62 protein-coding genes (2 of these 62 only partly in view) are annotated in these 57,671 nt (G+C 48.1%); 4 read left to right on the top strand and 58 right to left on the bottom strand.

The annotated features are described in order from the left end of the window. The 14 genes from G519_RS41350 to G519_RS0101835 form a co-directional block, all read right to left on the bottom strand. Positions 1 to 2,267, bottom strand: partial view of a transglycosylase domain-containing protein gene (locus G519_RS41350; protein ID WP_161632898.1) — the 5' portion only. The gene continues 292 nt to the left of window position 1, outside the view; 2,267 of the gene's 2,559 nt are visible here — the first part of the coding sequence; it begins with the start codon at positions 2,265 to 2,267; the stop codon falls past the left edge of the window. Between the two features lie 142 nt (positions 2,268 to 2,409). After that, a complete protein-coding gene (gene hfq / locus G519_RS0101895; protein WP_029193229.1) occupies positions 2,410 to 2,649 on the bottom strand; it encodes an RNA chaperone Hfq in 240 nt (79 codons plus the stop codon). 64 nt (positions 2,650 to 2,713) lie between these two features. Next, positions 2,714 to 3,682, bottom strand: coding sequence for a tRNA (adenosine(37)-N6)-dimethylallyltransferase MiaA (miaA, locus tag G519_RS0101890; RefSeq protein ID WP_029193228.1), 969 nt, complete (start codon positions 3,680 to 3,682; stop codon positions 2,714 to 2,716). Beyond that, positions 3,676 to 4,452 (bottom strand): class I SAM-dependent methyltransferase, encoded by a 777-nt coding sequence (locus G519_RS0101885; RefSeq protein ID WP_029193227.1) that lies wholly within the window; start codon positions 4,450 to 4,452, stop codon positions 3,676 to 3,678. The genes miaA and G519_RS0101885 overlap by 7 nt, the downstream gene beginning before the upstream one ends. Positions 4,453 to 4,456: 4 nt before the next feature. Continuing rightward, positions 4,457 to 6,499, bottom strand: coding sequence for a DNA mismatch repair endonuclease MutL (gene mutL, locus G519_RS0101880; protein WP_029193226.1), 2,043 nt, complete (start codon positions 6,497 to 6,499; stop codon positions 4,457 to 4,459). 5 nt (positions 6,500 to 6,504) lie between these two features. Further along, on the bottom strand, positions 6,505 to 7,938 hold the full coding sequence (locus G519_RS41345; protein ID WP_051252993.1) for a S41 family peptidase: 1,434 nt from the start codon (positions 7,936 to 7,938) through the stop codon (positions 6,505 to 6,507). An 82-nt stretch (positions 7,939 to 8,020) separates the two neighbouring features. Continuing rightward, positions 8,021 to 10,648: a DNA mismatch repair protein MutS gene (gene mutS, locus G519_RS0101870; protein WP_029193225.1), complete on the bottom strand. Its 2,628-nt coding sequence runs from the start codon at positions 10,646 to 10,648 to the stop codon at positions 8,021 to 8,023. A gap of 431 nt (positions 10,649 to 11,079) precedes the next feature. Then, the gene (locus tag G519_RS0101865) at positions 11,080 to 12,546 is read right to left on the bottom strand and encodes a putative amidoligase domain-containing protein (RefSeq protein WP_029193224.1); all 1,467 of its coding nucleotides are present in this window, start codon (positions 12,544 to 12,546) and stop codon (positions 11,080 to 11,082) included. Positions 12,547 to 12,690: 144 nt separating this feature from the next. Beyond that, the gene (cotE, locus tag G519_RS0101860; RefSeq protein ID WP_029193223.1) at positions 12,691 to 13,257 is read right to left on the bottom strand and encodes an outer spore coat protein CotE; all 567 of its coding nucleotides are present in this window, start codon (positions 13,255 to 13,257) and stop codon (positions 12,691 to 12,693) included. 114 nt (positions 13,258 to 13,371) lie between these two features. Continuing rightward, entirely contained in the window at positions 13,372 to 14,331 is a 960-nt protein-coding gene (locus G519_RS0101855) for an aromatic acid exporter family protein (protein ID WP_029193222.1), read from the bottom strand. A gap of 70 nt (positions 14,332 to 14,401) precedes the next feature. Then, on the bottom strand, positions 14,402 to 15,196 hold the full coding sequence (locus G519_RS0101850; RefSeq protein ID WP_051253004.1) for an ABC transporter permease: 795 nt from the start codon (positions 15,194 to 15,196) through the stop codon (positions 14,402 to 14,404). Between the two features lie 44 nt (positions 15,197 to 15,240). Then, positions 15,241 to 16,011, bottom strand: a complete 771-nt coding sequence (locus G519_RS0101845; RefSeq protein WP_029193220.1) for an ABC transporter ATP-binding protein — start codon at positions 16,009 to 16,011, stop codon at positions 15,241 to 15,243. A gap of 49 nt (positions 16,012 to 16,060) precedes the next feature. Then, positions 16,061 to 17,074: an ABC transporter substrate-binding protein gene (locus tag G519_RS0101840; RefSeq protein WP_029193219.1), complete on the bottom strand. Its 1,014-nt coding sequence runs from the start codon at positions 17,072 to 17,074 to the stop codon at positions 16,061 to 16,063. Positions 17,075 to 17,342: 268 nt separating this feature from the next. Next, positions 17,343 to 18,863 carry a carboxypeptidase M32 gene (locus G519_RS0101835; RefSeq protein WP_029193218.1) on the bottom strand — a complete coding sequence of 507 codons (1,521 nt, stop codon included), beginning with the start codon at positions 18,861 to 18,863 and terminating at the stop codon, positions 17,343 to 17,345. A gap of 143 nt (positions 18,864 to 19,006) precedes the next feature. On the opposite strand from G519_RS0101835, the gene G519_RS0101830 reads away from it, so the two are divergent. Together G519_RS0101830 and G519_RS0101825 are read left to right on the top strand one after the other, a co-directional pair. Then, a complete protein-coding gene (locus tag G519_RS0101830; protein WP_029193217.1) occupies positions 19,007 to 19,333 on the top strand; it encodes an iron-sulfur cluster biosynthesis family protein in 327 nt (108 codons plus the stop codon). A 52-nt stretch (positions 19,334 to 19,385) separates the two neighbouring features. Beyond that, positions 19,386 to 19,964: a beta-class carbonic anhydrase gene (locus G519_RS0101825; RefSeq protein WP_029193216.1), complete on the top strand. Its 579-nt coding sequence runs from the start codon at positions 19,386 to 19,388 to the stop codon at positions 19,962 to 19,964. Between the two features lie 594 nt (positions 19,965 to 20,558). Here the strand turns inward: G519_RS0101825 and G519_RS0101815 are convergent. The 4 genes from G519_RS0101815 to G519_RS0101800 all read right to left on the bottom strand — a co-directional run bounded on the left by G519_RS0101815 (position 20,559) and on the right by G519_RS0101800 (position 23,967). Next, on the bottom strand, positions 20,559 to 21,161 hold the full coding sequence (locus G519_RS0101815; RefSeq protein WP_029193215.1) for a hypothetical protein: 603 nt from the start codon (positions 21,159 to 21,161) through the stop codon (positions 20,559 to 20,561). Between the two features lie 100 nt (positions 21,162 to 21,261). After that, positions 21,262 to 22,716 (bottom strand): sensor histidine kinase, encoded by a 1,455-nt coding sequence (locus tag G519_RS0101810; protein WP_029193214.1) that lies wholly within the window; start codon positions 22,714 to 22,716, stop codon positions 21,262 to 21,264. Further along, positions 22,709 to 23,437: a response regulator transcription factor gene (locus tag G519_RS0101805; protein ID WP_029193213.1), complete on the bottom strand. Its 729-nt coding sequence runs from the start codon at positions 23,435 to 23,437 to the stop codon at positions 22,709 to 22,711. The genes G519_RS0101810 and G519_RS0101805 overlap by 8 nt, the downstream gene beginning before the upstream one ends. After that, a complete protein-coding gene (locus G519_RS0101800) occupies positions 23,434 to 23,967 on the bottom strand; it encodes a DUF309 domain-containing protein (protein WP_029193212.1) in 534 nt (177 codons plus the stop codon). The genes G519_RS0101805 and G519_RS0101800 overlap by 4 nt, the downstream gene beginning before the upstream one ends. A 183-nt stretch (positions 23,968 to 24,150) precedes the next feature. On the opposite strand from G519_RS0101800, the gene G519_RS0101795 reads away from it, so the two are divergent. Together G519_RS0101795 and G519_RS48640 are read left to right on the top strand one after the other, a co-directional pair. Continuing rightward, the gene (locus G519_RS0101795) at positions 24,151 to 26,073 is read left to right on the top strand and encodes a glycosyl hydrolase family 18 protein (RefSeq protein WP_029193211.1); all 1,923 of its coding nucleotides are present in this window, start codon (positions 24,151 to 24,153) and stop codon (positions 26,071 to 26,073) included. A gap of 506 nt (positions 26,074 to 26,579) precedes the next feature. Continuing rightward, positions 26,580 to 26,738 carry a DUF1540 domain-containing protein gene (locus G519_RS48640; protein ID WP_084159967.1) on the top strand — a complete coding sequence of 53 codons (159 nt, stop codon included), beginning with the start codon at positions 26,580 to 26,582 and terminating at the stop codon, positions 26,736 to 26,738. A gap of 96 nt (positions 26,739 to 26,834) precedes the next feature. Here the strand turns inward: G519_RS48640 and G519_RS0101780 are convergent, their stop codons facing one another. The 40 genes from G519_RS0101780 to G519_RS0101565 all read right to left on the bottom strand — a co-directional run. Next, the gene (locus G519_RS0101780) at positions 26,835 to 28,736 is read right to left on the bottom strand and encodes a thioredoxin domain-containing protein (RefSeq protein ID WP_029193209.1); all 1,902 of its coding nucleotides are present in this window, start codon (positions 28,734 to 28,736) and stop codon (positions 26,835 to 26,837) included. A 61-nt stretch (positions 28,737 to 28,797) separates the two neighbouring features. Continuing rightward, positions 28,798 to 28,974 (bottom strand): DUF255 domain-containing protein, encoded by a 177-nt coding sequence (locus tag G519_RS52840; RefSeq protein ID WP_084159965.1) that lies wholly within the window; start codon positions 28,972 to 28,974, stop codon positions 28,798 to 28,800. Between the two features lie 176 nt (positions 28,975 to 29,150). Further along, on the bottom strand, positions 29,151 to 30,677 hold the full coding sequence (locus G519_RS0101765; protein ID WP_244279981.1) for a recombinase family protein: 1,527 nt from the start codon (positions 30,675 to 30,677) through the stop codon (positions 29,151 to 29,153). A 561-nt stretch (positions 30,678 to 31,238) separates the two neighbouring features. After that, positions 31,239 to 31,535, bottom strand: coding sequence for a hypothetical protein (locus tag G519_RS0101760; RefSeq protein WP_029193207.1), 297 nt, complete (start codon positions 31,533 to 31,535; stop codon positions 31,239 to 31,241). A 428-nt stretch (positions 31,536 to 31,963) separates the two neighbouring features. Further along, entirely contained in the window at positions 31,964 to 32,266 is a 303-nt protein-coding gene (locus G519_RS0101745) for a DUF7678 domain-containing protein (RefSeq protein ID WP_029193205.1), read from the bottom strand. Between the two features lie 95 nt (positions 32,267 to 32,361). After that, positions 32,362 to 32,550, bottom strand: coding sequence for a hypothetical protein (locus G519_RS41340; protein WP_244279974.1), 189 nt, complete (start codon positions 32,548 to 32,550; stop codon positions 32,362 to 32,364). A 174-nt stretch (positions 32,551 to 32,724) separates the two neighbouring features. Next, positions 32,725 to 33,612 (bottom strand): hypothetical protein, encoded by an 888-nt coding sequence (locus G519_RS0101735; RefSeq protein WP_029193204.1) that lies wholly within the window; start codon positions 33,610 to 33,612, stop codon positions 32,725 to 32,727. Between the two features lie 16 nt (positions 33,613 to 33,628). Continuing rightward, entirely contained in the window at positions 33,629 to 35,242 is a 1,614-nt protein-coding gene (locus G519_RS0101730; protein ID WP_029193203.1) for an S-layer homology domain-containing protein, read from the bottom strand. 53 nt (positions 35,243 to 35,295) lie between these two features. Then, positions 35,296 to 35,733 carry a hypothetical protein gene (locus tag G519_RS0101725; protein WP_029193202.1) on the bottom strand — a complete coding sequence of 146 codons (438 nt, stop codon included), beginning with the start codon at positions 35,731 to 35,733 and terminating at the stop codon, positions 35,296 to 35,298. A 2-nt stretch (positions 35,734 to 35,735) separates the two neighbouring features. Then, positions 35,736 to 36,158 (bottom strand): TadE/TadG family type IV pilus assembly protein, encoded by a 423-nt coding sequence (locus tag G519_RS0101720; RefSeq protein ID WP_029193201.1) that lies wholly within the window; start codon positions 36,156 to 36,158, stop codon positions 35,736 to 35,738. Further along, complete coding sequence (locus G519_RS0101715) at positions 36,155 to 36,577, bottom strand: prepilin peptidase (protein WP_029193200.1); 423 nt, start codon at positions 36,575 to 36,577, stop codon at positions 36,155 to 36,157. The genes G519_RS0101720 and G519_RS0101715 overlap by 4 nt, the downstream gene beginning before the upstream one ends. 7 nt (positions 36,578 to 36,584) lie before the next feature. After that, positions 36,585 to 36,785 carry a hypothetical protein gene (locus G519_RS0101710; protein WP_029193199.1) on the bottom strand — a complete coding sequence of 67 codons (201 nt, stop codon included), beginning with the start codon at positions 36,783 to 36,785 and terminating at the stop codon, positions 36,585 to 36,587. 37 nt (positions 36,786 to 36,822) lie between these two features. Beyond that, complete coding sequence (locus G519_RS0101705; protein ID WP_029193198.1) at positions 36,823 to 37,023, bottom strand: hypothetical protein; 201 nt, start codon at positions 37,021 to 37,023, stop codon at positions 36,823 to 36,825. Positions 37,024 to 37,046: 23 nt separating this feature from the next. Then, positions 37,047 to 37,277: a hypothetical protein gene (locus tag G519_RS0101700; RefSeq protein WP_029193197.1), complete on the bottom strand. Its 231-nt coding sequence runs from the start codon at positions 37,275 to 37,277 to the stop codon at positions 37,047 to 37,049. A 22-nt stretch (positions 37,278 to 37,299) separates the two neighbouring features. Beyond that, a complete protein-coding gene (locus G519_RS0101695; RefSeq protein ID WP_029193196.1) occupies positions 37,300 to 37,530 on the bottom strand; it encodes a hypothetical protein in 231 nt (76 codons plus the stop codon). A gap of 13 nt (positions 37,531 to 37,543) precedes the next feature. After that, positions 37,544 to 37,762 (bottom strand): hypothetical protein, encoded by a 219-nt coding sequence (locus G519_RS0101690; protein ID WP_029193195.1) that lies wholly within the window; start codon positions 37,760 to 37,762, stop codon positions 37,544 to 37,546. 10 nt (positions 37,763 to 37,772) lie between these two features. Then, entirely contained in the window at positions 37,773 to 38,615 is an 843-nt protein-coding gene (locus tag G519_RS0101685) for a hypothetical protein (protein ID WP_029193194.1), read from the bottom strand. 35 nt (positions 38,616 to 38,650) lie between these two features. After that, positions 38,651 to 39,508, bottom strand: coding sequence for a type II secretion system F family protein (locus G519_RS0101680; RefSeq protein ID WP_029193193.1), 858 nt, complete (start codon positions 39,506 to 39,508; stop codon positions 38,651 to 38,653). Beyond that, positions 39,505 to 40,761, bottom strand: a complete 1,257-nt coding sequence (locus G519_RS0101675; protein ID WP_161632897.1) for a CpaF family protein — start codon at positions 40,759 to 40,761, stop codon at positions 39,505 to 39,507. Before G519_RS0101675 ends, G519_RS0101680 begins: the two co-directional genes overlap by 4 nt. Before the next feature lie 61 nt (positions 40,762 to 40,822). Continuing rightward, positions 40,823 to 41,428, bottom strand: a complete 606-nt coding sequence (locus G519_RS0101670; protein ID WP_029193191.1) for a CpaB family protein — start codon at positions 41,426 to 41,428, stop codon at positions 40,823 to 40,825. Further along, positions 41,425 to 42,741, bottom strand: a complete 1,317-nt coding sequence (locus G519_RS0101665) for an AAA family ATPase (protein WP_127527850.1) — start codon at positions 42,739 to 42,741, stop codon at positions 41,425 to 41,427. The genes G519_RS0101670 and G519_RS0101665 overlap by 4 nt, the downstream gene beginning before the upstream one ends. A gap of 35 nt (positions 42,742 to 42,776) precedes the next feature. Beyond that, positions 42,777 to 42,956 carry a hypothetical protein gene (locus G519_RS0101660; RefSeq protein ID WP_029193189.1) on the bottom strand — a complete coding sequence of 60 codons (180 nt, stop codon included), beginning with the start codon at positions 42,954 to 42,956 and terminating at the stop codon, positions 42,777 to 42,779. A 22-nt stretch (positions 42,957 to 42,978) separates the two neighbouring features. After that, on the bottom strand, positions 42,979 to 43,290 hold the full coding sequence (locus G519_RS0101655) for a hypothetical protein (RefSeq protein ID WP_029193188.1): 312 nt from the start codon (positions 43,288 to 43,290) through the stop codon (positions 42,979 to 42,981). Between the two features lie 44 nt (positions 43,291 to 43,334). Continuing rightward, entirely contained in the window at positions 43,335 to 44,123 is a 789-nt protein-coding gene (locus G519_RS0101650) for a DNA adenine methylase (protein ID WP_244279972.1), read from the bottom strand. 144 nt (positions 44,124 to 44,267) lie between these two features. Next, positions 44,268 to 44,417: a DNA cytosine methyltransferase gene (locus G519_RS49835; RefSeq protein WP_127527848.1), complete on the bottom strand. Its 150-nt coding sequence runs from the start codon at positions 44,415 to 44,417 to the stop codon at positions 44,268 to 44,270. A 28-nt stretch (positions 44,418 to 44,445) separates the two neighbouring features. Further along, a complete protein-coding gene (locus G519_RS49830) occupies positions 44,446 to 44,691 on the bottom strand; it encodes a hypothetical protein (RefSeq protein ID WP_029193186.1) in 246 nt (81 codons plus the stop codon). Positions 44,692 to 44,773: 82 nt separating this feature from the next. Next, entirely contained in the window at positions 44,774 to 44,989 is a 216-nt protein-coding gene (locus tag G519_RS0101635; RefSeq protein WP_084159978.1) for a hypothetical protein, read from the bottom strand. After that, a complete protein-coding gene (locus G519_RS41335) occupies positions 44,961 to 45,947 on the bottom strand; it encodes a M23 family metallopeptidase (protein ID WP_051252992.1) in 987 nt (328 codons plus the stop codon). The genes G519_RS0101635 and G519_RS41335 overlap by 29 nt, the downstream gene beginning before the upstream one ends. Then, complete coding sequence (locus tag G519_RS0101625; protein ID WP_029193184.1) at positions 45,937 to 46,272, bottom strand: hypothetical protein; 336 nt, start codon at positions 46,270 to 46,272, stop codon at positions 45,937 to 45,939. Before G519_RS0101625 ends, G519_RS41335 begins: the two co-directional genes overlap by 11 nt. After that, complete coding sequence (locus G519_RS41330; RefSeq protein WP_051252991.1) at positions 46,265 to 47,830, bottom strand: hypothetical protein; 1,566 nt, start codon at positions 47,828 to 47,830, stop codon at positions 46,265 to 46,267. Before G519_RS41330 ends, G519_RS0101625 begins: the two co-directional genes overlap by 8 nt. Continuing rightward, positions 47,827 to 50,319, bottom strand: coding sequence for an ATP-binding protein (locus tag G519_RS0101615; RefSeq protein WP_029193183.1), 2,493 nt, complete (start codon positions 50,317 to 50,319; stop codon positions 47,827 to 47,829). Before G519_RS0101615 ends, G519_RS41330 begins: the two co-directional genes overlap by 4 nt. A 31-nt stretch (positions 50,320 to 50,350) precedes the next feature. Beyond that, entirely contained in the window at positions 50,351 to 50,596 is a 246-nt protein-coding gene (locus G519_RS0101610; RefSeq protein ID WP_127527846.1) for a hypothetical protein, read from the bottom strand. An 11-nt stretch (positions 50,597 to 50,607) separates the two neighbouring features. Further along, entirely contained in the window at positions 50,608 to 51,330 is a 723-nt protein-coding gene (locus tag G519_RS0101605) for a TcpE family conjugal transfer membrane protein (protein WP_029193181.1), read from the bottom strand. Positions 51,331 to 51,334: 4 nt separating this feature from the next. Then, complete coding sequence (locus tag G519_RS0101600) at positions 51,335 to 51,592, bottom strand: hypothetical protein (protein WP_029193180.1); 258 nt, start codon at positions 51,590 to 51,592, stop codon at positions 51,335 to 51,337. A gap of 53 nt (positions 51,593 to 51,645) precedes the next feature. Further along, positions 51,646 to 51,819 carry a hypothetical protein gene (locus G519_RS49825; RefSeq protein WP_154669525.1) on the bottom strand — a complete coding sequence of 58 codons (174 nt, stop codon included), beginning with the start codon at positions 51,817 to 51,819 and terminating at the stop codon, positions 51,646 to 51,648. A gap of 40 nt (positions 51,820 to 51,859) precedes the next feature. After that, a complete protein-coding gene (locus G519_RS0101590) occupies positions 51,860 to 52,672 on the bottom strand; it encodes a conjugal transfer protein (RefSeq protein WP_244279971.1) in 813 nt (270 codons plus the stop codon). 11 nt (positions 52,673 to 52,683) lie between these two features. Beyond that, positions 52,684 to 53,562: a replication-relaxation family protein gene (locus G519_RS0101585; protein WP_029193178.1), complete on the bottom strand. Its 879-nt coding sequence runs from the start codon at positions 53,560 to 53,562 to the stop codon at positions 52,684 to 52,686. Positions 53,563 to 53,757: 195 nt separating this feature from the next. Then, entirely contained in the window at positions 53,758 to 56,058 is a 2,301-nt protein-coding gene (locus G519_RS41325) for a type IV secretory system conjugative DNA transfer family protein (protein WP_051252990.1), read from the bottom strand. A gap of 295 nt (positions 56,059 to 56,353) precedes the next feature. Beyond that, positions 56,354 to 56,815, bottom strand: a complete 462-nt coding sequence (locus tag G519_RS0101575; protein ID WP_127527844.1) for a hypothetical protein — start codon at positions 56,813 to 56,815, stop codon at positions 56,354 to 56,356. Positions 56,816 to 57,393: 578 nt separating this feature from the next. Beyond that, positions 57,394 to 57,671 carry the 3' end of a LuxR C-terminal-related transcriptional regulator gene (locus G519_RS0101565; RefSeq protein ID WP_029193175.1) on the bottom strand. It continues 358 nt past the right edge of the window, so 278 of the gene's 636 nt are visible here — the last part of the coding sequence; its start codon lies beyond the right edge, outside the window — the gene reads right to left on this strand; it ends in the stop codon at positions 57,394 to 57,396.

The following is a 57,671-nucleotide window of genomic DNA, read 5'->3' as shown; positions in this document are numbered from 1 at the left end:
ATTTCGACGGACACGACATTCGATTTAGCACCTTCCAAATTTGAGTCCAAATTAATCGGTACAACATAATACTGATAAGTTTCTTCGCTGCTAATAGTCGTATCATTCACATCAGTTGTTGCCGATTGAATCAGCATCTTCGGCTCTGTGTCTTTGGTACCTTTTCGGAACACCTGATAAGCGATCTTCTCTCCTATTGAGGTCCAGGCTAATTTAACCGACTTCGTTTCAGGTGAATACACAGCAGTTAAATCCGTGATCCCTTTTGGCGGTTCCGTTAGATCAGGCACCCCATCTGGCTTCACAAAGTTCGTCACAGGTCGCCCTTCCAGCGACTTCGACATGACTTCTTTAAAAATAGATGACGGGCTTCCGCTGCCGATTGTGACATAGTGCTTTGCATCTACTTTATCGAAGCCTTCCCACACAGCTGCTGTCCACTCCGGCGTATACCCGACAAACCACACATCACGATCATATTGTTCAATTCCCTTGATGTCCAGTCCAGTTGTACCCGTTTTGCCAGCTACAGGACGATTGAATTTCGCTTTGGTTCCTGTACCTCCTGGTTCTACTACGCCCTGAAGCAGCAGCGTCATGTAGTAAGCAGTTTTAGGCTGAATAACCTGTTTCTTTTCTGGCTTGTAAGCGGCGATTTCTTTACCTTGCGCATCCGTAATGCGCAGAATCGCATGCGTTTTGTTTTGCATACCTTGGTTAGCAAAAGCAGTGTAGGCCGTCGCCATTTGCAAGGGAGAAACGCCATCCGTAAGTCCGCCCAGTGCAATGGACAAGTTCTTGTCCTTTTCTTTGTTGAGCGGAGTCCCGATCTTATTCGCAAAATCAATCGCTTTCGATACTTTAAGTTGATCTAATAACCAAACAGGAGCCAAATTATAAGACTTTTTGACGGCCTCAAACATCGTCACTTGCCCATGCGTAGTACGGTCATAGTTACGTGGAGAGTACGTCCCGTTACCGAAAGTTGTCTGCGTATCATCCAAGATGGAATACGGTGTATAATTCCCGCTCTCAAGCGCTGGACCATAAGCCGCTATCGGCTTGAACGATGACCCCGGCTGTCTTTTGGAATAGACCCGACTGAAGCCTTTTGTACTGTAATCCCGGCCGCCTATCATTGCCATCAAACCGCCGGTTTTGTTATCCATAATCACCATGGCACTCTGAATCTTTTGGCCATCCGAAGCATCCTTCTGGAAAAAGCTTGGATTTGCATAAGTCTGCTCCATCACTTTTTGCGCTTTCGGATTCATGGTCGTATAGATTCGGTAGCCTTTGGTCAGCAGTTCATCTTCATCGATGCCATACACATTTTCAGCTTCATCTACCACATAATCCAAGTAAGTCGCGTAATCCTTGGTGCCTTGACTAGACGCTGCAGGCGGAACATAATCCACTGCTGCAGCTTCAGCACGCTCGGCCTCTGTAATATAGCCTTGGTCAGTCATCAGCCTAAGAACGACAGCTCGACGTTCCTTCGAAAAGTCCGGATGTGTGAGTGGCGAATATTTCGACGGAGCTTTTGGCAAAGCAGCTAGCGTCGCCATTTCCCATATCTTCAAATCATTCAAATTGGATTTACCGAAGTACACCTTAGCTGCCGCTTTTATGCCATAGGCATTACTGCCGAAGAAAATACGGTTTAAATATTTCTCAAGGATTTCATCCTTACTGAACCGCTCATCCAAGGCAAAAGCGATGGACATTTCCGTCCCTTTACGAAATGCTGTTTTCTCGGAACTGAGGAACACATTTTTAGCAAGCTGCTGGGTAATTGTACTTCCACCCTCTACAGCGCTCATATGAATAATATCTTTAACAAGCGCTCGACCAATGGATATAAAATCAACACCCGAATGCTCGTTAAACCGACGATCTTCCGTTGCAATGAAGGCTTGCTTTAATCGCTCCGGAACATCTTTGATGTTCACACTTTCTCGATTTTCACCTTTATAGATTTTGCCAACTTCTGTCGCAGGCTTATCTTTCCCTTCCTCTTGCGCATAAATAAGCGTCGATTCACTCGCCGTATCAATCTTGTCAATGTTGTTATCGAGAATCTTAAAGCCGTTCATAATAACGACGATATAAATGCCCAGTGCACAAATAATAGCCAGAATAGCAGCAATAATCGAACCCATAATAAATTGGCGAACATTAAATCTCTTTTTCTTAGAGCCTTTGTTGCTTCCTTGTGGTTTCGTCTTTGTATTCGCAGCTGTTTTCTTATTCGTAGGTTTCTCCAAATCCATCGACTCCCTCGTTGTTCATTTCTCTCTTGTAGTAACCAACAAAAGAACAACCTTAAACAAGGTTGCTCCACAAGTTTCTATTCGGTTAGACGATTCAGTCCATAAAAAAGTTGCAAAACTAACGTACGAGTACGTTTTATTCCGAAGCTTCAGCAGCAGCCATTAAAGAAACAGCTCGTTGCGGCGTGAAGGTGGAGATGGCATGTTTGTAAACCATTTGTTGACGTCCTTCACTGTCAATGATGATCGTGAAGTTGTCAAAAGCGCGAATTAGTCCTCTGATTTGAAACCCATTGGTTAAATATACGGTAACGGGAATGCTTTCTTTACGTAGTTGATTAAGAAAATTGTCCTGGATATTAATGGATCTGTTCATCAGTGGTCCCCCTTAATGGAATGAAACTATCGCCAGAAGGCGCTATTTTCTATTGGTGTATTTATTAATTATATTCAATTTTATGTACAAACTTTCCTGCTAGTATATCATTAATAAATTGGAAATGGGCAGAAAAATTTGTTGATTCCGTCACATCCACCCAGTGAATGTCTTTCATATGCCGAAACCATGACAATTGGCGCTTGGCAAATCGGCGCGTGTCGCGCTTGAGCAGCGTTATCGCTTCCTCTAAACTCAATTCACCTTCCAGATAGCTGACGATTTCTTTGTAACCGAGTGCCTGCATGGAAATCGCTTGCTTGGGACAGCCTGCGGCAAGGATCGATTGAACTTCCTCGATAAGACCCTCCTGCATCATCGCGTCGATGCGTTCCTCAATACGCGTGTACAGCCGGGCACGATCCATCGTCAGTCCAATGATACATAGTTCGTAAGGAGATTCTTTTTTCTGGGCCGCCAAATGGGTTGTCATCGTTTCACCTGAGATATAGTAAATCTCAAGTGCTCGTATTACGCGTCTACGATCATTGGCATGAAGTCGATCAGCGCTCTGAGGGTCAATATCACGCAGCTTCTGATGCAGCGCCTCGTCCCCATGCTCAATAGCGAACGCTTCCTGTTTTTGGCGGAACGCTTCATCCATACTGACTTCCGTGAATTGATAATCGTAACATACAGACTCGATATAAAGGCCTGTACCTCCTACAATAAATGGAAGCTTTCCACGCGAATGAATGTCCAGAATCAAAGACTTTACACGCTCTTGAAACTCAGCCGCCGAAAAAGGATAGGATGGATCATGAATATCAATCAAATGATGCGGGACAATCTTCTGCTCAGCTTCACTCGCTTTGGCTGTTCCAATATCCATTCCTCGATACACTTGCATGGAATCTCCGGAAATAATTTCGCAGCCAAACTTCTGAGCGATTTCTAAACTTAGCTTGGTCTTGCCAACTGCCGTAGGACCTAGTAGCACGAGTAATTTCGGCTTGGCTGATGGGGCTAACACAGTCGAATCACTCCATACGTTGTTTTGGTCGTCGATCGCAATACATGCTCGAACCCGAGCCGGGCAAATTCTTTACTGTCTCTGTTTTCTTTGAGCACAATGCTCTTGCGTGCAACTCTTTTAGCCTCTTCGATAGATGCCATACTGACAGCTTCATCGTTCGCATTGCGTCTAAGATGAGAGATCGCTTGAGATTCCTCAATCGGACTGCGAAACATCGGGTCAAAATAGACAACATCTACACTTTGCGGCGCCAATTGCTGCAAATACGCGAGGTGATGTGTCTTTCTAACCGTGATGCGCCTCATAGCCTCGTTAAGCTCGGGAATTTCCGATTCATAAACGGCTAAACCCTCTTGTATCAGCATAGCGGGAATCTTTTCGCTTTCAAGTGCCATGACGCTTCCCTGTGGGCCGACAGCAAAGGAGAACACGATAGAATCCGACGCTAAACCTGCTGTGCAATCCACGATATTATCGCCAAATGCTGCACCAGAAGCCTCAATCAATAAATCGGCTTCTCCTCGCTGCATACGTTTGACACGAACGAGGGCCATACTTGGATGAAAAAAGTACGCAGGTTGGTCTTCTCCATAGTACCTGATCTCATCTCTCGTCACAAGCAGAAGGGTATCATCCTTATAATTATTCCTAAGATGTTCCAAAGAATACTTCCTTCGGGGTACGACTCGGCCGTCATATTCAGCAGCCAATCGCACGGCTTTGTCCAACAAATCACTGGATGGATTATACGAAGTTGTCACTAACACGGGTTTACATCACTCTCTTAAACATTTTTTCCAGTTCATAAGTCGTAAAGCTGACGACAATTGGCCGTCCGTGCGGGCAAGTATAAGGATTACGACAGCCTGAGAGCCGATCGATGAGTGTTTCCATCTCAAGAACACTAAGTCCTTGATTCGCTTTGATCGATGCTTTGCAAGAGCACATAATAGCCGCCTTTTCTCTTAGTTTCGCGATATCTACAGCCTTTTTCTCACTGAGGACCCACTCACACATTTCTTCGACGATCCCCTTCTCTTCTCCTGAAGGAAACCAGTGTGGATGCGCACGGACAAGAAACGTATTCCCCCCGAAAGCCTCCATATACACGCCTGCCTGTTCAAAAAGCGACAGCTTTTCAGCAATAATACCTGCTTCAGACGGAGTAAACTCTAAAGTAATAGGAACGAGTAATTCTTGGCTCGCCTCAGCAGGATTGCCAAAACGCTCGTAATAATATTCATAGTTAATGCGTTCATGTGCAGCATGCTGATCAATCAGGAACAAGCCTTCTTCGTTTTGGGCGACCAAATAAGTGCCATGCATTTGACCGATCGGGTCCAATCTTGGAAAAGCGGGAAGCATAGGAGCCTCGCCTTCTTGTTTCGAGGGCAGTAAGTCCATGAACGCTTCATTCGTTCGGCGTTGCTGTTGAATCGACGAACTTCTGGGATTACCTCCAACAGGAGACGTGTAGTTGTTGTTTGATGACGATGACGGACGGCTCGAATAGGAAGCTCCCGATCCAGAAGTTGTCGGAGCAGTCGAGCTTCTTTGCGGCTCTGCTGCAGGTGGATGGGAAGTTGACACCGATTCTGGTCGATACGATGTAACGGTCTCCTTCACCTGCGGCATAACCATGCGGTCTGAATCCACGAATACACGTTGAATCGTAGAATCAGGAAGCGGTGTAGGTATCGTAGTTGAAGCTGCCGGAGTAGTTGAGCTTGATCCATTTACTGGCTCAACCGTTCTTGTAAGATCCAGCTGTTCCTGTACATATGCGCCCTTAGGTGCTGCAGGCTTCATCCCTTGCGGGATCAGCACCTGCCTTCCAAAAAGCCGTTTCACTTCGGCTTCAATTAACGCGGTGAGCTCCGCTTCTTTACTGAAGCGAACCTCAAGCTTAGATGGATGCACATTCACATCCACTAAGGCAGGGTCCATCCCGATGTGCAGCACAGCTACCGGGTAGCGGTTGATCGGCAGCAGGGTATGATAACCCTGCAGCAGCGCTTGATTCAGCGCGAAGTTGCGCACGTAACGACCATTCACAATGGTCGAGATGCCGCCACGGTTCGCGCGGGTCATTTCGGGCTTCGCCACGAAGCCCGTGATCGTATAATCCAAGCTTTCCACTTGGAGAGGAAGCATTTGCTTGCCGATTGCCGTACCGTAGATGCCAGCGATAACTTGAAGCAAGTCTCCATTGCCCAACGTTTGAAGCAGGAGATTGCTGTTATGTTTCAAAGAAAAGGCGATACCGGGGTGAGCCAGCGCTAATCTATATAAATAATCAGAGATATGGCCAAGCTCGGTTTGGATCGTTTTCATATATTTCAACCGTGCCGGAGTGTTGTAAAATAATTCCCTCACAGACACTTCCGTCCCACGAGAAGCAGCCGTTTCTTCGACACTGCGAATCGTGCCGCCTTCAATGGAAATTTTCCGCCCCAGTCCATCATTTGTAGAGCTAGTAACACACTCTAGCCTGGACACGGACGCGATACTCGGCAAAGCCTCCCCGCGAAAGCCTAACGTTCGTATCGAGAATAAATCTTTACTTGTTGCGATTTTACTCGTCGCATGACGCTGAAAAGCTAATTCGCAATCTTCCAAAGCCATCCCAGAGCCGTTATCGGACACTCGAATTAGCTGAAGACCGCCCTCTTCAATGGTCACATCAATCCGAGTACTGCCGGCATCTACCGAGTTCTCGACGAGTTCTTTCACCACGGAAGAAGGTCGTTCAACCACTTCCCCTGCTGCGATTTGGTTCGCAATATGTTCGCTTAAGAGCTGGATTTTGCCCATATTTCTTAGTTCCCCTTTACAGCACGAATGGAAACATTCTCCCCTTGATCCTTCACTTGCAGCTGTGGAAAATAATCATCGAAAAGATCAACATTGACGTAGCTAGTCCCATTTTCAATGATTAGCTTGTCAGCTTCAACTGGTATGGCATACGTACCTTTATTATCGGAAACATCGACCGTACGAGTCTTCTCGTTCCATGTAATCGTAGCTCCAACAAGTGCCGCTAGGCCGCGTGTTGATGCATATAATTTGCCATTTTCATGGAAATTACCGAAACCGCTTCCGATTTCCACACCGTTATAAGTTACTTTGTGCTTGGAAATCTCGACGTTAATATCTTTGATCCCAGCTGTCTGTAAAGCGGTAATCAGTTGAGCAGAAGCCCCGTCCACTTTGATGTCCGGTGTGATTCCCACTTTGTTGACTTTACGCTTATTCGGCGTTAAGTACTCTTCAACTGTCACTTTCAGCGCACTGTTTTTATCCAATTGATAAAGCTGTTGTACGCTTCCTTTACCGTACGTTTGCATGCCGATCACTTTGGCAACGTTGTAGTCCTGGAGAGCGCCTGACAGCACTTCCGAAGCACTTGCGCTATACTCATTGGCCAAAATATAAACTGGAATAGACAATTCCGTTCCGCCTGAGATCAACACCGGATCATCTACACCATTGCGATCTCTTGTATGAATCAGAACGCCTTCTTTGACAAAATGCTTGGCAATGTTCTGAGCCGTATCCACAAGACCTCCTGGATTATTACGGACGTCAATAATCAAAGATTTCAAACCTTTTGCCTGCAGATCTGTAAGCTGTTTATCAAAATCCTCGTCCGCATCACTGGAGAAATCCGTTATTTGAATGTAACCAACACCATTCGTGAAGCTCTTGCTATACACTTCTGGTACATTGATCCCTTTACGTGTAATTTCTACGGTTAATTCTTTGTCGCCGCGTTGAACGGTAACATTAACTTTCGTCCCTGCGACACCAACAATTTTGTTTCTGACTTCGTCGATAGAGGTTGTAGAAGCAGGAACGCCATCCACAGCACGGACATAGTCATCACGCTGCAAGCCGGCTGATTCAGCTGATGAACCTGCAAAAATCTCGGATAAAAACACACCTTTGTCATCAATTCCGATTCTAGCGCCCATGCCAACGTAATTATTTTCTAAGGAGCTGGAGAACTGCCCGTACTCTTCTTGGCTGAAAAATACGGTATATGGATCTTTCAGACCTTCTATCATTTGCTTGATGCTTTGATTCGCTAGCGCTTCTTCTGTTACACCACTCACATGCAGCTTGCCAATGATTTCTCTGACTTGCTGTGTTTGTAAATCTTCTTGTGCCAACGCATTTAAGGGCAAAACCGTCATAAGAGCCGACGCCAGTGCTAGGGTAACCTTCATTGTTCTCATGCTTGGTTGTTTCATGTGCGTCTCTCCTCGAATTTATATAAGTAGGCCTTTATGTTGCAAAAATGGGGCTAGGAAACTTAAGAACGTGCAAAGCAAGTTATTGCAGCTTTTGCTTCCATTCGTATACTAAATTGAGCGCCTGCAAAGGCGTCATATTGATTAAATCAATCCCTTTCAGCTGGTCGAGCACCAGCTGAGACTTGCCGTCCGTCTGCTTCTTCTTGACGGACGTGTTTGCCGTGCTGTCCTCCTCGAAGAGGGACAGCTGCTGTATGGGAGCTGCCGCAGGCGGGACGGCAGCCGTCGCTGCGGCGACCTGCGCAGCACCCGCCGCCCGCTCTTCAAACCCATTCAGCAGCTCATAGGAGCGCTGAATGATGTCCTCGGGCAGCCCTGCGATTTCGGCACAATAGATGCCGTAACTCGTACTCGCTGCCCCGGGAATGAGCTTGCGCAGGAAGGTCACCTGCCTGCCGCTCTCTTTCACAGCCATGCAGTGGTTGCGCAGATGCAAGAGGCTTTCTTCCAGATGCGCAAGCTCGTGGAAATGCGTCGAAACGAGCGTCTTGCAGCCGATCCGATCATGCAGGAACTCGATGACCGCCTGCGCGATCGCCATCCCTTCCCCGGTCGAGGTGCCACGGCCAAGCTCATCGATGATGACAAGGCTCTTGCTGGTCGCCTTCTCGGTCATCACTTGAATGTCCATCATCTCGACCATGAACGTACTCTGACCGCCGATCAGATCATCGGCAGCGCCGATCCGCGTGAAGATTCGGTCGGTGACCGGAATGCGCGCAGATCTGGCAGGTACGAAACAGCCGATCTGCGCCATCAGGCAGATCACGGCAACCTGCCGCATATAGGTACTTTTACCGGCCATGTTCGGTCCGGTAATCAGCAGAATGCGGCCCTCATCCAGCAGCAGGCTCGTTTCGTTCGCGATGAACGAGCCGTCTTGTATAACCGCCTCCACGACAGGGTGGCGACCTTCTTCAATCTCGAGATCGAAGCCTTCGCCGATCTCCGGCTTGCGGTAGTGATGCGCCGCGCTGACCGTGGCCAGTGACTGATAAACATCGGCGGTAGCGATCACTTCCGCCAGCTTCTGTAATCTGGAGATATGCTCGGAGATCCGGTCGCGAAGCTCCGTGAACAGCTCATACTCCAGATCAACCATTTTATCCTGCGCTTCCAGAATGAGCGCTTCTTTCTCTTTGAGCTCCGGCGTTACGTAGCGCTCGGCATTCGCAAGCGTCTGCTTGCGTTCGTAGCGGCCTTCCTGCAGCGCGGACATGTTCGCTTTGGTGACCTCAATAAAGTAACCGAACACTTTGTTGTAGCCGATTTTGAGCGACTTGATGCCCGTCGCCTCCCGCTCCTGACGCTCAAGCTCCGCGATCCATTGCTTTCCGTTCTTACTTGCTTCCCGGAGTTGATCTAAGTACGGCTGGTAGCCTTCGCGGATCATTCCGCCATCCCGAATAGATACAGGAGGCTCGTCCTCAATTGCGTTAGCAATCCACGACATAACATCCTCACAGGCATCCATATTTTCGACGAGTTTGCGTAGCGTTTCGGAGCCGGAAGCTGCACATACTTCTTGAAGCAGCGGAACCTGCTGCAAGGAGTGCTTGAGAGCGATCATATCGCGAGCATTCGCATTCCCGTAGGAAATACGAGCAACTAAACGCTCCAAGTCGTAGACTTCCTTCAACGCTTGCTTCACATCTTCTCTGATAATGAGCTGATTGTAGAGCAGATTGACTGCTTCCAGCCGCTCTTCGATGCGTGACACGCTCATGAGCGGCTTTTCGATCCAACGGCGCAGCATCCGAGCGCCCATCGCAGTTACTGTTTTGTCCAGCAGCCAAAGCAAAGAACCTTTTTTCGCGCGTTCACGTACCGTTTCAACGAGTTCAAGATTCCTGCGTGTAAAAGGATCCATCGTCATGAATTGATCGGGCTCATATATCCGGATATGCTTCACATGGGTCAATGCTCGCTTCTGCGTTTCTTTTAAATAAGCAAGCAGTAAGGCAACGCCTTGTCGGTTCACAGCTGATAAATTGGGCAGTGCAGCATCCTCAGCAAAATGCTCATCCAACAGCTTTTCATCCGCTTGCGTCCATTCCGTCAGCACCGTAGTGCGTCCCCAAGTTAGGCCAGTTTCTCGAATTGTTGTTAATAAGCCCTTATCCGTAATGATCTCCGATGGGTTGTATACATTAAGTTCGTCTACGACGAGTTCCCATGAGTTAGCAAGCCGTGTTGTATACAGCTCACCCGTTGAAATATCGCATGCCGTAAAGGCATAACCGTGTTCCTGACTCACTAGGGAAACGATGTAATTATTGCTCGATTCGCCTAGAAGCTTGCTATCCATAACGGTTCCCGGCGTAACGATACGAACAATCTCACGCCGCACGACACCTTTGGCTTCAGCAGGGTCTTCAACCTGCTCGCATATGGCGACTTTATACCCTTTCTCGATTAACCGAGACATGTAATTGTCCGCCGCGTGATGAGGGACACCGCACATCGGGATTTTCTCGTCGCCGCCGCCTTCTCTGCCTGTTAACGTAATCTCCAGCTCACGCGAGGCATTAATCGCATCATCAAAAAACATTTCATAGAAATCACCCAGACGAAAGAACAAAAAAGCATCCGGGACTTGCGCCTTCACGGCTAAGTATTGCTGAATCATCGGCGTATATTGGGCCACCTTGCGTTCCTCCAACCAATCACTATATTCATTGACAAAATCTATGAAACTATCAAACTTCATTTTCATATGTTTGCAAAAAGCAAAAAGAATTTCAGAGGACGAGCCTCCAAAGACTGCTATTTTTTAACATTTTCCAATGAATTCTGAAATAAGAGTCTCTAGAGACTGCAAACCGTCCATTTTTATTACTTTTAGCCCAAATAGAAGCTTCTAAAGGCTTTTATCAAATCGAATTTGCTCTATTTTCCAATGATTTCTCATTATAAGAGCCCCTAAAGACCGCTATCCATCAACCTGCATCGCTTTTATGTAAAATAGCAGCTTCTGGAGGCTCTTATTCAGCTGTAAATGCAGCATCTAACTGCGAATCCCTATGCACAGAATAAAACCATTTCAAATCTCTATAGATTCACTATATAGATACACTATTATAACATGATTTGTTCTTCAATAGCTTCTTTACGATGGTAGGGTGCAATTTTCCAAGCTTTGCGAAAATCAGCTCTTTCGTTCCAGGGTTCCATCGACGTGATTCTTGCTCGGAGACGATCCAAATCGGCAGCAAATAGGTCATATCCCTTCAGCTCCTCAAGATCCTGCCAAAGCTTAGCAACTGTCGCTTGAAGCCGCTGCTTATCCCCGCGATAGTAAGCCGTTTGGATCTCCGGATCCTGCAAGGGCTGGCGAGGCAGCAGCCAATAGTTGTCAGCAATGAGCGAGGCTAGCGCGAACACACCTCGCGTAATATCAGGCGACTGCATCCAGCTCGGCAGGGTGCGGTACTCGAAGCCCCCATGCGACTTCTTGCGGAAGTCGCCTAGGAAGCCGTACCTGGGGCGACGCTCCCGCGTCGTGTCGCCCTCGATCAAGATCAAAGGCAGCGCAAGGTAGTTATCGAGCGCGCGCAATAAATGCCCATTCAGCCAGCAGCGGCTGAAGTGGATATGTCCGCCGAGGGGGTAGCCCCCCACCGGCATGCCCCCCGAGAGCCACGAGAGGCTCTCGTCGTCGATCTTCCGCGCGGCGAGCTGCATCGTAGATCGCAGGTTCCTCGCCAGCTCGCGCGGGTCTGTGCTTGGCTGCGGGCGCAGCTCCGCCAGCGGCAAGATCACGCGATGCCCGCTAAGCACGACGGCATCGCAGCCGACTTCGCCATCCCGCGTCAGGAAGCGGTCGGCGAAGACGACCTTGCCCTGCGGGCTGAGCAGCAGAAACTCGGGGTCGCTCCCGAGCATCGCCCGCTCTATGCGCCGCAGCTCTTTCGAGATGGCGATCTCATAGCGATCGATCGCCTGTGCGAACAACTGCACCAGCTTCCCGTTCAGCTTGGGAACGGGATCCACGTCTAGTACTAAGGTGTGCCCGCTAGGCAATACACCTATGGTGACAAGGCCATAGTCTAGGCCGAGCGCATAGACAGCTTTTACAGACTCACGGCTAGCCCTGCGGACATGAAAATTGGCACGATCTGGTGTCACTTCTATGTAGGCCGAGTTGGCATTTATTTGTCTTTGATTATAAAGAGCTTTCTCCGATAACAGGAGTGTTTCGTTCTTCTCATAAACAATCAATGTCTGCAAATGAAATACAGCAACCTTATATTTATGTGTGAATGCCAATCGCTCATCCTTTGCAATTCGGCTATTAGCCCAAGCTACAGTCTTGATGCCGTGTAATTGAAGCAGTTCTTCACGCTTCGAACGCATCTGAGCCCTAAGAATAGCCCTGATGGGCTGCAGCGCCGGTTTTTGCGGCCACTCATCATGAGTTGCTCCCCAATGAATCACGACCTGGCCTCGCCAATCGACCGGCAGCTTAGATCCACTGGGTATACGGATCAGATTCGCAAGCTCCAGCGCGTCTTTTTCCTGTGCATGCAGTAAGAATGTTTCCATCCATTTGGCCCCTTCTCCGATCTCATTCCACCCTTACAGTCCCGATATCTGAACTACTGCCCATTTATTGAAATAAAACAAAAAAGAGGGCAAATGCCCTCTGCCGAACCTCTTTCACCCGCATACACTGGCGTATAAGATTCCTTAATCCAATCCATCCTCAAGCAGATCGGCATCGAGATCCTCGAAATCTCCATCGCCGCCGTCATCGAAATCCACATGCTTGTCGTCGAAGTCACTTGGACCATACGGGCTAACAATGACAAAAACTTTCGTTTCGGCAATGAGCTCGACTGAGAATTCACGTTCTACCCGAATGATAACGCTGTTGCCACTTGAAGAGATACTAGCTTCCACACAGTTAGGCTCTTGCGTCGCAACAGCAGAAACTTCGGCTGTCGTCGGCTTATGTTTTTTGTCCAGATAGCTTAGCCCAACGATTTCTACATAAGAAACGGTTTCTTTTGCTACGTCTGTTTTGGTGTTTCGATCGTAAGAATACCAGATGTTGATATCATAAGTACCAACTACCTCTACGCCATCTCCGGATTGGATCGCCTCGAATTGGTTATTAATAATCCAAGCGCCCAATATACTGGTCGGAGAAAAGGGCGGAGTCACGGTATGACTTACATGCGAAAATTTGCGACCTTTACCGCAGACAGCTTTTGTTATGATCTCTCTGCTTTGCAAATCTTTATCTAATGACATCCTTTCAACCTCCTCCATACAATCATTCATTACAAGTGTATGCAGGACAGTAGTCTAGAGTGACAATTATTTTATATTATTTTTGCGATATAAAAATACTCATATCTTTAAGAGTCAACCCGCCTGTGGACGCTGTTTTTTTTGCTTTTTGGCTATAGATAAATATTGCATAAGCTCCCTGTTAAGCTGTAAAATGGCAGATCGCACCTCGAATTCTTCCCGGCTCTCCGGCAAAGGCAGCTGTTTATAACGAGCATCCAGAGCTTGCAATTCTTTCTCCGCTTCACCCGTATAGTAATCTTCCTTAACCGATTGACTAATATCTTCAAGAATCGCAGCCACCCACTCCCCCTGCGGCAAGGTTTGATACACTTGGGCCACCAGATCGATCATCCGATGAATAGACTCCAACTGTTCACCCCTCATAAAGAAATACACCTGCAAATAGGGGTCTCCTCCGAAAATGAGTGTATTCTCCATCGTACGTTTTGCCAGTCCTGCCCCATGATTGATCTCTTCACTTACTTCCAAAAGCTCCTTGCCGTCCCATATTACGGTATTGTCTCTCAAATGCTTAGCCATGTTTACAAAAATATCCGAGAATAGCGACTCGATTCTTTGCTTATGCGCCTCGATCGCTTTATCCGTCTTAGGCATATAGGCGATGTTGATGATTGTTGCAGTACCCAGTCCTATGAGCAGAAGTAATATTTCATTCAGTACTGCCGTCCATCCGGCAGACTCATAGGCGAAGAGATGCAGCATGACAACGGCCCCAGTCACAGCACCCTCTGTAATGCGCAGCCGATGCAGGATAGGGAACACAACGAGGATGAATATACCCACTACCCACACATGGAACCCTAATACCATAAAAAGAAGAGAACCAGTAAGAAGCGCGAGCATAGATGCTCCGATCCGATGAAGTGCACTTTGAATCCCTTTTTTCTTCGTCACTTCGATACCCAGAATAGCGAGAAGTCCCGCTGCCGCAGGCGATTTCACATCTAATACGTGCGCTAGATACATCGCTATAACGACCGCAAGCGCTGTTTTGAGCACACGAAAACCCATAGCTTTGTCACCTCTTTGCTGGTTTTAACTATGGGCTAATTATTTCATTTTGGGCAAAAAGTGGCAAGCCTTATCGATGTTTTGTCATTCTTTTTTCCAGTTTGGACACAATTTGATACATGACTGTAGCCACAATCGCAATGACGAACAAAGTAGAGATAACCAGTGTAAAATTAAATACTTGAAAGCCATATATAATTAAATAACCAAGACCCATTTGCGAAACGAGAAATTCGCCTACGATCACACCGATCCATGCCAGACCTACATTCACTTTCAACGTCGAGACAATGGCGGGAAATGAAGCGGGAAGTATAGCCTTTAAGAACACTTTTCTCTGATTGCCTCCAAATAAAGTGACAACCTTTACATAGTTGTAGTCCACCTCTTTGAAGCTCCCGTAGACGACCAAGGTGGTGATAATAACGGTTATCGAAAGCGTAGTCGCAATAATCGAAAGCAAGCCAGGGCCCAAACCTACGATAAATAACGGTCCAAGCGCTACTTTAGGCATACTATTCAGCACGACAATATAAGGATCAAGCACGCGGGAGAGAAACGGCGACCACCAAATCACAACAGCTAACGCTGTGCCGAACAAAGTGCCTAGCACAAAGCCGATAATAGTTTCAACGACCGTTACGCCCACATGCGGAAGGAGACTGCCATCAAGGAGTTTATCCCAGAGCAGCTTAAAAACTTTCGTTGGATAACTAAAAAGCAGCACATCGATCCACTTTAAACGGGCAGCCACTTCCCAGAGGAAAAAAAACAACAGCAGGATAGCTAGTTGAACTAGCCTTACATAGTTTGTTTTCTTTTTCCTTACAGCCAAAAATTGCTGATGAACTTGTTGTGTAAGCATTTCTCCTGCATTTTCGTTGAGACGCGCCTGCTTTTGACCATCACTCATGATGTACGCCCCCCAAACTCCTGCCAAATCAATCGAAAGAGAACATGGAAATCAGGCAGTTCCCGCGCTGCGAAAGGCACGGATGACCGAATTTCCTGCGGAATGATAAATTCTTTGCGAATTCGTCCCGGATTAGGATCCAGCACAATGATACGATCACTCATCGCTATCGCCTCAGAGATATCGTGTGTCACGAGGAGAGCCGTCTTTTTCTTCGCACGAAGCGTTTCTACAACCAAATCCTCCAGCTGAAGCTTGGTTTGATAATCTAGTGCGGAGAACGGTTCATCCAGTAGAAGTAGTTCAGGATCTGTGGCTAATGTTCGAACTAACGCAACCCGCTGACGCATGCCCCCGGATAGCTGAGCGGGATAATAGTCTTTGAAGCCGAGCAGCCCCATTTCATCCAATAAATGAAGCACACCCTGTTTATTCTCTTTGGTTAACGTTCCTGTAATTTCCAATCCCATACAAGAATTGTCTTCAATCGACCGCCAAGGAAATAAATAATCCTGCTGAAGCATATATCCCACTCTTGTCGATGGGCCGTTTACGACTCCTCCCGCAACCGTCACCGTACCCGCTGTCGGATGAATGAGCCCGGCTATGATCGATAAGAGAGTTGTCTTCCCACAGCCACTTGGACCGATCAGACTAACGAATTCACCGCGCTGGATTTCAAAATCAATCTGCTCTACAGCAAGTGTAGCTCGTTCCTCGGTCACATAAACTTGTGTCACGTCTTTTACAGTCACAGCTGTCTCCATGTTCGTACTCCCCTCTTGTTCGATTCATCGACATGCCTAATATTGATGACTACGGTTTTACGTTCGATTTCGCTTTTTCTGCGTACGTATTGTTCACTAGCTTTTTCCAAGCTACCTTATCTTTCAATTCACCGGCAGAAGTCATCACATCTAGCAAATTGTTCCATTCTTGTTCATCAACAATACCATCCGTTGCGAATGATCCTTGATCCTTATAGCGCTTGACAACACTTTTTACAATTTCCACATCGATATCTTTAAAATAAGGCAAAACGGCATTCGTGATTTCATCCACACTTTTCGCTGCAACCCAAAGCTGCGCACGTTGTACCGCATTAGTGAACTTCTGCACTGTATTTGAATTTGATTTCATGAAGCTTTGTTTCGCCATAAAAACCGTGTAAGGCAGGTGTCCGCTCTCCACGCCAAAGGAAGCCAAAACGAAGCCCTTGCCTTCTTTTTCAATAATGGAAGCTTGCGGTTCGAAGAGCTGAACATATTCCCCTGTTCCCGATGCATAGGCGGATGCTATATTAGCAAATTCGATATTCTGGATGAGCTGGAGATCCTTTTGCGGGTTGATATTGTGCTTCTTCAATGTGAATTCACCTGCCATCTGAGGCATGCCGCCTTTTCGTTGACCGAGGAAAACGGAGCCTTTGAGCGAGTTCCAGTCGAACTTATCCACTTTCTTCCGGGCAACCAGGAAGGTACCATCTGTTTGTGTCAGTTGAGCAAAATTGATAACCGGATCATCCGAGCCTTGTTGAGATACGTAGATCGACGTTTCCGATCCAACTAAAGCTACATCAATAGCGTTTGACAGTAAGGCTGTCATCGTTTTGTCGCCACCTGGTGTAGTGGTCAATTCAACATCAAGCCCCTCATCCTTGAAAAACCCTTGCTCTAAAGCCACATACTGCGGTGCATAAAAGATTGATCGCGTGACTTCACCAATACGAACCTTAGTGGTTTCTTGAGTTTTCGTTCCGCACGCCGAAACGATTACACTAAGCAGCAGGACGGCGGATAATGTGAATCCCCATCTTTTCCGATTGTTCATAGACGTCCCTCCGATAAAAGTAGTACTGTATCCTATGCAGGAGCCCAGAAGTCGGTTAATATTGATTTTCTGGTTGCGAAATGGTCTATATAGGGCCAAATTGTTGTACATTATGCAACAGCGAAGGGTGTAAGGCTGGATCTTGGCAGCAATTGTTGTACTTTTTACTGCCAATTCACGATTTTAAAAAACCACATTCATCCAATAGAACATAAAAAAGCAGCACCCCAAGGCCATATTCCTGCCTCAAGATGCTGCTTTAAACATGTTAAATACCATAAACCGTTTGGTACTTCTCTTCCAAATATTGAACCAGGTACTCGGGATTCAGCTCTTCACCCGTCACATCACGAATGATTTCATTCGGCGTCAAAAGCTTGCCATGTCGGTATACTTTGTCCGTTAGCCATTCCTTGATCGGCACCAGATTGCCTTCTGCAATCAAGCTATCGAAATTCGGTAGCTCTTTACGAAGGGTATGCGTGAATTGCGCCGCGTACATATTACCGAGAGCATAGGACGGGAAATAACCAAATGCGCCACCAGACCAGTGCACATCCTGGAGTACACCTTCGCCGTCATTCGCAGGAACCACGCCCAAATACTCTTCATATTTGGCATTCCAAGCTTTAGGCAGATCAGCTACGGCAATCGTACCGTTGAATAACCCTTTTTCCAACTCGTAGCGAATCATAATATGTAAGTTGTAAGTCAATTCATCGGCTTCAATGCGGATTAATGAAGGCTCAATATGGTTAATAGCACGATAGAAGGAATCCACGTCCACATCATCAATTTGCCCGCTAAACGTCGTTTGCAGCTCGCCATAGTAGCGACTCCAGAACTCTTTACTGCGGCCGATCACATTTTCCCAGAAGCGGGACTGTGACTCGTGAATACCCATCGATGTTCCTGTGCATAGATTCGTACCTACTAAGTCTTTGGATATATTTTGCTCATACAGCGCATGTCCACCCTCATGAATCGTTCCAAACAAAGCGGACGTGATGTCATTCAGCAAATAGCGTGTTGTGATCCGAACATCACCTGGATTTAACGCCGTCGCAAAAGGATGCACCGTTTCATCTAATCGGCCAGCTTCAAAGTCATACTGCATTTGCTTCAAAATGGAAAGTGAGAACTTCTTCTGCTTGCTAATTTCAAATTGTTGATCCAAAAAGGATCGATTAGGCTGATTAGCTGAAGTTTGAATACGCTGAAGTAAGGGAACCGCTTTTTCACGCAGCGCACCGAATACTTCGTCCAATTTCTCAACTGTCATTCCCGGCTCATACATGTCCAGCAAGGTGTTGTATTTATTGCCCTCGTAGCCCCATAACTCGATAAACTCTTGGGTTGTCGCTACGATTTTCTCCAAATAAGGCTGGAACGAAGCCCAATCGGAGTTATGCTTTGCATCTTCCCACGCGGATTCTGCTTGCGAGGTAAGGACGACATAGGCCTGATATTTCTCGGCCGGTATTTTTTTACTGCGATCATATTCTTTTTTGCATTCTACGACCATTTTTTTGGAAATGGCATCTAGCTTCTCAAGTTCGGAAGGCTGCATGAAAAAGTCCAAATAACTTCCCATCTCATCGGATGTAGACATACGGAAAACTTCGGTGGATAGCTCTCCGACAACTTCGGAACGAGTTTCTATTCCTTTTTTTGGAGCGCCGGTACGCATATCCCAATAAATTAAGGCGATGGCCTCCTCATACTGCTTCATTTTGCGGACATAGGCCTTGAAAGATTCCAGCTTTGCTGGGGCTGCTTGCACACTCATGCTCTAATCTCCTCCCAAAAGTTTCTTATTTTATCATACTTCGTCCCCTATTCAGAATCAAATTTATGCTTGGGTATGATAAAATAATGACAAGCTTTCTGTAAGAAGCCTTTTTGTTCAACCATTCGAAGGAGATGACTCATATGAAAATCACGTTTACAGATACAGCTATTCATAGATTGACACCATTTACTTCTGACCAGAATGAAACTATTTTAAAGCTAGTTTTTGATACTGAAGATTGCGGCTGCTCTGTGAACGGTGTACCTACCCTTTGGCTCGTTTCCCAAGCAAATGCTGATGATCTTACCGCTGAAACCGAAACTTTCAAGCTCATTTATAAAGCCAAAGATGAGATATTTTTTGAAGAAAACATGAAAATCGACTACCATGAAGGAAATAAATCCTATATACTTAAGAGTGATAATCAAATTTATAATGCGAGTATGAGCTTGGTCGACAAAAGATAAAAGCTGCCAAGAATACAGACAAGCAGCACATCAACTTACCTGGAGGGAAACCATGTCATTAATTAGCGAAATTTTGAACTATAATAAGGAATTCGTAGAAACCAAGCAGTATCAAGAGTTTTTGACTACGAAATTTCCAGACAAACGGATGGTTGTTCTTACTTGCATGGATACGCGGCTGGTCGAACTGCTGCCTAAAGCCATGAGTCTTCACAATGGTGATGCCAAAATCATCAAAAATGCCGGAGCGATTGTCTCTCACCCTTTCGGGAGTGTTATGCGTAGTATTATCGTCGCTGTCTACCAGTTAGAAGCTGATGAAATATTCGTTATTGGACATTACGACTGCGGTATGACGGGATTAAATTCTGAAGATGTGATTGCGAAAGCAAAAAACAGAGGCATCTCCGATGATGTCATTGAGACACTCGGACATTCAGGTATCGACTTGTCTCGCTGGTTAACAGGCTTTAATCATGTGCGCGAAGGCATTGAGAAAAGTGTTAACATCATTCGAAACCATCCCTTGCTTCCAAAAAATATACCTGTTCACGGTCTCATCATGGATCCCGAATCAGGTCGACTAGATTTGGTGGAAGCCGGTTATGAGTCAGATGGATCCGAATCTTAAAAAAGTCATATGAGCTAGCCAAAAAACAAACGAAAAAGCCTTCAACACTGCGAATGTGGCGTTGAGGGCTTTTTTTCTGTTGTACAATCGGAGTGGGTGAACGCCGGACACGATCTTCTGCTGCCCTGTGAAGGTCATCGACTTGGAGCTTAGCTCGTAACCTGTAAGCATAGGAAGAATCTTTGTTATACGCAGCGTTCACGAATAACTCATCACATAGCTAGTGTTTGACGCGATGGTCTTCGCTATAACTGACTGTCGAACACCCGAGTACGTGTAGCCTTCAGCGCTTGTCAAATCCGTTTTGGAAATCCGGAACGGTCAAAGACGCTGTTCCTTTATTCGTCAGCTTATATTTCGCAACTACCGTCTTAAAACCGAAGTCCGAATTCTCACTCATCCCAAACTCCACAAGGGATACATCGATTCGATATTCGAATCAATAAGATTACTTGCCGTAAGCTTGAATGGTGTGCCTAGAGTGTACGCTTGTGCAGCTGCGTAGGAGGAAACCTCCCCACCGCTTCCTGCTCCGGCAAGCGTCGTAATCTTTCAACGTAAGCCTAAAGTTTTCCTACTTCGTTTTCCCTTAAATCAATCATGTTTGGACGTAAGCAGCTCCATTAACTGCTGTTCAACACTGATCCCCATACTTCTTTGATCAAAAAGCTGAAAATCACCGTCACCATGTTCCGTCATGCCTGCTTCAACCTGGCGCTCCGCGTTTCTTTTTTGAATAAACGCATTGACTCGCTTTTCCCGTTCTTCTGAAGACACCTCTTCACCTAGATTGTCCATCCGTTCGGTCATACGCTTCTTCATTTGCTTGGATTGATCATCCAGAAATGCTCGCTGTGGAAGAGTTAGACTATTGATGACTTGTTTTTGTTCAGACTCTGTAATGCTTCCTTCATCCATACTTTTGCGAACAAAAGGCAGAATAGCCGCAGACTGCTTGGCCGTAATGGTTAGAGAGTCAAGCCGATCCATTCGAATTAATCCCTGAAACAGCATAACGAGCTGCATCTCTCTAAGATTTTGGACTTCTTCGGCGGGGGGGTCTTCCTGAGGCGTTTTCCCAGTTGATGGAGAAGGCGATGCCGACGTGCTTTCAAGCACAGGCATGTGCCCACTGCAACCACTTAGCAGAAAGGAAATGAGCGTTAAACGCAGCATCAAATTCCGTGTGTATTTCAACTTACATACACCTCCAAAACAAAAAATCCTGTCTATCAGCAACAGGATACAAAATATTGATGAAATAAGTTTGCCTTAGTTGTAAAAAAATTGTGTAGATCTACGAAATACGAGGAAAAGTAACACGAAATTCGGTCCCTTCGCCGACCTGACTGCGAGCATGTATGGTTCCATTCATGCCTGTAACCAAATGTTTCACAATCGTAAGTCCAAGACCCGTTCCTGTCTTAACGTCGGACCGCGAAGTCCTTGCCTCTTCTGCTTTGTAGAAACGATCCCAAATGCGCGCTAACTCGGCATCTGTCATCCCTTCCCCTGTATCACGAACATACATATGAACCTCGCGCTCCTGTTCTTCTAAAGCTACCGTTATCGTTCCGCCCTTTGGTGTGAATTTCAATGAATTATAGATTAAATTCTGTACAATTTGGGCAAATCGATCCGGGTCTAATTGAACCTGGGAGGGCACCGTATCCGGCTCAGGAAGAATGAGGTGAAAGTTAATTTCCTTCGTTGCAATCGGTGCTTTCAGCAGCTCCAACGAGTCTTCAAGTGTTTCTGCGATTGATACAGGTCTAAGACGGAACACATCGACCCCATTTTGAATCTGCGCCAAATCTAATAGATCGGACACAAGACGCTGCAGCCGCTGAACTTCCTGATCACAGATACGCAGGTAATGCGAATATTTCTCTTCCGGAATAACCTTATCATTCATCGCTACAATAAAACCGCGCAGTGTCGTCAGCGGAGAACGAAGCTCATGTGAAACATTCGTCAAAAACTCCTGCCTTGTTCCTTCCCATTCCTCCAGCTGTTCAACCATGAAGTTGAAGCTAGCCGCAAGCTGCCCTACCTCATCCTGTGAGGTTACCGGAACCCGTGTAGTGAAATCACCATGTGCGAGCTCGAGTGCAGCTCGATTCATCTGTTGAAGCGGGCCAGCCAATTTGCGAGAAATGATAAACAGAATGAAACCAACAGCTACCAGTGAAAATAAGAGGGGAACCAGAATATTAACGCGCACGGCGGAAATGGCTTCACTGATATCTCCAGCAGGAAACTGAAGGAAAATGACCATAGGTTGTCCGTTTAGTTGGTACGGGGCGTGATACGTAAATAAATTTACGTTCCGCCCGTCAGGTGCCGTTAAGCCAACCATGCCATAACCGGAATGACCGTGAAGTCCATCGATAAACAGCGCATCCATTTGTTTGGGAATAGCTCTCCCTTCACTATCCGAGGAGCCATTCAGAATGTTGCCCTTGTCGTCAACAAGCCAAACTTGTCCATTAATGCTTCTAGCCAAAATACGTACCGTATATTTCAACTCTCGGGTAGAAATCGTTCCATCCTGTAAAGAATTCATTAAGCGTGTGACTTCCACATTACGCTTCTCCATGAGTTCGATCTTATCTTTATAAAATAAATCGGTAAAATAGTAATTCCAGAACAGGAAAAGTCCAGCAAAAAAAAGCACACAAGTCGCAAGAAAAGACAGGAATATTTTCAAATATAAGCTGTTGCTCTTTCCCGGCAACCATCGTTTAAACATGCTGAACCACCTCAAAAGAGTAGCCAATTCCCCACAGGGTCTGGATGCACCACATGTCATGCTGTCCTAGCTTTTTACGCAAGTTTTTCACATGGGCGTCTACCGTTCGCGTACCGCCTGTAAAATCAAAATTCCACACATAACCGAGAAGATCCTCACGAGTAAATACGCGGCTAGGATGACTGGTAAGGAAATACAACAGCTCAATCTCCTTAGGCGTAAGCTCAACCCGTTTCCCACCGACTGTGACCCGATACTGCTCAAGATCGATAACAATATTGCCGATCTCCAGCCATTTACGGGAGGAATTCTGGGGTTGAGACAGTTCCGTAGACACTTGAATCGTTCGGCGTAGGACGGCCTTAATACGGGCAATGAGCTCATTCGGATCAAAAGGCTTGACCAAATAATCGTCAACCCCAAGATTAAACCCTCTTAGCTTATCGATGGACTCCCCTTTTGCTGTGAGAAAAATGATTGGTGTTTGATGAAAGGGAGCATCCATTTTGCGAATTTGCTCACACAACTCGTAGCCGGATATATCAGGAAGCATGATATCCAGCAGAACCAAGCTTGGTTTTTCATTTATTATCGTACGAAGCACTTCATGCCCTCTCGGCAAAATAATTGCCTCATAGTTGGAGTGCTCCAAATACAATCTGACGACTTCAGCAATATTCGGTTCGTCATCTACAACTAGAACTTTGCCATCCGAACTCATCTAGCGCCACCCTTTTCCATGCGAATCTGCTGCTGCCTTGCTCTTTCATTGATTACCTCTGAGCGGTCTCTCCGCGTATGTTTTTGGATGAGCAGCTCATCCTCCATCAGGCTTGGCGCCTGCCATTTCAGCCCTCTTCTTTCGCACTCTTTTATGCAAAAATCTATAAGCTCCGGGTCCATAATAGGTAAATTAATATCCTGATATAGGAATTCATCACGCTCAATTGAAGACCAAACCTGGTTAAGAAGCTCTTGAAGCTTATCTGGATCTAGCCCCAAGGAAAGGACATAAGGAGCTTCCGCATTCCTTCCTGCGCTTTGCAGCATTTTCACAGCACCATTGCGGTTCCCTCTACGAATATGATACATCCCTACTGCAATTTGAATAAGAGCGACATAGGTTCTGCTGCGTGCATCCCCTGGGTGCTCCTTCCAGAACTCCTCCATCACTTCATGGCATTCAAAATAATCCCGTTGTGCATGGAAATAAAGTAAATATTCGATATATGCCTCCGGATACGGCTTCATGAATCGTTCCCCTCACCTTGTTGTGATCACGGCAATGCCTAATTACTTCTCATGTTACTCCAAAAGTTATGCCTCCGTCCAACATCTATCACAGGATTCGCGAACTTTCATACATTTTCCAACGCAACCAAACTATCATTTCCTACGTCCAATTAAGTAGTTTACTAGAAAGAGGCGTGATGGATGAAAATTGGGAAATGGATGCTCACAGGCACCCTGATATTATCAATGGGCGTACCCAATGCTGTTCAGGCAGCAGGTACAGTTCAATCAAATCCGGACAAAACAACGAAATACCGCGTCTATCAGTACAATCATGTACTCATGGAATTCGCAGCTTATGGGCAAGCAGAAGCATTTGCAAAAGGCTTTTCGAATAGCCATGTAGAAGAAATAAGCACTCGCAAATGGCTGTGGAACAATTTCCCCCGCTATCAAGTTTTTCAGTTAGATGCATCGCTACCTGAGTGGCAATTTGCCTCATTGGATGCGGCCGTCGCTGAAGCAAAGAAATGGAGCTACGCAAGTGTTCGAGACCTGCAATCCACAGGTTGGGCGTGGAACAACTACCCTAATTTCCAAGTGTTCCAAAATGAGATCACGCAGGATTCTTGGAAGTTTCCAACGCTGACTGAGGCCGTGGCCGAAGCGAAAAAATGGGGCGGTGCCCATATTATTGATTTAAACAGTAATAAGTGGATTTGGGACAATATTTCTAGTGACGAAAAGAAAGCACTTCGTACTGGCGAGCTTATTTACAAGGTTTATCAAGGTACATTTTCAGCAGACAATTGGGAATTTGCCTCTTTAGAGGACGCAATTAATGAAGCTCTCAAATGGGGAAATTCAACCGTCGTCAATAAAAATACGAAAAAAACCGTGTATAGCAATCTTAAAGTTTATAAAGTATTTCAGAATGACACATTTTTGCAGGACTTTGCTTCCTTGAATGAAGCAGCAGATTACGCTCGCCTATGGGGACACAGCTCAATATTCATGGATGGACGTAAAATTTGGAACAACTACGCCTCATATCAAGTGTTTCAGAATACAGCACTCATTGGCGAATTCAAGACGATTCCCGAAGCATTAAGTTACAGTGTGCAGTATAGTAATTCTTCCGTTCAAACGCTCGATCATCGCTTTCTTTGGGACAACTTCAAAAAGCTGCAGGTATGGGGCTGGAACGGCATGGCCGGTGGCGATGCAATTAAAGCGCATGTGAACAATACGGTTGGTCTTGACGTTGATTCTCCGAGCTATTTCGAGCTTGCGGATGCAGCTGGTAATTTGAAGGATCAATCCAATGCCGATACGGTCAAATGGCTCCAAAAGAATGGTTACACCGTGTATCCGTTAGTCAGCAACCAATTTAACGCAACCTTGACGACGCAATTCCTTGCGGATAGTGCTGCCCAAGACAAATTCGTTAAGGCCTTGGTAGACCGCTCTGTCCAGCTTGGCGTTCCGGGGATCAATGTGGATTTCGAAAGCCTGGCTGGTTCGGATCGTAATGCTTTTACAGCTTTCATAGCCAAATTAACCTCTTACGCTCACTTGAACAGCCTAATCGTATCCATTGATCTACCGCGTGGAAGTGTCAAATGGAACCATCTTTCTGCATTCGATCATGAGAAGCTGGGGAGTCTGGTTGACTATGTTGTCATCATGGCCTACGATCAGTTCTGGCGCGGCAGTACGTCTGCAGGGTCCGTAGCTGGACTTCCTTGGACGGATGGCGGTATTCAAGAATTCCTTTCCTATGGCATTCCGCGTGACAAAATCATTCTAGGTATCCCCTACTATGTGCGCGAATGGAAGCTGGATGCAGCCGGCGCCTTACAAAGTAATCGAACCTTGTTGATGAAAGACATCCCTGCTTTATTGGCTTCCAAATCAACCAAACAAACTTGGGACAATACCTACGGACAATATCGGATCGAGTACCAAGAGGATGGCTTCACCTATGTATTCTGGTTAGAAGATGAGGCTACGATCAAAGCTCGTCTGGACATGGCGAAAAAGTACGACATCGCAGGTGTTGCCGCATGGCGGCTTGGTTATGATCAATCGGACTTATGGAAATTGATTTTGCAGAATAAATAACTGAATGAATAACAAATAGACGATAAGATTAAACAAAAAAATTAGATAAAAACTTAGACAAAAAAATTAGACCACATCAGTTTAAACCTGCTGTGGTCTTTTTTATGCAGATCAGATAAGACCCCATTCGCTAAAAATGGTTTCCGTACCGCAGCCCGAACAGTATTTGGCGTCCGGCTTGTTAACTTTATAGCACCCTTTGTGCAATAAGGTTTTCTCTTTGGTGCACTTATTCTTAAGCGGCGCTCCACAACGAATGCAGTAGTTATCTTCTTTATCAGCTACATATTTACACCGGACACATTGTTGCAGCTCATCCTTAGCCATAGGTTCACCCCTTGAAGTTTGGTAGCTACTTCATGTATATGTGGATAAACACTGCTGAGGTGAATTACAAACCCTTCCAGCCTATGTATAAAAATAGGCCTCTTTCGACCACCCTAATATGGTGAGACTTTGTTTTCTGAACAAAGCTCCCTATTTATCTTAGAGGAGGTGAAAGAGGCATGGCTAAAGATGTTCTTTGTGAAGTGAATTCCTGCAAATATTGGGCTACCGAAAACAAATGCAATGCGAGCTCGATTTATGTCGTGAGTCACCGCGGCAGTAACCAAGCTCGTAATTCTGAGGAGACGGATTGTAAGACTTTTGAGTCTAAGATTTAGTGTGTAAGAGCTAAAGCGTAAAAAGAGGCCCTGTCGGGGGGCCTCTTCTTTTCTCCGTGCCCTTATTCACATTGTAACCAATAATGATAATTATTATCAGTGTTTTGAGGAGAGATTTTCGAGCTCCTCGAGATCTTGTGTTGGCGCTTGGCAGGCGAAATTCTGGCACACGTAGGCCGTTGCCTGCCCTCCAAGCGGCAGCTTGTCTTGCACAAGCGGAATGAGCTTGCGCACTTCTTCGCCCGCCGCTCCCGGCGGATGAAGAATCAGCAGCGCATTCGGCAGGTACTGCCGCTGCACCGTGCGCAGCATGGTCATCAGTGTCTCTGGCTTCGCCGGATCACCGGCGATGACGATTTCGCTGGCTTCGCCATAAGCGAAGTCGAGCGCGGCCAGCGTGAGCGCGTGGCCTGGCGGGTAGGACGCGACAGCTCCGGCGAACGCCTGGAGCTGCACATCTGCTGCCTGCGACAGCTTCGCGTCGTAGGTCAACCTAGACAGCCGCAGCAGGTTCAGCGCGGCTGCACCGTTGCCCGACGGCATCGCACCGTCGTAGATCTCTTTGGGGCGGGTGAGCAGCTGCTCGGCATCGCTGCCGTAGAAGAAGAGCCCGCCCTTCTCTTCGTCTCCGAAGAGGCGAAGCATCTCTGCGTTTAGCTGGACAGCTTCACGGAGATAGCGCAGCTCGAACGTGGTTTCGTACAGCTCGATGAGGCCCCAGACGAGGAACGCGTAGTCGTCCACGTAGCCGAGGAAAGCCGCTTCGCCATCGCGGTAGCGGGCGAGCAACCGCCCGTCCTCGCGGCGCAGCTCGCGCAGGATAAATTCCGTTGCTTTCGCGGCTGCCTCCGCGTAAGCAGGCTTATCCAAGGCACGTGCCGCCTTGGACAGCGCAGCTATCATCAGACCGTTCCACGCGGTCAGAATCTTATCATCCTTGCCCGGATGGATACGCTGCTCGCGATGCGCGAACAGCTTGACGCGGGCAGCCTCAATCCGCTGCTTCAGCTCATCCAATGGGATTTGCTTACGCCTCGCAAAAGATTCCATCGTCGTTCCAATTAAATTCGGGATATTATGCCCCTCAAAATTGCCCGACTCCGTAATATCGTACAGCTCGGAATAAAGATCGCCTTCTTCAATCCCTAAGATGTCCTCCACTTCATCCGGCGTCCAGACGTAGAACTTGCCTTCCTCCCCATCGGAGTCAGCATCCTCTGCGGAATAGAAAGCTCCACCCTCGTCCGTCATATCGCGAAGAACATAAGTAATAATTTGCTCAGCAACCTCTGAATACTTCTCTTTTCCAGTCACTTGGTAGGCTTCAGTGTAGGTCATGACAAGCAATGCGTTGTCGTACAACATCTTCTCGAAATGAGGAACCAGCCATTTCTCGTCAACAGAATAGCGAGAAAAACCGAATCCGATGTGATCATACATCCCACCGCGATGCATAGCATCCAGTGTCTTTTCAACAATTTCAAGCGCACGTTCGTTGCCTGTTTTATGATGATATCTAAGTAGAAATGATAGATTATGAGAGGTTGGAAACTTTGGTGAATTACCGAATCCACCATGTTGAGGATCGAACACGCTTTCATAGAGTCGGAAAGCTTCATGCAAAGTCTCCTCCGACACCTCACCACCTGTGCGGTGCTCAAGCAATCGACTCGTTGTTTCTTGAATAACCTGCTCGCCCACCTCGCGAATGCGCTCCGCGTCTTCCTTCCACTTCGCTGCCATCTGGGCAACGATCTCTACCAACCCGGCCTGATTATATTTCCGACTCCGCGGGAAGTACGTCCCAACAAAAAACGGCTTTTTCTCAGGCGTCAAGAAAACCGTAAGCGGCCAACCCCCTTGCCCTGTCATCGCCTGACAAACAGCCATATAAATATGGTCAACATCCGGTCGCTCTTCGCGGTCCACTTTAATCGAAATGAAATCTTTATTCAGCATGTCTGCAACTGTTTGGTCTTCGAATGACTCGTGTGCCATGACGTGGCACCAATGGCATGTTGACATACGTAGAAATCCTTTCAATTATTTATAGCCGAAGCTAGGAATAACCTATGGACAGGAATACCGGCTTGCTCTCTCTTGCCGCTTTGGAGAAGGCCTCTTCTCCCCATGCATACCAATCAACTGGATTATGGGCATGTTGCAGCAAATAAGGTGATTTTTCTTTTGTCAAGCGGTTTGCTTTCCGGTCCCGGTCATCAAGGAATTCTTTCATCAGGAAGCACCCTTTCGTGGTTAATTTAGGCAATTTGGATCTGCCTTCATTATACCCTTCGATACAAAGGGAAATCCAACATAGCGAAACACTTCCTAATGATGCCGTCGCTATAACCATTGTGAAAACGTCGGCTCAACCAGCCATTGGGCTGATTCTTTCTACGCGCTAGACCCCTACAGAAAATTTATTTCAATCGTAGGATGACCATTATCTTCCCGTTTCCAAATAATAGACTCGATAATTTCTTTGTAGCATTTATTCAATTCCAAATCGTTCATTGTATTGCTACTCTGCATTTGCTCCCAGAAATTTCGGATAAAATAAAGTCTTTCTTCGTCTGTAACCGAATCCTGCGACTTCAAACGCTTTTCCAAAATGGACAACTCATTTTGAATCGTATTTAACTCCTCTTCAAGCTTGATCTTACGTTTCCTCGCCCGTTCAGCGGTATATAGACCAGCTTCAAATCCTTCCTCCAATCGTTCGATCGCTTCTTCCTTCAACTTAATTTCCCTATATTTTTGTTGTATTGAATCTCTCAGAACTTTAACTTCATCGCCTTCTGCGGAATCAATTTTGCTTATAATCTGTTCTTCAAATTGCTTTAGCTTTACTTGAATTTCGTTAACGAGAACCTCGGCTGTTCCACCTTTGTTTCTGCATTTATTACCATAATGGTCATGATGCTGGCAGGTTCTCACCTGTGGGATTTTGGTCTTGGTTTTGTAGATTTGCATGACAGATCCACAAAGCGCACATCGTATTATTCCCGACAAAGCATGCTTGCCTGCCAAGGCAGCTGAGGGCACCCTTCTCCTTTTCATCAAAGAGTACATAAGTTTATCGTGCTCTTCCTGGGTTTTCACCGGCTTGTGGCAATTTTCCACGACAACCCAAAGATGCTTCGGAATTTTTTTCAACTCTTTCGCGTTTGGTCTTTTCTTAGCATGACCATCGCCTTCCGATTTGTTGGAAATGATTTTACCAAGATGGGTTTCATCTCTTAACAATCGACTAATTGTTGTGCCCGTCCACTTTTTGTTTCGCGGTGACGGGATTCCCTGCTTATTTAGCTCCCATGCAATTTCATCGCACACATGCCCCTCCAATGCTGCCTCGATAATAAATCTGTATAGGGTATGCTTATAATCGTTTACGATAAGACCTTTCCGTTGCGGATCATAGTCGTAAGGAAACGGAGGAATACCGTTTGTCCATCTTCCAAGCCTTGCACCTATTTTTTTGCCGCGATTCAATCGGAATTTAATCATTTTGTACTCTTGACGGGCAATAAATGCTTTGGCATCGACGTTGAAGTCATCATCGTCATCGTTAAGGTCGTACCATTTCCCAGGGGTAATAACAAGCGTGTTCGACTTCTTAAGAGATTTCTTAATTCGATCGGTATCCCCCATGTCCCCACGACCAAGCCGATCCCAATCTACTACAAGAACCGCATCAAACAATCCGTCTTCAAAGTCTTGCAGAAGTCTCTGGAAAACCGGGCGAAGTTCAATCGAGTCGCCGCTTCCGATTTCCGGGTAGTCAACAAACTTCCAATTGTTTCTCTTACACATCTCGGTCAAGATGTAGTCATGTTTGACCAAATCTTCTTCCGAATCACCTCTAGACTTACGATTGTATTTCGCTACAACACGTACGTCATACCGGGGATTCTCATCCATAAACGGTAAATGCATTGCTGCCAATATCCATCACCTTCTTTGATTTGAATTATTAGTCAGGTGACATCTTACCTCTGTCTTAAATGGTGAGCAAGTCAAATATCAATTGCTACCAGCCTTTAAAGATTCCTTGTATAATTGGGAAATCAGTCTTGCCAAAATACGCAACGCATCCTCCGAAGGGGCCGTGTGATTATAATAGATTAACCCTACGATCTCCCCGTTTCGTTTATATGAAACTATTGAATTATTTTCATGACGTTCCAGTTGCACAGAACTACCCCCATTCCATTATGTTTGTTGCCTACATGAATGACTCCCTCGACCTTATTCACTTTTTTTCCTTTGATGCATTTCTGCAGGACAGACACCGATCCTGTCCTTTATAGATCCGATTATAAATATCCGGATTAACCTTAATCGTTTTACTACAGCGCTGGCAACAGAATATAATCCATATCATATGAAATTCTCCTCCATGCCGAACAAATACGACAAAGCCGCCCCAATGGGACGGCTTTGTCGTCATATTTTAAGTCAACCGTGTTCGTTTATTATAACTGGGTTAGCAATTTGTTAGAGTAAAGGGACGGGTGCAGGTATTTGAAAAACACTCGCAACAACATGGATCCCATCTGCAAGACCATGACGATACAGCAATTCTTTTTCTTTGGCGAGATACATTTGGAGATAATCATCCCATTGATTCAGCAAACCCAACTGTTCAACGCTTAAGGTAGCCTTGAGTTGTTCCAAGTAGTTGTCCGACTCTGCCCGATTATGCTGGATTTGCAATTCCTTCTGTACAAATAAGTCGAGTTCATCAAAACGTTTTTGGATTGCCGGCAAAATCCAATCTGGACAATGCGTCATTCGATCTCCCCCTTCACCTTTTTTTGTAGTGTCGAGTGTAACTCTTGTGACGCAGAGCAGCAAGTCGCGTTATCGACTAATGGTATTCCGCTTACAAACACATCTCTAGGAATGTCCTGGCCATTTGCAAAAGAGGGAGGATTCCACTTAATATCCAAAATGATGGTAACCGTCTTTAATATGACATCCGTGTCAACGATCTCTGATTGAATGATTGGATTTGCCAATGTAATGCTTAACGGCGTTTTTCCTCGGAGGTCCAATCAACCTATTCCGGCTATAGTTTTTATTTTAAATCCGGTGGAATGCCAATCCCGGGGAAATTCATATTTCCTCGCTTGATGGCCTCATGTTCAGCCTGTCTCGCCTGTTTGTACATCGGATGTTCTTCTTCCTTCCGCTTACAACCGGGGCAAATGGTATCGATATTAGCGTTGTTCCTCGAATGTCCAATCGATGCTTTTACCGTCAAAATGACGGATCGTCTTCTCTATCACAGCTCTTGTGCGGCGATCGCTTGGCGGACCCCCGTCCCAACCCCGATCATAATTGGCAAGGCAACGGCTAAACTCCGCCGATCGATCCGGGTACACCTGCAATCGACTGACACGCCCTTTTGCGATCCCATATTCGGATGGTTCGCTGAATACCTGAGCTTGAATAAAAAGGCCGTCTATGTCGCCGTCAAACCTTCTGCCCATAAACCATAAACCCTTATCTTGAAATAGCATAATCATTTCTCCTTGAAATCAAAAGGACAAGATTGCTTTTGGCAGTCCTTCGTCTCTTCATCGTAAGGCTAGTTTTTTCGATAATACTTTGCTGTTTATCTCTTCGATTTTTGCGGATATATAAAAGGAACACCTTCCTTGAGAAGTGGAACTCCTTTCTTTTTAAGAAACTCTTCCAGATCTCCCTCGTAAACCCGACTCATCACTCCATTTTCATCTCTAATGTAATAGTACATATCGCCAAAACCGTTTTTTTCTTTGTGAATGAGTTCCAAAGAAAACACTATTCTTCCTCCCCCTTCGTTAGTAAAACCGAATAAGGAAACGAAGGATGTACTGGACAGATACATCCGCCGAATTTCAAAGCGTACATGGGCATTTCTCCGAAAAAAGAAAAAGGACTCCGTTTCCGAAGTCCTTCTTTGCGTATAAAATTCTGTTTAAATCCTGTTTTTCACTTAATACAACCTTACCGGGGGATTACCAGGTGGTGTTGCGGCTGGCGGCAATACCACTTGGACTTGCCTTGATCCAGTTATTCCAGTATAGGTTGCTGAAACCGTAAAGCTTCCTTCATTTTGCGGCGTAAAGTTAGGGCCGTTTGACCATGAGGCAGAGCTGGTTACGTCAACATGATTGCCGTTATTGTAATACGCCGTGGCTGTATAAGAGTAAGTCTGTGCGGCGGTTGCAGAATCGGGGCCTGAAACCGTAATGCTTGTAACATAAGGAGCTGGGGGAATATAGGGAACATAGGGAGTATAACTGCTCCCTCCCCCGCTATAGCTATTTCCGTCGCCGCTTGAAGAACCATTAGGCAAAAGTGTTCCCGGATTATAGTTTGGAGTTGTGTACTCGGGTGGATACGTCTGACCAGGACTTGAAATATTGATGATCCCACCTCCATACCCATTATGAATGCCGTTCCAATCTACAGTATTACCTGTCGCTTCATTGCTGCTGCGCACTGCGGTATCTCCTTGATAAGCTACACCAGACCCATAGACATCAGCCCATCCTGCAAATTGCCCATTGTTCATAATGGGGACTGTCATATTCGCATTATTCATGCCGTCTCTTACATCGCTATTAAAACTTGGAAGTCTCCACGCCAGACTATCGCTAAACGAATTGTCAACAGGTACAAGACGGCCACTACCATTATCCACTCCAGTAGTCGCATAAGAGGACCCATCCGGGTTGATAACATTTAAAGTATCACCTCCGGACCATTGAACGACCGAGCCATCATCTAAGGTGTAATCAGCATATGCAAGACCAGCAGCAAACAACAAAAAAACGAGTGTGACGATCCACACCCGCTTAGTTTTAAGCGGTTTATTCATATTTCTCCCCCAATTATTATTTTTTATATTTTTGCAAAACAGTTTGTAACTCCTGAGATAACAGCAACCCATTGTCTTTTACTTTTTGAGAAGATTCATAGGCTTGCAGTTTTCTCCAGAATGGATCATCGCTTATTTCAGCCCAAGGGACGTTGTCGATACTTACTGGAATGTATTGCCCGCCGTTATAGTTAAAGTCGGTCCATAATTGATTGAGAATCTTATCCAAGTCCCCTTCAATGAATTCGAACCAATTGCCTGTTCTTACGACAACAAGCTCGTGCAATCCACTGCCAGCTTGTTTTGCAGGTTGATCCGTGTCCAATTGTTTCACTAACGAAGCGTTTGTGGTTTCATCTGCTGAAAGACCCATGATCCGTAAGATTTTTAGTCTTCCCGGAGATTGCTTAAATGTCTGTTGAAGGGTTGGAATGGCTTCACTCTGCTGCGGATTCTTGGTAAGGGGAGTCAGAACATTCCCATAAAAAACATCACCACTTTGCTCCTGATATTTAAAAGAAATATCATGATTTGAGCCAGTGGGCGGTTGTATATGCCAGTCTTTCTGACCTTCTAATGGGACGCTAATCGGAAAATCCTGAACTACCCATTTCCTATTTGATTCTCTTTTGATCAGAATCGTAAAAGTCTCGGTCTTTTGTCGATACCAATCATTATCTATCTTCTTGTCATAGGTAAGGTACCACGATATCATGGCTAAATTGTTATTTACATACTTCGGGTAAAAATCACCCATCCAAAATCCATACATGTTTGAATTGATATCGGACTGAGTCCGAACAAATTCAAGATATGTTTTGTATTGCGATACTGCTTTGTCGCTGGCAAAAGAGTGAAGGGCGCTGAGGTCCAGCGGCTTGCCTTTTTGCACCATGGCCTCTTCCCAGCCCCCAAACAAAAACATATCCGCAGCTTTAGCTGGTTCCCATGCCCCGCGAAACTTTTCCGAAGCATAGGGACTTTTAGGGTGGTCCAGCTGTAAAGTCCTTAACATAACCGTGGAGGCTTCGGCTCGGGTCAAGGTTCCTTCAGGATGGAAGGTTCCATCCGCATAACCGTTCAGGATCCCCGCACCCACTGCGGTAAAAATATCCGAGAAGTAAGGGTGAGTCGAATCGACATCCGTAAAAGTCTTAAGGTCGTTTTTGGGAAGGTCTACGTTCATTTGAGAAAGAACTTTGGCAATGATTCGCGCCATTTCTTTTCGCGGGATGGGATCGTTCGGATGCAATTCTTTTCCGTTATCCTTTGTTGTGATCCAGCCACGCTCCAAAGCCCGATGCACGTCATCCCCATACCAGTCGGCTGACTTCACATCCGAAAAAGTCTCGAGCACAGAATTATGAGGGTCTTGCAGGATTAACCCCATGTCAACCGCTCTTCCCAAAGAAGCTAAAAACTCCGCTCGGGTTAAGGATCGATCCGGATAAAAATTGCCGTCCGGATACCCGACGAAAGCCTTCATCCTCGTCATGGTATCGATGGTTCCTTGTGCCCAGTGATCTTGCATATTGGGAAATAGTGATTTTGGTGTCGGATTAGCGGCGAATACTGGAACGGCAGTGAGTATGAAGCAAAGGGCAAGCATGAACATAAAAATTCGTTTCATTCCCTTTTCCTCCTTTTTCCAAGTGCATCTTGTTCCCATTTTACCTCGGCTTTCTATCGAAAGCCACCAATAGATTCGGCCACCACGGGCCACGGATCCGGGGCGGCATATCCGAATGCTTGCAAAAATTTTGTCGATAAAGGAAGAGGGACGGAGGCCCTCGCGTAAACTTTATACCGGCTGTTATTTATTTTTTGATATAGCACCTCATCAAACGTAATGTTTCGCAAAATCAGCTTCTGGCCGGCATTTTTTTGAAATGTTTCTTGCGCGCTTTGCCTTGCCGCCACCTCTCGAATATCCGGATACCAGTGATTCGGTCTTCCCCATTGATCCCACCCGTCCGGAATTTGATCGCGCTGGAGGGCCGCGGCAAGCGTTGACGCATCCTCGATATTTAGCATTTCGCAGCGAACGGCCACGACATATCCGATATCGATGGCCAGGCACGTCATGGCAATCGTGATAAAGAACAGAAAGACTTTGGCCATCACTACCACTCCCGCATGAAACTTGAACCGGCACTAAAATCAAGGGTATCATCCACCGTTATTCCCACCTTGCTAAACGAAAATGGAAACCGAAAGTGATACGTTACCTTTACTGTGCAATAGGCCCCATCATAGTAATTGATATTTACGTCTGACCACGAATTAAACTGTGGCGGAGAAAGGGAAAGCGCACCTGCCTGCAGCTCCTTTTGTGCAGATTGCATAACGGCGCCGTTGTCCTGCATGCGGGCAGCCGTTCTTGCGCCCGAAGCGGAAGCCGAGGAAACGACCTGATATGCATGAAAAAACATCGCGGCATTCGCAAGCAGCACGACACCTATGAGCAGCAAAGGAAACGTAAGGAAAGCATGTTCCAAAAATACATTGCCACGCTTGTCCTTAAAAAAACGTGCGCCGTTTCTCATAAGTGAAAAAACCCCCTTCCGACGGTCCATAAAACCACCGCTGCAAGGGGAACCGCATACGGAACGGCTGTATGCCGTAATGCGCTTTTGGTCTTATAAGCGATGGCGAGCGCAAAGACAACGGATAAGAATGCAGCCCCCATCCAAAGATCAACCAATTGCCAGGCCCCCAGCAATGTTCCATAGGCCATCAACAATTTCACATCGCCACCACCTAACCAGCCTTTTAAGAAAGGAACGAGTAAGGTGCACGCCGAAAAAAATCCGACCAGTGCGACATCGAACCTTCCATGGAAAGCGGATAAGAGGAATCCAACCAAGATTCCCCCTATCGTCAGCCGGTTCGGTATCATGGACTTCCTCCAATCGGAATAAGCGGAAAGCAGTGCCAGGATGACGACAACAACCAATTCCGGCATCGACATATTAACGGCCGATTTGCGACGTCCACCACGTTTTCAGCGTCGTGATGATGGTCGTAAACAAATCCAGCAAGATGGGCTTCATCGCCCACACGACAAGTCCCATGACGATTGCAAAAACCATGTATTCCCAGAACTCTAACCCTCGCTCGTCCTCGATCAATTGGCTTCCGTTTTTGGTAACTTGCCTCCAAAATTTTTTCATCCTGCATCCACCTCCAATAATTTTTTCTGACTGATGATTAACGGCCGATTTGCGACGTCCACCATGTTTTCAAGGTTGTGATGATGGTTGTAAACAAATCAAGCAAAAGCGGTTTCATCGCCCATACAACGAGTCCCATGACAATCGCAAACACCATGTACTCCCAGAATTCCAGTCCGCTCCGATCCCAAATCAATTGTTTTATTCTTGATTTCATTTTCATTCGTGCGTTTTTCATCACCCGGTCAACTCCCATAGTTTTTATTTTCGATCATGGAACCAATAAGCTTTGGTATAGGGGAGGACACCTTTTCTGCTTGGAATGCCGACGGTAGATTTTCCGTTACCGTTCCACCCCTGTGCATTTGCGGTTCTGATGGCTAAATCATTTGCCGCGTGACCGTAGATCTCTTCTTGTGTTCCTTGAATTAATACATACAATCCGCCCATTGCATTCATCGGATGGCTCACGCTTGCCTCCATTACACGCATTCCTTTTCACCTCGCATCATTGTTACAACCGGCTGTGGAAAATAAAGTCCTTCGAACAGAAACGGCCGTTTACAACAGGGGTTCCCGATTTACTCCATCCATGTCCATACCATCCTTTTTCATAGGCGGTCCGAATGGCGAGTAATTTTGAAGCCTGACTGTCGAGTTCTTCTTCGGTTCCTGTAATGACAACCCGCAGCCGTTCTCTGCCCGTTCTGAAATGGGGGCAAACTTCAGCAACAATAACGTCCATCTGGCGAGTCCCCTCACTTCCGCTTATAAAATTCATAGCTGAGTTTATATTCATTCCCCCGAATTCGTTTCACGGGACTCACATAACGGCTCCCTTTCGGATCAAAGCCGCGCTGTTCCGCGATTTGTTTCGCGAGTTCGTCGGAAGCACTTCCATAACAGTCTTCCTTCGCACCGGCCAAAACGATATGCAGTGTACGGGAATCCAGAACCTGTATCTCCATGGCTCGCATCCGTTTCCTCCTATAACGTGACATTTTTCTTCATGGACTGCATTAAAATTAGAAATCCGAGAATCAGGATCGGCACAAAAATAAACAGCAGGACAACGAAAAAAAGACGCGTCACCGCATCTTTAATCTGTTTTTTCGCTCTTCTCCGATCGTGCCGGTCCATTCTGTTTTTCAGTTCTTTCAATCTGCCCGCCATTTCCTGCGGACCGTAACGATCTCCATCCATGAGCACCCTGACGAGCTGAACGAATTCTCTTACCGGTACGCGCGCAACGGCATCCCACAGCGCTTCTCGCAGAGAGCGTCCGCCCGTGAATTGTACCGTCATCCGGTTAACCTCCTCGTTCAGGGAACCGGGGATGCGGCGGAATACGTCAAAGAGCGTGCTCTGAAAGTGAAGATTGCCTTCAAGCAGCGGAATCAGCAGCATAAGCCAATTTCTTACCGCAATCCGAACTTCTTTTTCATGCCTTCGTGCCGGGGAATGCAACTGAAATAGAGGGAACAGGAAGCCCAGACCGCCCATAAAAAGGACAAACAGCCATCCTCCACGCTGGGGCAGTATGGCGGCAAGTATGAGGCCAAAAGCCCCTGCTACACATTGACGAAAATATAACTTTTCCACCGTCATCCCTGCTAACTTACCAGCAGCTGAAATTCGTTTCTTCAGCCACGATGCATAAGAATCCGGAAGCAAATAATCACCTGTCCAGTTTTGAATCGTACGCAGCCTGCTCCCCTTTTCCTTCGGGACTTCCGGATTACTGGCGCTAGCCTCCCCACTCTCCAACTGGCGAAATCGATAGGCTATAAAAAACAAACTGACAATCCCTAAACAAACCAAAACCCACAAACCTTCTCACCTCCTCGTCCTGGTCATCCGGTTTCTTACACATCCAGCTTCCGTACCAATCGATACGTTAAAAAAAGCCCTACACTCATGAAGCTTAGGGCCGCTACAAATAGGACAAAAAACCAGGTCTGGTTCAGCATAGGGCTGATCGCCGGCCAAAACCAAAGCAATAAACCCAATAATAAAAGAGGAAGAAGATAGGCTGACATGCGGTAGGAAGAAGTCTCGCCGCGTAAATCCGCGAGCAGTTCTTCATCTTCCTCCATGTAATTCACCACATCATCCAAAATATAGGGCAGTTTCCCACCTTTTACGATCGTTAGCTCAATTAATCCGGCGATGGAGGAAAAATCACTAACTCCTGTCTGTTCCGCAAGTTTGTGGAAGGCTTCCCCTTCCGGTTTTCCCAGACGAATTTCCCGGTTCGCCTGGAGCAGGAGCCCGCTCATCGGCTCAGGCAATTCCAAAGCCGCGCGAGCCAGCGCCTCCGCAAAAGTCGTCCCGGCACGCAAAGCCGTAGAGGCCAAACGCAACGCGTCCTTCATTTGGTTGCGGCAGCGCCTTTTCCAAATGTAACTTTTTAGAGAGTAAGTGCCCCAAGGGCCAAATAAAGAAGCTGCAACTCCCAACAAAACTGGGACCCAAGATTGCTGTGATAATGCCATGACGATACCGAGGAGAACAGGCAAGATAAAAAGGCTGATGATCAGTGGCAGAGATCGAGCAGGTGCAAATGGAAATCGCCGCTCCAGCCATTGTAAGACAATAGAATCGTGCGGATGGGCCGAACTTCCGAGCATGAATCGCCGGAAAGCGATCCATCGTTCCCGTTTCTGCTGCCACACACCGGCCAAAATCAATAAACCCACGATGCTTATCCCGAGTCCGATCATTTATTTCCTCCCAGTAAAGCCTCAATAGGAATTCCCCAGGAATGAAAATCCTTTTCCAAGCCTTCACTCAGTCCTAGAAACTGAAGTTTTCCGGCGGGTACGCCGTCCATTCCCGAGCCTTCCTCTTGAAACTCAAATATCGGTCGAGCAGCGAGCATCCCGTCCTGATAAACCACTTCGGAAATGGATTTCAACAAAAGCCGATACCCGGAACTGCTTTCGATTCGTTCATTTTGAACAAGAATGCGGATCCCGCCGGCGATCAGTTCATCAATGACGGTTTCAGAGACCTGACCTGCCGTTAGACCGAGTGTCTTCAGTGCAGCAAGCGCCTGCTCCGGTGTCCCCGCGTGAATCGAAGAGATGACTTGATGCCCGGAGTTCGCCGCACGTAGCGCGTCCAGCGCCTCCGGACCGCGCAGTTCCCCGATCACCAGCACATCGAGATACATTCGCATCGCCGCCCGCACATACTGCCGCAGCTGGTATCCCCCTTGCCCGTCGCTCTTTGGCAACACTTCCTCCATCGAGATCACATAGGGCAGGTCAGGCCGCAGCTCCTTTTTTTCTTCAATCACGGCCACAACGCGGTTGGGAGAAACCACTTCCTGCGAAAGCAATAACTGAATCAATGTGGTCTTGAGCGATCCGGTATTCCCCGCGATAATCCAGGAAAGTTTTCGCTGCTGTACCGCTTTTAAAAAGGCTATCGCTTTATGCGTAATCACCCGCTTGTTCAAAAGAAACGATAAATCCAAAAAACGGGAGGGGCGACGAATGGTCATCACCGTTCCCGATGTTGTCTTGATCGCATGCAAACGGGACCCGTCGGCTAAATCGAGGTCCACCTCGCGAACGGATTCATCGAAGGTGCGCCCGCATTGAATGGCCAGCCGATGCACAAATTGACGGCAATGTTCTTCATCCCGAAATTGGGCGTCCACAAAGGCTTGCCGTTTTCCCTCTAATGTATAATGGATGGTTTGCGGCCCGATGGCCTGGATATCCGTAACGCCTTCCATCCGCATGAGCGGATCAAGTGGACCGAAACCCGTCATTTCACTGATCACTAACTTCATCAGCCGTTCCTTATCCTCCCTTGGAAGATGCGGATACACGTCCTTTACAACTTGAAGAATCAGTTGCTGCAGTGCCGGCATTGACTCAGGATCCTCCGAATTAAAATGGTGAGGCCGCAGTTCACTGTATACCCGTGTTAGGACAGATCCGAGTTCAATCCTACTCTTTGCCACCGAACGGTCTGGAGAATCTTCGGTTCGAGGTTGACCAAAGCCACGTAACATGAAGCACCTCCTACGGTTGATTTAAAACGATGCGAATTTTGCCACCAGATAAAAGAACTTGATCCAGGGCGTCCGACTGTTCTGTGGTTACCGCCACCGTTACCACCTGAGCCGTCTTTTCCAAAATGGGCACTTTCCGAATACTGACCAGTGCCGCCTCCGTCCCTTGCCGCATGATCCCATGCAGGGTAACGAATTCCCCCACTTTGCCAAGCCCCGCTTGTTCGATATCAATCGGGATAGTGACGGCCACTACATTCTCCTTGCCTAGACTTGATAAGACACCGGTCAAGGAGCTCGATGAAACCAAATTCCCTTTGCGCAAGGTAGTAGAAGGCAATACCGTCATGGCCATTCGTTTTCCGATCACTTCTTGCAAGGAAAAGAGCGTATCGGGCTGAACACTTGTCTTCGGCACTTCTTTCAGCGTGACGTCGGAGGCTTGAATGAGTTGATACGCTCCGATCGTCACGTTATCTTTCACCGCTGCCGCCTGGACGACGCCAGCCTGCTTCACTTGGGAAAGCAGGTTCTGCACTTTAAAGCCCATCAAAAGGGCAAGGATGGTGGCGAATATAAAAATGAGGTTGGATTTTTTCATTTCCCATACCTTCATGGCTGCTTCCCTCCCTTTCTTTTTGGAATCAATCGTTGCTGTAAACTACCCAACCACGATTTGTTCGCCGCTGCTTCCTGCCCTACCCATCTTCTAACCAACCGCTCCAGTTGGACACTGTAGGCATGAGTGGGCTGCTCGATCGCAATGCATTTGCCGCGTTTTGCGAGAATCCCGACAGTGGCATCTTCTGCGAATGAAAGTAACAAAGGCCAAGGCAAGAATTCCTTGAATTCGGCTTCGCTGACGCCATGTCCGGTTACCCGATTCCCTATCGTGAAGAGCTGCGGCTTTCCCAACTTTTGCAATTCGCCGGCCATCATCCGAAGATTCTTCACACTCGCCGACTCGTCAGAAGTCATCAACAATATGGAATCGGAGTGCTCCATAATCCCCTTCAATCCACTATCAAAAATAGTCGGTATATCTATCAAGACGATATCCATTTCCTCTTTCAAGAAATGAATCACCTCCACCAAGGCATCGATCGTTATCCCTGAAATATCCATGTAGCTTGTGGGTGCCGCGACAAAAGAAAAACCCATCTCACTTTGCTGGAGACAGGTTTGTCTTAATTTGGGCTCGTGTATTCTCCGAACCAAATCGGTAATGGCCCACTCGGGATGAACTTGAAGCGTAGCTGCCACCGTGCCATGATACAAATCCAAATCCAGCACACAGGCTTTAAGACCAAATTTCGCCAAAACCGAAGCCAGATTTAGCAGGAATACGGTTCGACCTATGCCTCCTTTCGCTCCATATACTGTAACTATAGAAGGCAAAGTGGATCTTTCCATTTTTTCGTTGAAGCTTGATTCTGCGGTATCCGTTTCTGGCTGCTGATTAAAGATGTCTACTGAGGCTATTTCCTTCTTTACTGTTATTTGAATCGGCAATTTCGTTTCGTTTGTTATTTCCTCTGAGCTGGTCTTGTTCAGCCTTTGGGATAAGGGAATGCTTTGATTCGGTTCATTCGTTGCCGTGATTTCATCCGCTAGTACCTCTTCTATCTGCGTCAGCTCTAAATAGCGGGCACAAAATTGTTCGTCCGGAAATAGGACTCCCGAAATTCCGATTTCCCTCAGCTCATCCTCTGATATTTCTTCGTCGATAAGCAGCAACATCCGTAGCCCTTTTCTCGTAAAGATGGCAGCATTGGTCTTCCAGTTTCCTGAGCTTGCATCCAGGATGATCCACTTGATATCTTTCGTCACTTTATGGATATCATAGATGACCCGAGTGGACCAACCCAACTGACGAATGTCCTCAATGAGTTTGTCACGTTTTCGGGCACGAAAAAAATATACTTGCACTAGCTCCTCTCCTTTCTTGGGTTCATTCTTTACCTTCAAGTCATTTTTTCACCTTCATAATACACGGGGAGCTTTATGGATTTGGACAAATGGATGGAGTATTCCTTGGCATCTTCAAAGCAAGCTCGCTGGTCCATTAGATGCGACTGCCCCGATTGGACGAGGATAATGGCAAATTCCCCGTTTTTGTTTTCGATCCGTACCTGATCCTCCATATTTTTCGACCTCTCTGTCCCACTAGACCTGACTTAAAATGTTTAACGCGGTTTCTCGATCAATCGTCCAAGTGTATTTTGCATAATCGTATCCTTCAGGCTCCACTGCCATTACACGGGCTTTATCCGTTAAAATAAGCAGGGATTCATGACAATGTGTTTCAAGGAGTTTCGAATGATCGAGACGAATAATGTGGTTTAGTTCTATTGGGCTAACAATGAAAATCGGCACATTCCGGTACAGCTTGGTGTAGGGCTTCGTTTTGTCTTCGTACTCAGGGAGCCGAGGCACCTTTCTTAACTGTTTATACACAACTACATCTGCCGTTTTCATACCTGTCTTCCCTCCGTCGTTCTTGTAGGTTGATAACATCCAGCTTATTTGTTATCAGTTGTAGAAGAGTAATTCATAATAATTAATTCTTTCACCGGCTGGCGGCCTGCGGGCTGTTTGGCGATTGAATATCTGGTTTCCAGACTCTCTATGTGAAACACGCTGTACCATTCCCGTATAAGCGGATGGTCGTTAATGCTGAGCAGAAACTTGCCCTTGATCGTGCCGAGCAGCTCCCTTAACTGCCGGTGATGCGTTTCATCAAATTTGTACAAATATCCGGAAAGGCCAAGGTAGGGCGGATCGCAATAAAAAAAGGTATCCGGCGAGTCATACCGCTGGAGTAGCTCTGCGAAAGATCGGTTTTCGATATATACCCCGATTAACCGTTCGTGTGCCAGTTTGAATTTATGTTTTACTTTGCTCAAGTCATACGCCGGTTTGCTCCGTGTGTACCCCCAATCATCACTGTCGTTATATTTGCCGCCAAAATGGGAATAGATCCGGTAATAAAAATCGTAGGCACGGGTGACCGGGTCGCGCTCCTGACCGCGGCGATTCATAATCCGTTGGAATTCATCGCGTGCGTAAAGCGCCCATTGAAAGCGTTGGGCCAGTTCCTCCCAATTTTCCTGAATCACTCGAAAAAAATTGACGAGTTCCGCATTAATATCCGCGTAAACCTCCACTTTGGAGCGTTCCTTTCCGAACAGCACCCAGCCTCCGCCGCCAAACACTTCCGCATAAACGATATGCGGCGGGAAACGACGAATGATTTCTTCACGCAGTCGTGACTTGCCACCCTGCCATCGAATCGGGCTTTTTAGCAACATCTTTACCTCCTCTGGTTGATAGATCGATGAAAGAAAAACAAAAAGTGCGGCACGCAAATCCGGTAACTCTGAACAGCACACTGCTTCATAGTCATACACCGATTCAATTAATAACAAGTCGGTAACGGTACAGTACCCTGTAAGTCAAGCCGCCTGTGGATGGTTGTGCAGATATGTCAATAGTGCGGATGCATCCAGATCTACCCCGATCCTAATGTCAAACCCTACTTGCTTAAACCCGGAGGACAATCCGCCTGCGCCACAAAACAAATCGACACAGGGACCGAGATACATCAATACTCCTCCGGGAGAAGAGCGGTTGCTATCCAACGGCACCATGATCGTCAAAGATAATCCATACTTTTTCCGGCAGCATGAACGGCAGTGTTCCGAGCGACTTGCCGTTTCCATCGTTAATGGATATAGCTTGGCCTTTCGGCCCAAAGGCAAGGAAGGTAGTGGAAGATAATAGTCCCTCCGCTTTCTTGAACAAGGTCTCGATGACCGTTTGGGACAGTCCGAGATTTTGCACCCCGCGAGTCATTACTTTTTGTACCGATTTTCCCATTGCAGTTCCTCCTGTTGACGGCAATAAAAAAGCGACCTCCTCCGAGATCGCCGTTTGTATCACCGTTATGGAATTTTCCTGTTTAACAAAAGGAGTACGAATCCGTCTGCCTGAACTTGCGCCAAAATTCTTCCCTCTTTGCTTCGTTATCGAATTCAACGGAAAGCAATCCTTTTTCGTGCAACGCATCCAATTCGCGATAAATGACTTCTCCACCGCATTTCACGACATCCCGCGCATAATGGTCCAAATCGCCATTGTGCTCACATTCACGGAATCGCAGATGCACCATCACCATCCGGTACTCCCCCCTTCTGATTGAACACAAACGTTTGCGGATCGACGGACTGGCCGTTCTGCGCCATACCAAAGTGCAAATGCGGTCCGGTGGATTTCCCGGTGCTGCCGACCCACCCGATCACTTCGCCTTGATGCACCGTTTGCCCCATCGTCACGCCAATATCGGTTAAATGGCCGTAAAAACTTTCCACGCCTCCCGTATGCTGCAAACGGACCAGATTACCATATCCGGACGTGCTTCGCTCAACTTGGACGACAATTCCATCACGTGCCGCCAAGACCGGTGTGCCGCGTGGCGCGGGAATATCGATGCCGTCGTGAAACGCTCCAGGCTGTCCGGTGATCGGATCGGTTCGGAAGCCGTAGGTGCTGGATAGAGAATAATAGCCGACTAACGGCCACAACCAATGGTGCCGAATGACCAGCGACAAGGCGTATTCCTGTTCCTTGACATAGACCCGGCTTAGGTCGGCCGGATCGGGAAACAGCAGAGCCAACGTTGATTCTGCCTCGTTTTGCCTCTGCTTAAACAGATTCGCCAATGAGTAAATGACGTCAACCGGGTTATCCAGATCGATCTTTCCATCCTGATCTCCATCGATTTGATAGGTCTCCCAAAGGGAACGAGGAAAGCCAAAAACGCCGATCGTGCCGCTTTGCTTTGGTTTTTCCAGGCCAAAGTTGGTCGACACTCGCTGAATGGCGGCCAGCCGATTCCAGGACACCGTCTCATTTTCTGCTCGGATGTACAGCGGAAGGAGAGCGGCCGGAATATCGAACGTCTTTTGCTGCGGTACCGGAATGCGATCCATGGACGAATCCGAAGAACTGGCGAACATGCCAAGCATGACCACAAGCAGCAGGCTGAATAACGCAATGAGCCCCAAACCCGAAAAACCGATGCCCCCGATCACCCACAAAATCAGCCGCTTCTTCCATTCAGCTTTAACGTCCATTGCCGCTTTGGCCCGTATCTTTCTCGCGTGCTTGTAGCAGTTCACGTTCCGCTTTTTCCAGAAGCGGGCGGCAAGAGGCGTCCCCGTTTTGTACCCGCCGGCTTAAATTGGCTACAAGCGCCTCCCAGTCTTTCACAACATTCATCGTCATCCCCTCTTGTTCATACTTACTTTCCATCACTGAATCCTCCAGCATATAGCCGTTGAACACAAGTTCGAGCGCCTTTTCCCGCGGGGGTGATCGTGTGATAAGATCGTGAACGACCACTTCAGAAAGGAATCTTTGTTGAAGCAGACGTTTGCGGGTCTCACGAAATTTACTCATCTTTTTCATTCCCCGACTGATTGGATCCGGAAAGGATTTTCTTCACGGCGGCTTTTGCTTTTTTCGTGTTTTCCTTGGTCTGCTGCCAAGACTGCTTCGCTTCGCCCAGGTGGTAAACGACCTCCCGTTTAGAGGCATCGTACATTTCATGCGGCGTGGGAGCTTGGAAAATGCTTAAGATTTGTTTGAGTACCTTTTTCCGGAACAAAAAGGCGCAGAAAAAAAGAAGCGCGACAAAAATCTGCTGCAGCAAGAGTAGGCCGGACCCGCGCGCCACAATATCCGCAATCAGCAGCGTAAAGCCCATATAAAAGCCGTAGATTACCTTTGTGCCAAGGACGCCAATCAGCCAACCGACCCAGCGGCGCACAAACGCAAAACCCCGCTCCGGAAACAACCCGAGCAACAGCACAAGCGGCGCTAAAATCAGAATGGCCAGCGCCATTTCCTGCGCCAAAATTAGAATCAACGCAATCGTCCCGACAAACAGCAAAAGCGTCAGCGCGGCAATCAACGATAACAACGCAATCAGACAGCGTATGCCGGCCGCGCCGCCCCCGAACACATACGGGATGTCCGCATGGTCGCCGTGATTGATTTTGGGGTCGCCCAGTACCTTGCGTAAAATATCCCGCTGACCCATACCGGGCGCATACTGCCGCAGAAGAGTGGACCAAGAGTCTCCTTCGTTTACCAAAAAGTTCATGTCGTTTTCTTTGGCCTTCTCGACAATGGCTTTCACTTCCTCTGCTGTTAAGCGTACCGCGTTCGCATCCTGCCGGCTCAGTTCTCCGATGGTCCAAGGTCTGTCGACGAACAGCTTCCACAGTCGATTGGACGTTGCCAACAGCTGTTGATCCGCCACATGGGTGAACCCGGTATTTGCAGCCTGATCACCGGTGACGCGTTGATACGGCGCGGCGAGTGAGCCCATCGTCACTTGGGTCAGTTGATCCATGGTCTGCGAGATGGCGCGGATGCTCTGCCCGGAGTGGCTGAAAAACCAGTAACTGCCGATGAGCACAACGAGTGAGCCGACCACACCGGACATAAGCCGCGTCGTCTGGTTATTCCAGTATCCGATCTTTACCATCCATGCCGCCAGCAGGACGAGCGCAAACGGAAGGAACTTGGCAAATAAACTCGTTCGCATACCGTCCATCATGGGGAGGATCATAGATAGCTGCCCGTTCACCAAGTCCGTGTGAAAACCCAGCTGCATCAGAAAGATGCTGAGCCGGACAATAAAAGCGCCGCCGACAAAGAGCACGTTGCTAATCCAGTTCAACATGAACGGAAACGGATTGTTCAGCTTCGGTTTCCATCCCTTCCACTCCACCAAATCGTACCCCAAATCAAAGGTATAGAGGTCGGGAGGCACCTGCCGGTAGTCAAGCGTTCGTTCGCCGGGCACGATGCCCATTTCGCTTTCGCCCGGAAGCAGTTGATCGAGCATGTCATTGGGAGTTTCCGCATGGGCGGTTAAACTGCCTCCCAGCCCCAGCAAACAAGCAATAAAGACCATCAACAAAAGGCCATAGCGGCAACATCGTTTCAATCGGCTCCCCTTCTTTCCTCCAGCAACCGATCCGGTGTCGTATTAAAGAGTTGCAACAGATCATCCGGCGTCGGTTCGATATGCACCCGTCCGATGCGGCCGGTGATATCCTTCATGTAACAATCCCCTGCCTTGAGTTCGCGGAATGCCTGAATCATATCTTCGTCGTCCGGATCAAGGCCGAGCAGCGTCAAATTATCGGCAATGGCTCTCGGATCTTCCGTCCTAAAACAAAAAATGGAGCCGAGATTGTTTCTCGTCTCCTCATCGCTCACATCCCCCGGATTTTGTGTGGCAAAAAGCGGCACCACCGCAAACGAACGGCCCATGCGGATGATTTCATCAATCAGCAGGGCCCCTTCGGGAAAAGCCTTCAGCATCCAGAGTTCATCGATCCCGAATATTTTGAGTATGTCGTGCGGGCTGTGAAACATATACTCCCGCCCCAGCGCCGCAACCAGATACATGATGCCGAGCCCGAAACGCTCGTTAGGCGTCAAGTTGGTCTGCACGCGCTCACTTCGTTTCTTGGGCAGCGGCAATCCGGCCAGCGTGATCACCACAAACCGCGCGCCGCTCAATTGCGCATTTTCTTCCCCGTCGCGGGCGAAGATGAACTTGCCAAACGGACTTCGCGAGTACGATTGCAGTCGATTGACGCAGCGCCGGGCTTCAATCCGGATGGCTTCAACCGACGATTCGGCCGCAATCCGGTCCAGTTCTTTCATAAATGTAAAGAGGTCGTGCCGTTCCTGTTCATACGTACGCTCGACGGCTTCCATGATGGCATCTGCCCGTTCATCGTTGCGCGTTCCCTCCAGCAGCAGACTGAGGAAATCCAGCACAATGCCGTGACACCGCTGGTCGGATTTCGACATGCGAAAGGGATTGAATTTCGTCTGCGACTCCGCCGAAAAGTTGAGCAGCACCATATTCTCGCGGATGTCCGGAATGAGCGAAAAACAACTGTCTTCGCCTTTCGGATCAATTGCAAACACAATGCCGCCCTGATTATGCGCTTGGTAATACAGCGTCTTTTTCAGCACCGACTTTCCGGCGCCGAGCGTACCGACAATGACAATCGCACCGGAACGATTGAGTTCCTTGGACATCGGACGTTTTAGATCCAGCAGCACCGGAATGCGGTGCAAGGTGCGCCCGATGTAGTCCCCATCCGGATCGCCGATCTCCCGGGAACCGTGCAGCATGCCGGCAGACAAAAATTTCGGGTCCATCGGGATCCGGTTTTCTTTCTCCATGGCCGAGCCCGGTAAAAACAGCTGAAACGCGTTCGCCTGATCCGCCGGAGCGCGGACGATGCGGATTTGTTTAGTCGCATACAATTGCAGAAGCTGCGCCGCCCGTTCCTCCAGCTCCTTGCGGGAAGATGCGGACACATTCAGCCAAACGGATGACCAGACAAGCGGCATCCCTTTTTGCAGCTTGTTTTCCAACACTCTTCCCCGCTTGCCGGCCCACTCCAGCGTGATCGGCGTTTCCTCCGACGCTTCGTGGTATTCTCGCCGCTGGTCTTTGAGTACCTTGCGGTTGCGCTGAAGGCCGCCTGCCGCTTCATGCGGCGTTTGTACCTGAAAGTGAATGCTGACTTCGGCAGGAAAGGGCAGGTCTTCGAGCGCATACAGCCACTCGTCGCCGACGGTGGCAATTTCCTCGGGCACATCGACGACGGAGAAAAACGCCTGAAAACTTTTCATGCTGTCTTCCTCCAGGTCATCGTGATGCACAACCCACGTCTTCATTTTTTCTTCCCCGATGAGGTCCGCGGCGAGGAGCACCGGCAGCGATTTTTTGGGGCGCAGCAGTACCTTCTCGCCCATCACCCGCACCTCGCGCATGGTCTCCGGTGACAGCGTCAGTTCCGGCTCCAAAGCCACCCCCCGGAAAAAGCCCCGCCGCAGCAGCCATTCAATTTCCTGCGGTCCGCACCTTTCGCCGCCGAGGTGTTGGTTCACCTGATTAAACTGCAGGCTTTCGGCGGACCTAGCGATGTGCATGCGTTCCATTTCCAGTTCACCGCGCTGGCGATACCAAAACTGCTCCTGAATGTTTCGCCCCAGCGCGCCGGCCCACTCCCGCAGCGTTTCGCCCGTTTTGCGAAGTCCCGACAAATCCACTTCGGGAAATTGCTTTTGCACGGCGGACAGCTGCAAAATGAGATAAAGCGATCGCTGCCACGGCCGCCGCTCGGCAAACCGCTGCATGACCGCTTGGACATACCGTTCATGTTCCGCTCCCTGACCGGTGCGTCTGGCCTGCCATACGCCGGCATCCATCATCCGGGTCACGGAAAGAAGCTGGCCGCTGCCGTGATAGCTGTGCAAAAACTGCTGCATGACGCTGACCGTGCCGCCCTTTTTCTCCGGCGACTGGTAGGCGTACGGCTTCAGCGGAATCCGGTACACCGCCCATGGCTTGAGCAGCGTATCGAACAGGAGATTTTGCTCCCAATACAAAACCGGAAATTTCAAGTCGTCTCACCTCCCCCCACCGTTCCGACTGTTACGTGATCCAAAAGCGATTTCGGTCGGCATAGTCGTACATGCGAGTCAGCCATTCATCAAGTTCTTCTGCATCCCGAGCCGCCCTTAACTCAGTGAAATGCGGAAAGGACCGAAAACACGCCTCACAACTTAATCGCTCGGTGATCGCCTGGCCCTTTTTCTCCACACTGGTCGACTCATTTTCAAGAATATCGTCGACACCAATGGACACCTTGTGGTTCCATTTCCCCATCTCCATCACCACGCTTCGTCTCTTTATCCGTCCTCTTCATTTTCACACGAGTCGATCCGTTTGCTAACCTTCCACATCTCGATGAGGTCATTCCTTTTCTCTCGATCCACTTGTACCGGAACGGATGTTGTCCACGCCAGTGCCCGCCGTGCTTTTCCTTCCAACCGTGCAGGCGGAACGACCGATCGTTTCGATTTCCGCTTGAACGGCGTCACTGTTAGCAACGTTGTTCGTGCGCGCCAACGGACTTGCATGTTTGCTGGAAGCAGGAGCGTTTGCAGGCCCTCCACGGTTCCACCCAGCCGCACGTTGCCTCCGCGCCATTCCTCGATGCCGTTTTTTAGTGAAAATCGTTCATAGGGTCGGCAACGGCCAACAAATTGAATCTTCCGTCTTTCCCCAGGTTGGCGGATCACTTGCCAGCGAACAAACCATTTCGGCCGCACCAAAAAATGCAGAATGTCCCGCAAATAGCGCGGAACCGACTTTCCTGCCGGATCGAGCTTGACCGTGTAATACGCGGCGGCGATTGGGCCGACCACCATCGTGATCGTGCGATCAAACGGAAGCACCCATGAGAGTAGCGGGAAAAGATAACAAAAGATGAAAAACACGCCGACATAGACAAACCACAAAACGACGCCATCCTGCCGGATCGGCATCCACAAGCGGATATCCCCGATGTGATAAATCAACGGCCGCACCCGGTACAGGGCGCGATACGATTCGGTTTTTTCCTCATTCACCCGCCTACCCTCCTGTCGTGTTGGTCAATCCGTCAACGGAAATGCCGAGGGTCTTCAGCACGTACAGCGCGAGGTACTTGGCAATGCCTGGTGCAAAGACGAAAATGCCCAAAATAACGGACAGCAGGATATGCGACCAGAGCCGGTTTGTCTCTCCGTTGGCATACATTTTGACACCCCGGTAGATGGCAATGGTCAAAAAGATCGCCTGCAGCAGCCGCTTAATCACTTGAAGACCGGTATTCACAAAATCCCCATCCATTTTTTTCACCCCCTAAAATGGTGAATCCTCGCCACAATCGCTCCGAAAGACAGTTAGTGATTCTTCGGGTCCATCATTTCAGCCAGTTTTGCTCTTGCCTCACGCAACGTCAGGTTGGGGTATCCCTCATTTTTGCTTTGTTGGTCGGTCCAAACCCCATGCCGATCGAGTTTTTGAAGCTGCGCAATGAGCGACTGTCGCTCTTCTTCCCTTTCCTGTTTGGACATCGCGCGGAACTCCCTCCCTCGTTCATCAATTGGTGACCGTTTACTTGATCGCTCCAACGAAAAATTTCTGATTTTCTTCCGTCACTGTGAGCTTCCATACCTGCGTGAAGCGGAAGCCGGTCGCCTCATCTTTGGCTGAAAACGTGACGGTTACGGCATACGGCCCGACTCCTGTGGCGTCCAGCTGATCCAGCGAGACAAAACGCAGACGGCCGGCTAGCGGAATCAGATGGGAGCCGGTTGTCACATAGTTAAACAGGCTCTCGGCGTCCCGGCCTTCACATATCGCTTTTAGGAAACTTTCGATGGCCGGACGCATTCGCTGTTTCACTTCAGCGGATGTCGCCTTTTCGCCGTTTCCCTGTTCAGGAACGGCAGGCGGCTTCCGCAGCGGGCGAAAAAGCGGCGGCGCAGTAACGGCAGCACCTTTATCTGCCTGCACCCATACCGGAACGTCTACTTCCCACGTTGCGCGATCCGGATTTTTTACGAATACTCGAACATGAACCGTATACCGTGATCCGCCGCTTGAAGAAAAGGACACCATTTCCGATGCGATGACCTCTTGCCGTTTCGTTTTTTGTTCCGCTTGCAGTGGAGTAAAAAGGGCCAGCACATCCGGATTGACATACGGTTTTAATCGTTTCAACCGTGCCTCCAGCAACTCTTCGCCGTTCCAGTCCATCCATTCGCGGGCAAAGCCCAGTGCCGTATGGATGGCCATCTGTTGCTCAAGTGATCCTCTCGTCAAGGCTGGGGCCGAATCGGTTTGCGGACGCACCAAGGAAGAGACGGTGCCCAAACAAGCGATCATGAGCATCCCCCATAACAACAGCTTGGGCAGCAAGCGCATGTCCACCCGCCTCACCTCCTGTACATCGGGGACGACTCGCGCAGCTGCTTACCGAGAATCGGAGCCGTCGTATCCGGGGGAAGAGGGAGAAGCGGTAGATCCATGAGACACAGCCGTCGCTCCTCGCTTCCCCACCAGAGCGCGCGATCCACGCCGCGCTCCTTCCACTCCGTTTCATGGATGGCCCATACGTTCGGCAAATGGTCGCCGCTAAACGTTTCTTTTTGCAGCACCTCCCAAATGTCGAGGAGGGCTTTCGGACGACTGGCGATTTTCGTTACAAAGAGGACATGCACCGCCTCCACCTGCGGCCAAATGGCCGGCAGCAGTCGACCGTAGTTAAACAGCTTATCCTTAAGCCGCCACAGGTTTTCCGTGCCCGTATCGTATTCCAGATGGAACACAAGTCGACCGCGTCCAGACCGTAAATAACTGCCGAACCCATCCGGCTTGACCGGCCTTGTTTTGCGTCCCGAAGCGTTCACCTGCACATAGCGGTCCGCCGCTTCGCGCGGATCGAGCCATTCCATGAATCCATCACCGCTAATGGGCAAACTGTGATGGATCAGATCTGTAAAAAAACGATTCGTCCCATAATAATGCTCCAACTGTACCGGGTCGTCCTCCCAGGCTTTGGCCCGAAATGTTTCTTCGTCCCCGCACAAGCTGGCCGCTGCCCTTGCTCCTTTGGCACTCAGGCAATACCCGACATGATGGTTACGGAGGAAGGGAAGCAGGATGCTCCGGATGACGCCTTCCGCTCTCAGTTGTGCAACCATGCTGTATACCGTCTTGATCCGGTAGTTCAGCAGAGCAGCACCTTGTTCTGCAGTTAGTAAGGTGTACCGATACAGCGCCATCATCATTTCTTTTTTTGCTGTGTAGTACATGACAGAGGGTCAGTCCTCCTTTCGTGCGGCTTGGGGCGGTGTGAGTATAAATAGTCTGGCTCAGCCCACTCACGTTCACCGCGTTGTGTCGCGGTTTTTCCGCTTCTTACCTGCTTTCGATGTTCTCTCCGATTTGCCCTCGAAATGACTCTCGTACATCCTCTAAGTGTTTCTCTCGGATTTGCCTTAAGCCCGTTAGCGGAAAAACGGCAGTTCCGATGCTTTGTTTTTTCCGTTGCTGGCTGCCCGGTTGATCTCTTGATCAACCGTCTCCGCCGAACGACCGTCCTGCTCATCCGAATACGCCCAGGCTTCCCCAATCCAGGGTTCATGCAGTGTCGGAACAATTTCGTTTTTGATGGTGAACAGTTCCAGCCGTCCCTCATGGCCTTTAGTTCGCACGATCGCGTGCAGTTCGGCCAAGTTCATCAGGTCGACGTTGGTGACCTGGGGTTTGAGCCAACGTGACAGCTTGTCCGCGTCCGGCCCTCCGAGTTGCAGCAGCATAAGCGTGCCGACATTGCCAAGAATCGCCTCCAGGATGCGGTCGGACAGTTGGGATAAATATTGGGTAGCCAAAAACAGCGACAAGCCGAATTTGCGATCCTCCGCCAGTATTTTCGTCAAAATGTCCGTAGCAAACAGATGCATTTCATCGGCAAAAAAGAAGTGCGGACGCGACTGGTGCTGCGGGCGTTTGCGACAGGTGAAATGATAGTCGATGAAGAACAGGCTGGCTAATATCTTGAGTAAATCCGGCACGCAGCCGGAGCCGTCGATGAGCACAATCTGCCCCTCATCCATCACCTGTCGGACGTTGATGCTGCTGTGCAGCTGACCGAGCATCCGCCGCGACGTCGGGTAGGTGGTGAGCGCGCCTAATTTGTTCAGGATGGGGCCGAGGTGTTCGCCGAAATTGGAAATCTGCGCGAACTCATCTGTCCAGAAATGGCGCAAGTGCACGTCCAGATGCGGCAGCATTTTTTTGCGGTACGTTTCATTAAAGAAAATATCGATGATGCCGAGGACCGTTTGCGGCGGTACGGAAAGTAAGCTGAGTACGGCATTTCTCAAATAATGCTCCGCCCTTGGCCGCGATCCCGGAAACAATTGCTGCAGTGTCGTGACAAATTCGCCCGTCAGGCTTTCCCGCACGTCCGTATGAGCGGCTTGAAACAAATTGAAGCCGCGCGGCCGGTCGGTGTGCCCCAAGGGAATGAGATGCAGCTTCGGATACAGGCTTTTCGGAATGTAACTCAGCAGCGTTTCAATCGCTCCGCCGTGCGGATCGAGAAAAGTGAAGCCCGGCGCCTGATCCGGCGTTTTTTGTAAATCCTCGACCATGCGTGTCATGATCGACAGTAACGTCGACGTTTTGCCCGATCCGGTGGTACCCGCGAGAAACGCATGCTTGAGCATCTGATTCACCGGCATGCGAATTCCTTTGTCTACGCCCGGCACATTGCTTTTTCCGATAAAAAGCCCCGTATCCAGCCCTTCCGGCGTCGGCATAATTTTCACATGCATCTTTTGCATATGCGCGGCAGCGAGATCGCCATAAACCGGGATGCGCAGCCAGTAGCCCAGTTCTTCGGCAGTAAATAAAAGCTTTTTTGATGGCATGCCGGGCGAAAACAGTATTGGGGTCTGGCGTCCCCGAACGGGACGGAGCACAATTCCGTTTCCGCTGCGCATTGATTGCAGCATGTCATTCATCGTTTGCAATCGTGCTTTCGAGCTATACGAACGGATCAGTACACGAAAGCCCACCCACAGCCCAATTTCGTCCTCACCCTGCTTGCATTGCAGTGAACGCTTCACGTTCTGCTGGTGAACGGTCAGTTCCCGCTGCCTCGGTCGCTCTTTCTGGTTTGTTTGCATCTCCCGCCAAATGCCGCGAAGCGACACCGGCTCATTGGCCGGCGAATGCAGCCAGACTTCCGCTTTGCGTACATGGCGCTGCAGCTCGCGCTTGGAAGATGGCGCAAATGTCAGCGACAGCCACACTTCCTCGCCTGCTTTCAGTTCTCCCGCGCCCATCGCCGCGATCATCTCATTCACCGGGTCTTTGCCTTCAGGTAGAAAAGCAACGACAGAAAGGGCACCTTTATACAAGGGTCTTCCTTCGGCCACGATGGTCTGCGCCCGTTTTCCAGCCTCAAACACAGGTTCCGGAGAAGGAAGCAAATACACACCGGAAACCTGGGTTTGAAACGCGGTCTTAAACCCCATCCAGCGGATGTCGGGGACAGAAAAAAAGAGCCGTACTTGTCCAGAAGGACCTTTACACTGGACCAAGAAACGAAAGTAAAGCTGTCCGTATCGCAGCCGCTTGAACCGGGGGTGACCGAGATGGCTGATTTGCTTGGCGAATCGCGCCGCCCTGGCGAGATCCATCGGCGTTGCGTCCAGGGAGGGCATCACTTCAACCCACTGCATTTGTTTGACTGGGCCTTTGCCCGGCTCACACCAGCTTGGAAATAAAAAAGAGAGCACGCTGCTCCCTCCCTTCGATGCCGTATTCGGTTATTCTACCAAATGGCTGTTCCACATCTCCCCTTTCCCTTCGAAACACCGCATACTCCGATGATTCCGGAAATAAAAAAGACAGGCGTTTCCGGGTATGCCGGGTGGCCTGTCTACATTTTTCTACACTATCAGATTAGCATTTTTTACTTACATTGTCGTTATACCTAAACTTATATTTTTTTTACCTCAAAGTTTCCTCAAAGTTTCCTCAAAGTGCAGGTCAAGTGATCCGTGAGGGAAAACGTATCTGCCACTGTGCCCTCTATGTTTGTTCAAAGAGAGCCTCGTCCTTCAAGTCCAAAATCGAGTTTTCCCCGCCGGCGAAAAGGTAAATCCGCTCCAGAACAAGCTTTCGTCTTTCATAATAGGTGCGGGGTGAAACGCCCAACTTCTCCATGGTATCCGCATTTGGCAGATGATGTCCATACCGTTCTTCGACAAATTTCCGTTCTTCCGGGCGAAGTGAACGAATAGCGCCTTCCAGCACTTGAACTTTTAATTGAAGCAATGGAATCTCCAATTCCCGTAACTGCAGCCGCCTAATCACTTCATTCAAGATGGCTTCATTTTTCTGTCCTTGGCCGTGAATGGCCACCAGCTCGAATTTTTGCGTCAAACCCGGAATATTCGCTAACTGTTCCTGCATCATTTCCAGTCGTGCCTTCCATTCCGGCAAGTCAGCCAACCAGTTTTCAACTTGACGATACGGAATGCGTTTTTTCAACGCCCCCACCCTCTCTGCTGTGTTCTTCGATGCACTTTGACATGCGAATCGTGACGCATCAATTCTTCGTAGTAGGCAAGGGGTGGGTTGACTTTCTTTTGCTTGTTGCGTAACTCTGACGAATGTCCATTGCCGGACGATGAAGCTTCTGCCTGAGTCGTCATTATAGGTGAATCGGTTTTTTTAGAATTGGGATCAACCATGTCTTTGCTCCTCTCATTTCATGATTGAGCGCGCCCTCAACCTGATTGTATCCCCGCTGCACCGTTCCCGTTAGTCCGATCTTTTTGTAGCACCTTTTTGAAAAAGGTGCTATTTTTTTGTGATACCTCCCTTGGGTATACCCTGGTTTTTTCTCTTCAAACTAAGGGATTAAATGATAAGTGAAACAGGGGTATGATTTTGATAGGTCACTCCAGAACACGTGAATGGTGAAAGAAACATCCTTAACAGGGATGTCTGCGAACCACTTTTCCTGCTGTGGCATGATATCGTTGGATGAAAACCGAACAACATAAAAGCGCCCCATTAAAATGAGACGCTGTTACGTTGGCCTATGCGGTTGACAAAATAACATCCTATAAAATTCCTTTCATACTCGCTTTCTGGGCCGCTTCCTTGCTGGTATGGACCTGCATTTTTCGGATGATTCGACTCACATGCTTCTTGATGGTACTCTCGGAAATATGCAAATTCTTCATAATCTCCGACTGCGTAGATCCTTCATAGATAAACCGAAGAATACTGGACTCGGCGGCTGTTAGGCTTGTCCGCAGTTCCATTTGCTTCATCCTGATGAATTCTTGACGCAGAACACCCGCTGCAACGAAATGAATGGAAGACTGCTCCCCATGGA

The organism is Paenibacillus alginolyticus DSM 5050 = NBRC 15375 (genome assembly GCF_000422905.1).
Lineage (GTDB): Bacteria > Bacillota > Bacilli > Paenibacillales > NBRC-103111 > Paenibacillus_E > Paenibacillus_E alginolyticus.
Note: the sequence above shows the minus strand (reverse complement) of the source record. Positions and strands in the feature narration are given on the sequence as shown.

Coding starts and splice junctions, on each gene's coding strand:
- hfq (WP_029193229.1), bottom strand. CDS start 2,649: ATGAACAGATCCATTAATATCCAGGACAATTTTCTTAATCAACTACGT.
- mutL (WP_029193226.1), bottom strand. CDS start 6,499: ATGGGCAAAATCCAGCTCTTAAGCGAACATATTGCGAACCAAATCGCA.
- G519_RS41345 (WP_051252993.1), bottom strand. CDS start 7,938: ATGAAACAACCAAGCATGAGAACAATGAAGGTTACCCTAGCACTGGCG.
- G519_RS0101865 (WP_029193224.1), bottom strand. CDS start 12,546: ATGGAAACATTCTTACTGCATGCACAGGAAAAAGACGCGCTGGAGCTT.
- cotE (WP_029193223.1), bottom strand. CDS start 13,257: ATGTCATTAGATAAAGATTTGCAAAGCAGAGAGATCATAACAAAAGCT.
- G519_RS0101855 (WP_029193222.1), bottom strand. CDS start 14,331: ATGGGTTTTCGTGTGCTCAAAACAGCGCTTGCGGTCGTTATAGCGATG.
- G519_RS0101850 (WP_051253004.1), bottom strand. CDS start 15,196: ATGCTTACACAACAAGTTCATCAGCAATTTTTGGCTGTAAGGAAAAAG.
- G519_RS0101845 (WP_029193220.1), bottom strand. CDS start 16,011: ATGGAGACAGCTGTGACTGTAAAAGACGTGACACAAGTTTATGTGACC.
- G519_RS0101840 (WP_029193219.1), bottom strand. CDS start 17,074: ATGAACAATCGGAAAAGATGGGGATTCACATTATCCGCCGTCCTGCTG.
- G519_RS0101835 (WP_029193218.1), bottom strand. CDS start 18,863: ATGAGTGTGCAAGCAGCCCCAGCAAAGCTGGAATCTTTCAAGGCCTAT.
- G519_RS0101830 (WP_029193217.1), top strand. CDS start 19,007: ATGAAAATCACGTTTACAGATACAGCTATTCATAGATTGACACCATTT.
- G519_RS0101825 (WP_029193216.1), top strand. CDS start 19,386: ATGTCATTAATTAGCGAAATTTTGAACTATAATAAGGAATTCGTAGAA.
- G519_RS0101810 (WP_029193214.1), bottom strand. CDS start 22,716: ATGTTTAAACGATGGTTGCCGGGAAAGAGCAACAGCTTATATTTGAAA.
- G519_RS0101805 (WP_029193213.1), bottom strand. CDS start 23,437: ATGAGTTCGGATGGCAAAGTTCTAGTTGTAGATGACGAACCGAATATT.
- G519_RS0101800 (WP_029193212.1), bottom strand. CDS start 23,967: ATGAAGCCGTATCCGGAGGCATATATCGAATATTTACTTTATTTCCAT.
- G519_RS0101795 (WP_029193211.1), top strand. CDS start 24,151: ATGAAAATTGGGAAATGGATGCTCACAGGCACCCTGATATTATCAATG.
- G519_RS48640 (WP_084159967.1), top strand. CDS start 26,580: ATGGCTAAAGATGTTCTTTGTGAAGTGAATTCCTGCAAATATTGGGCT.
- G519_RS0101780 (WP_029193209.1), bottom strand. CDS start 28,736: ATGGCACACGAGTCATTCGAAGACCAAACAGTTGCAGACATGCTGAAT.
- G519_RS52840 (WP_084159965.1), bottom strand. CDS start 28,974: ATGAAAGAATTCCTTGATGACCGGGACCGGAAAGCAAACCGCTTGACA.
- G519_RS0101765 (WP_244279981.1), bottom strand. CDS start 30,677: ATGCATTTACCGTTTATGGATGAGAATCCCCGGTATGACGTACGTGTT.
- G519_RS0101760 (WP_029193207.1), bottom strand. CDS start 31,535: ATGACGCATTGTCCAGATTGGATTTTGCCGGCAATCCAAAAACGTTTT.
- G519_RS0101745 (WP_029193205.1), bottom strand. CDS start 32,266: ATGCTATTTCAAGATAAGGGTTTATGGTTTATGGGCAGAAGGTTTGAC.
- G519_RS0101735 (WP_029193204.1), bottom strand. CDS start 33,612: ATGAATAAACCGCTTAAAACTAAGCGGGTGTGGATCGTCACACTCGTT.
- G519_RS0101730 (WP_029193203.1), bottom strand. CDS start 35,242: ATGAAACGAATTTTTATGTTCATGCTTGCCCTTTGCTTCATACTCACT.
- G519_RS0101725 (WP_029193202.1), bottom strand. CDS start 35,733: ATGGCCAAAGTCTTTCTGTTCTTTATCACGATTGCCATGACGTGCCTG.
- G519_RS0101720 (WP_029193201.1), bottom strand. CDS start 36,158: ATGAGAAACGGCGCACGTTTTTTTAAGGACAAGCGTGGCAATGTATTT.
- G519_RS0101715 (WP_029193200.1), bottom strand. CDS start 36,577: ATGCCGGAATTGGTTGTTGTCGTCATCCTGGCACTGCTTTCCGCTTAT.
- G519_RS0101710 (WP_029193199.1), bottom strand. CDS start 36,785: ATGAAAAAATTTTGGAGGCAAGTTACCAAAAACGGAAGCCAATTGATC.
- G519_RS0101705 (WP_029193198.1), bottom strand. CDS start 37,023: ATGAAAAACGCACGAATGAAAATGAAATCAAGAATAAAACAATTGATT.
- G519_RS0101700 (WP_029193197.1), bottom strand. CDS start 37,277: ATGCGTGTAATGGAGGCAAGCGTGAGCCATCCGATGAATGCAATGGGC.
- G519_RS0101695 (WP_029193196.1), bottom strand. CDS start 37,530: ATGGACGTTATTGTTGCTGAAGTTTGCCCCCATTTCAGAACGGGCAGA.
- G519_RS0101690 (WP_029193195.1), bottom strand. CDS start 37,762: ATGCGAGCCATGGAGATACAGGTTCTGGATTCCCGTACACTGCATATC.
- G519_RS0101680 (WP_029193193.1), bottom strand. CDS start 39,508: ATGATCGGACTCGGGATAAGCATCGTGGGTTTATTGATTTTGGCCGGT.
- G519_RS0101670 (WP_029193191.1), bottom strand. CDS start 41,428: ATGAAGGTATGGGAAATGAAAAAATCCAACCTCATTTTTATATTCGCC.
- G519_RS0101660 (WP_029193189.1), bottom strand. CDS start 42,956: ATGGAGGATCAGGTACGGATCGAAAACAAAAACGGGGAATTTGCCATT.
- G519_RS0101655 (WP_029193188.1), bottom strand. CDS start 43,290: ATGAAAACGGCAGATGTAGTTGTGTATAAACAGTTAAGAAAGGTGCCT.
- G519_RS0101650 (WP_244279972.1), bottom strand. CDS start 44,123: ATGTTGCTAAAAAGCCCGATTCGATGGCAGGGTGGCAAGTCACGACTG.
- G519_RS49835 (WP_127527848.1), bottom strand. CDS start 44,417: ATGTATCTCGGTCCCTGTGTCGATTTGTTTTGTGGCGCAGGCGGATTG.
- G519_RS49830 (WP_029193186.1), bottom strand. CDS start 44,691: ATGGGAAAATCGGTACAAAAAGTAATGACTCGCGGGGTGCAAAATCTC.
- G519_RS0101635 (WP_084159978.1), bottom strand. CDS start 44,989: ATGGTGATGGTGCATCTGCGATTCCGTGAATGTGAGCACAATGGCGAT.
- G519_RS41335 (WP_051252992.1), bottom strand. CDS start 45,947: ATGGACGTTAAAGCTGAATGGAAGAAGCGGCTGATTTTGTGGGTGATC.
- G519_RS0101625 (WP_029193184.1), bottom strand. CDS start 46,272: ATGAGTAAATTTCGTGAGACCCGCAAACGTCTGCTTCAACAAAGATTC.
- G519_RS0101600 (WP_029193180.1), bottom strand. CDS start 51,592: ATGGATGGGGATTTTGTGAATACCGGTCTTCAAGTGATTAAGCGGCTG.
- G519_RS49825 (WP_154669525.1), bottom strand. CDS start 51,819: ATGTCCAAACAGGAAAGGGAAGAAGAGCGACAGTCGCTCATTGCGCAG.
- G519_RS0101590 (WP_244279971.1), bottom strand. CDS start 52,672: ATGCGCTTGCTGCCCAAGCTGTTGTTATGGGGGATGCTCATGATCGCT.
- G519_RS0101585 (WP_029193178.1), bottom strand. CDS start 53,562: ATGTACTACACAGCAAAAAAAGAAATGATGATGGCGCTGTATCGGTAC.